Raw genomic sequence first — 56,277 nt, forward strand, 5'->3', positions numbered from 1 at the left:
AGATCGACCAGATCAAACAATGCGTGGGCGCCAACTACTGCATCGACCGCCAGTACCAGGGTCTGGATGTGTTGTGCATCCAGAACGCCGCGACCTCCCGTGAATACATGGGCGTGCCGCACATCATTGAAAAAACCACCGGCGTGAAACGCAAAGTGGTGGTCGTTGGTGCCGGTCCTGCAGGTTTGGAAGCTGCACGGGTATGCGCTGAACGAGGCCATGACGTGACCTTGTTCGAGAAGAAAGACACCCTCGGCGGGCAGATCACTACGGCATCGAAAGCGCCACAACGCGATCAAATCGCGGGCATCACGCGCTGGTTCCAGCTGGAATTGGCGCGTCTGAAAGTGGACGTTCGTTTGGGCACCGCGGCTGATCCAGCGGCCATTCTCGACCTGCGTCCTGACGTGGTGGTGCTGGCCAACGGTGGCCATCCGTTCCTTGAGCAGAACGAACATTGGGGCGCGGCAGAAGGCTTGGTTGTCAGCAGTTGGGACGTGCTGGACGGCACCGTGGCGCCGGGTAAAAACGTGCTGGTCTACGACACCATTTGTGAGTTCACCGGGATGTCGGTTGCCGACTTCATTGCTGACAAAGGCAGTCAGGTCGAAATCGTCACCGACGACATCAAACCAGGCGTAGCTATCGGTGGTACATCGTTCCCGACGTACTACCGCAGCATGTACCCCAAAGAAGTGATCATGACCGGCGACCTGATGCTGGAAAAGGTCTACCGCGAAGGCGACAAACTGGTCGCGGTTCTGGAAAACGAATACACCGGTGCCAAGGAAGAGCGGGTGGTTGACCAAGTGGTGATCGAGAACGGCGTGCGTGCCGATGAATGGATGTATTACGAGTTGAAAGAGGCCTCGCGCAATAAAGGCCAAATCGACATCGAAGCGTTGTTCGCGATCCAGCCGCAACCGTGCCTGAGCCAACCGGGTGACGGCTATCTGCTGTTCCGCATCGGCGACTGCGTCGCCCAACGCAACATCCATGCGGCCATCTATGACGCATTGCGGTTGTGTAAGGATTTTTAAGGGAGCCCTGTAGGAGCACGCTTGCCCGCGATAAGGTCGGAACGGCCTTCAAAATGTCAGCGGTTAGACGACTTTGTGACCGCTCCGCGCCCATCGCTGGTAAGCGCGCTCCTACAGATGACCGAGTCCGGTTTTGTAAACGCGATAAGAATTCAGACCCACCCGGTTTTGATGGGAGCTCCACATGTTGAACACCCTTCTTCCCATCCTGCTCTTCGTCGCCCTGGCTCTGGCCGTATTGGGCGCGGTGCGGCGGATGATGCTGTGGCGCCAGGGCCGGGCGTCCAAGGTCGACCTGCTTGGTGGCTTGCTGGCAATGCCCAAGCGCTACATGGTGGATTTGCACCACGTCGTCGCACGGGATAAATACATCGCCAACACCCACGTCGCGACGGCGGGTGGTTTTGTGCTGGCCGCGCTGTTAGCGATCTTGGTCCACGGTTTTGGCTGGCATAACCGCATCCTCGGCTACGCCTTGCTACTGGCTTCGGCGATCATGTTCGTCGGCGCGATTTTCATGGCCCTGCGACGGCGCAACCCGCCTGCACGCTTGTCCAAAGGCCCCTGGATGCGCTTGCCGAAAAGCTTGATGGCATTCTCAGTCAGCTTCTTTTTAGTCACCCTGCCGGTTGCCGGCATCTTGCCTGAAGACTTCGGCGGCTGGGTTCTCGTTGCACTTCTGAGCTTGGGCGTGGCCTGGGGCGTGTCGGAAATGTTCTTCGGCATGACCTGGGGCGGGCCGATGAAGCACGCTTTCGCCGGCGCCTTTCACTTGGCCTGGCACCGCCGCGCCGAACGCTTTGGTGGTGGTCGATCTACTGGTTTAAAGCCGCTGGACCTGAGTGATACCAGTGCGCCGTTGGGTGTGGAAAAGCCCGAAGACTTCACTTGGAATCAACTGCTGGGTTTTGACGCCTGCGTGCAGTGCGGTAAATGCGAAGCCGCGTGCCCGGCATTTGCCGCTGGCCAACCGCTGAACCCGAAAAAACTGATTCAAGACATGGTCGTCGGCCTGGCGGGCGGTACGGATGCCAACTTTGCCGGCAGCCCGTATCCAGGAAGGGCCATCGGCGAACATGGCGGCAACGCTCATCAACCCATCGTCAACGGCTTGGTCGATGCCGACACGCTGTGGTCTTGCACCACCTGCCGCGCCTGCGTTGAAGAGTGCCCGATGATGATTGAGCACGTGGACGCTATCGTCGATATGCGCCGCTTTCTGACCCTGGAAAAGGGCGCGACGCCAAATAAAGGCGCCGAAGTGCTGGATAACTTGATCGCCACCGACAACCCCGGCGGATTTGCGCCGGGCGGGCGGATGAACTGGGCGGCGGATTTGAACCTCAATCTGCTCAGCGAACGGAAGTCCGCCGAGGTGCTGTTCTGGGTGGGTGATGGCGCGTTCGACATGCGTAATCAACGCACCTTGCGCGCATTCGTCAAGGTGCTCAAAGCGGCCAACGTCGACTTCGCCGTGCTCGGCCTGGAAGAGCGCGACAGTGGTGACGTGGCCCGGCGTCTGGGCGACGAAGCGACCTTCCAGATGCTCGCCAGACGCAATATCCAAACCTTGGGCAAATACGACTTCAAACGCATCGTCACATGCGATCCGCACAGCTTCCATGTGCTAAAAAATGAATACGGTGCATTTGACGGTCACTATCAAGTGCAGCACCACAGCACGTACATGGCTGAGCTGATCGAAGCCGGCACCTTGAATTTGGGCCAACACAAAGGCACCAGCGTGACCTATCACGATCCGTGTTACCTCGGTCGCTATAACGGCGAATACGAGGCGCCACGTGCGGTACTGCGTGCGCTGGGGATCGAGATCAAGGAAATGCAACGCTCTGGTTTCCGTTCGCGCTGCTGCGGCGGCGGAGGTGGCGCGCCGATCACCGACATACCGGGCAAGCAGCGTATTCCGGATATGCGCATGGACGACATCCGCGAAACCGGCGCTGAGCTGGTAGCGGTTGGATGCCCGCAATGCACAGCGATGCTCGAAGGCGTGGTCGAACCTCGGCCATTAATCAAAGACATCGCGGAACTGGTGGCTGACGCGTTGCTGGAAGGCCCCGTCCTCGAAAAACCGCTGCCGATTAAGCAGGGCTCAGTCAAACCTGAACTCGCGGAGGCGCACTGATGAGCGACATTATTCGCCGTGACCCTCGCGCAGAGTGGATTGCTCGTAACCGCCTGCACCCGCTGCACCCGCTGCATGCGGCCATGCAACCGGCGCAAACCAGCTGGATGGGGCCAAACGGCATCGTCCGCAAAGACGTGCACCACGTCGGGTTCATCGGTCCCAATGGCGTCAAACGTATTGACCGCAGCGGCGCGCAACAGGGCGGGGCGGTTAAACGTTCTTTCGCTTCTGAAGTACAACTGCCGCTGCATCAGGTCGCGCTACCGGCGTTCTACATTTGTGTAGCCCCGGACATGGTCGGTGGCCGCTTGAGCGCTCACGACCGCGACTTGCTTGGCTTGGCCCACAGCTTGGCCGGTACCGACGGCGCGGTAGTGGCGGTTGTTTTCGGTGAACATAAGGAAACCAACTTTGCCACAGCGGGCGTCGATAGATTACTGACGCTGGAAGGCAGCGAATTCAACGGTTATGCACCCGAGCAGCGGGTCCAAGGGCTGCGGGCTGTGGATAACCAATTAAACCCGCGCCATTGGTTGCTGCCCGACAGCCGTACCGGTGGCGGTGAATTGGGTCGGCGTTTTGCCGCCAGCTTGGGCGAGCGCCCGGCGACAAGGGTATGGCAGGTCACGGACAAACACTGCATCGGCCGCGCCGGTGCCGGTCGCCAAGACATAGCTGGTCCGCTGGCTCGCTTGATACTGGCCGCCGTTGAATGTGCTGAACCCGTTAGTGAAACCCGGCATGAAGCCCTGCCGTTAGAGTTATCCACAGCCGTAGCGCGAAGCTTGTCGCGTATCGAAGACCTCGGCGCAGTGGCGGTCGATCCGGCGGCGATTCCCATGGCCGAAGCGGAATTTATCTTCTCTGGCGGCAACGGGGTAAAAGATTGGGAATTGTTTCACCGCACCGCTGCGGCATTGGGCGCCACCGAAGGCGCTTCCCGTGTGGCGGTCGACGACGGCTACATGGCGCGTGATCGCCAAGTCGGCGCCAGTGGTACGTGGGTCACGGCGCGGGTGTATGTCGCCGTGGGTATTTCCGGCGCGATTCAGCATTTGCAAGGCATTGGCGCTTGCGACAAGGTCGTGGCAATCAACCTTGATCCCGGTTGCGACATGATCAAACGTGCCGATTTGTCGGTCATCGGTGACAGCGCAGCGATCCTTAAGGCGCTGATTGCGGCCATTGAGGCTTATCGCAATGAGGGGAAACGTGATGCCGCTTAATTCGTTGCTCAATTCGAGCGCCCCCATGGATAACGGTTCGATTCATGTAATCACGTTGGTGTCTATCGGCGCTCACCCTACTTCTGGCCGTTCGCGCCGCGCTGAGCAAGATGCACGTGCTGTTGAACTGGGTTTGCAACTGGCTGGGGATAACTTGCATGTGTTGCACGCAGGCAACGTTGAAGAGCCAGCGTTGCGGGCTTATCTCGGCATGGGCCTGGATGAATTGCATGTGTTGGAGCAACCCGAAGGCGCCGATGCATTGCCCGCCCTAACTGAGTATTTGCGTGAATCCAACGTGCAAGTGGTGCTCACCGGCAGCCAAAGTGAAACCGGTGAAGGCTCAGGCCTGCTTCCGTATCTGCTAGCAGAAAAGCTGGGTTGGCCATTGGTGGTCGGGCTGGCGCAAGTTGAATCGTTGGCAAACGGTCTAGCTCATGTACTGCAAGCGTTACCACGCGGTCAGCGGCGTCGGTTGAAAGTGCGTCTTCCGTTCCTGGCGACTGTGGATAACGCCGCACCCACGTCCCGGCAAAGCGCCTACGGCCCGGCACAGCGTGGCTTGCTGGCGGCTGATCAAGTTGAAGTGGTGACGGACGAGTTACTCGCAGCCTCCACCTTGCAACCCGCCAAGCCACGGCCCAAACGCTTGAAAGTGATCAAAGGCAAGAGCGGCGCCGACCGGATGAAAGCTGCAACAGCCAAAGCCAGCGGTGGCGGTGGGCAACTGCTTAAAGGCGTTAGCGCCGAGGCCGGTGCTGAGGCTATTTTGAAGCTGCTGATTGAGGAGGGCGTGGTTCGTTAAAGGGCAGCTATTTGAGACAGGTTTTTGCGTTCTTTGAAAACGTATCTGTCCCAAATGCCTAGGCCGGAGCTACTTAGGCTGAAACTGCGGATCTGCTGTCAGCTTGAATAGCAATTCAACCCCTTGGGGCCAGGGTCCGTATCCTGCTTGACCGTTGATATGACCCGCGTTTTCCACCCAAACCAGCTCACTGCCCCATAACCTGCCAAAGGCCTTGGCCCGATCATGGGTCACGTACGGATCGTTAGTACTCGCCACCATGATCGTTGAAAAAGGTAGGCGTTGCGTCGACATGGGTACAAAACCCGATGTGCCCGGCGGGTAGCTTTCCGCTTCGGTGTCACTCGGAGCTACCAGTAATGCGCCGCGAACCTTGCGCACTTCAGGGTACTGCTGCGCCCAGCGCGTGACCAACGTACAAGCCAAGCTATGGGCTACTAATACGACTTCCCCGTCAGCAGCAGAGATTTCCTGGTTCAAACGTTCCACCCAATCCGTCGCGCTTGGCGTTTCCCAATCCTCCTGCTCTACTCTGTGCAGACCTGAAAACTGGCGCTCCCATATTGACTGCCAATGGGTTTCACCTGAGTTAAATAAGCCCGGTAAAATCAAAACCCTGACTGTCATCTTCCTTCTCCTTTAAGACCATTCATACGCCCCCAAAGAACCATTGGGCTGAAAAAAAATACCAGGACACCGATGACACTCGGCAACATACGCCGAGGCAGGAAAGGCAGCAGAAATACCAACCCGCCAATCCACGGCCCAAGCGTTTGAAAGTGATCAAAAGCTAAAGCGGCGTGGGCGAGTCCATCCAATTACAATTGTTCGATGTTAGCTGCGCGGCTGCGTTGGGTCTGCGTATTGGACTTCTTTTACATGCGGTCGAAAAACATAAGGCTAGCAATCCAGACAACAAAAACCCGCGAGGCGGGTTTTTTGTTCACGTTCAGACGGCTAGCGCCGCCAACGTAATTACGGACTACTTACCCATCAATGCACTGCCCGCCGCGCCGCCGAGACCTGCGCCAATAGTGCCGCCGCCGCTGCCGCCCAATTTGTTACCAAGCAGTGAACCACCGGCTGAGCCGAGGCCGCCGCCGAGTGCGGCTTTGGTTTTGTGGCCCTTCTTGGCGGTCAATGCGCCGCCTGCCGCGCCGCCGACACCCGCGCCCAATGCTGCACCCGTGCTGCCGCCGCCCATTTTCTGGCCAACGACGTTACCCAGCGCGCCACCGAGACCGCCACCGAGTGCGGCATTAAGTTCGTTGCCAGCCATTGCGTTTTGGGTGGCGAGCAATGCGAGGGCAAGGGTCAGGGCAGAAAGAGTTATACGCATGTTACGAACCTCAGGAAAATAAAGCAGGAGGGATACGGTGACTCACAGCATGAGCCGGTAAAAAATCTTTAGCGAGATGGCTGGTTGTTTTTGCCTACAAGAATGCGAGAGGCCTCGTTGTAATCCGCCTGGAAAGCGTCGCTTTCAATCCATGCAACGGCAGTGTCTTCGTCTTCATCGTAGAAATTCGTTCGATACGCGATGAGCAAGCCTGTGAGGAAGTTGGTAGCGTGTTCTTCTTCTTCCTCGGAAATTACCAGTTCTAACACTGGGTACTGCAAAAACACCACGCACATCGCCAGTTGGCTAATGGACTCGGCAGCTTTCATCGCCTGAAACAGGTCATCGAAGTCGGCAGGGTCGAAACCATTGGCGAGAAGGTCCGCGAAATCGAACGTCGACAGGTCAACATCAACGTCATCGAACGGCTCGTTGACCAGAGGCGAGGCGAGCACCGGATGGAACAGACTCTGCGCCGGTTTACCCGAACGGTTCTGCTTGGCTTTGGTTTTTGCTCGCTTGGCGCGTTTCTGCTGTTTGTCTGGCGAAGCCATGGCTTAGAGTCCTGTGCAGGCTGGATGCCGCGAATGGGCGCTATTGAAACGCATACGTTTTGAATAGCCAAGCGGGTTGGGCCAAACGACGCCCAATAAAATATCGCTGAGACTTAGGATGGAGGCGGTTTGGTTTTCACACGGTTAGAGACGGAGGCTGATTCTCATGCCATAAGGAATGCTGGCCAGGGTGGTTTTGCGCGGTTAACGGGGCTACCCCAGTCGCAGTACTATTGCTGAAATGATCAGGTAATCACCATGTCCACTGATACTACGCCTACATTCTGGAGAGACGCAGAGCTGCCTTTCATAGAGGCGCGCCGAATAGAAGATGGGCGTCAGGTCCATTATGGCCGGCATTCTCATGAGTTTTTTTCTATGGGGGCGGTCACCTCTGGGCAAAGCACTTACCTGCATGAAAGGAGCCGTCAAACCATCAGTGCCGGAACGGTGGTGTTGATGAATCCGGGCGAAGTCCACGCCTGCAATCCCATTGAAGACCAGCCGTGGTCATACGTGATGTTGTACGTCGACGCGGATTGGCTAGCGGGTATCCAGCACAGTCACGACGATGGCGTCGGCATGGGTTTTCAACCGATCGCGGCCACCCACACTCAATCACCTGAGTTGTTTGCAGGCCTGATTGATTTTTACGCGCAGTTGATCGATCCGACTGTGGACGCCTTGCCCAAACACGAAGCGGCTGTTGCCTTTTTCATGTTGATGCAGCGGGCGCTAGGCAATTCGACGTTGGAACTAAAAAAAATAAATCCGAGGGTGGTACGTGCTGCCGAATATATCAATGAGCACTTTAAGGGCGCGGTTCGCCTTGAGGCGATGTGCAAGGCGGCCAATCTCTCGGAGGCTTATTTGATCCGCGCTTTTGAGCAGCAATATCACATGACACCCCACGCTTACTTGATCAACCGGCGGATTCAGCACGCGCAGACGCAGCTACGTTACGGCGCATCAATCATCGATATCGCGCATGAAGCTGGGTTTGCTGATCAGGCGCATTTTCAGCGGGTGTTCAAGAAGCATCTCGCAGCGACGCCAAGGCAGTACAAGCCTTAAAACAACAGCAGGGACATCGCACACCCCGCCAGCATGGCTGCCATGCATCGGTTGAATAAGCGGATCCGGGGCGCACTGTGCAGGTACCTACCGAGAAACGCACCGGCGTAGACCCAGCAGGCCACCGACAGGTAGCAGATTACGAAGTAAATCAGCGCAAATGACCAGATCAGTTTGGCATCTCCGCTGGCAACAAAGGCCCCCATTCCCGCGACGGCTGCAAGCCACGCTTTGGGGTTGAGCCATTGCATCGCAGCGCCGCGCATAAAGGACGGTTGACGCGTCGTACTGCCGATATCCAGTTGCCCGTCATCCGCTGCCAGCTTCCATCCCAGCCATAGCAAAAATGCGACGCCCGCCCAGCGAATCAGGTCGGTCAGAATCGGCCACTGCTTCAGAATCTCAAGCAGCCCGAAACCGGTAAACAACAGCAACACGACAAACCCCACCGTAGCTCCAAGCACATGCCTCAGGCTGGAACACAGACCGAACTGCGCCCCGGAACTCAGGGCCACAACATTTACCGGACCTGGTGAAATCGACGCTGCCAAGGCAAACGCCGCCATTGAAATCAACACGCTCATTTTGCTCTACTCGGTTTAATGAATGAGTGTTGAACGTAGTTGGGTGGGGGTGTGGAGTATTGAAAAAAACTGCCCTGTGCGGTGGGGTTGGAATTTATCGCGGAGGTGAATGACCGTCAGCTTTGCAAGGTTCAAGCAGGGCTCTGGTAATTTGCGGGGTGGGAGGTTGTTATCAATCAAAAAAATTCAAGCAGCAATCCTATGCTCATAGGCCACCGCCGCATCTTTGCCAGCCTATTTCCGATGCTGGAACTCCAAACAACAAAAAGCCCGCACTAGGCGGGCTTCTTGGTTGCTTTCAGGTGTTATCGGAACCACCTGAAAACGAAAGGTGGTGCCCAGAGACGGAATCGAACCGCCGACACGGGGATTTTCAATCCCCTGCTCTACCGACTGAGCTATCTGGGCAACGGGGCGCATTAGACTTGGTTTTCAGGGGGTCGTCAAGCGTGTTTTTGAAAATAGTCAGTTATTACCGTTGCTTACGACCCGCAGGGTTGCGAGGATTATTCCTTTGGGGCGACGTAGCCTTCTGCTTGGGCGTAGTCGGCGCCGGATAAGAACTTGTCCATTTCGACCTGGAGAAATTTTCGGTCATCTGCGTTCATCATGTTCAAGCGACGCTCGTTTATTAGCAGGGTCTGGTGTTTCTGCCAGTCGGCCCAGGCTTTTTGGGAAACGTGGTTGAAGATGTCTTCACCTTTGGCGCCAGGGTAAGGGGCGCGGTCCAGGCCGGGTAATTCTTCTTTGTACTTGCGGCACATCACGGTGCGGGTCATGACAACTCTCCTGCATTCAATACGTCGGCTGCGCGTTTCAGCAGCTTCTTCACCGGGGCAGCAAGGCCCAGGCGCGGCGGGGTGGCGAGGTTATACCAGAGCCAGTCGGCCTCGGCCACGTGGTTAGCGGACTCTTCGACCTGCACTAGCCAAGGTTCGATGGACAGCTGGAAGTGACTGAACGTATGCACCAGGCCCGGCAGTTCATGGTGATTGCCCAATGTCAGTGCGTGCTGGTTGGCCAAATGTTCCAGGTCGCTGAACTGATCCAGCTCCGGCAAACTCCACAACCCGCCCCAGAGCCCCGTTGAGGGGCGTCGGTACAGCAAAATGGCGCCATCACGGTTGGCGAGCATGGGCATCAACGTGCGCTTTTGTGGCACTGTTTTACGCGGTTTGGGAATTGGGTAACGGAGTTCTAAACCTAACAGGTGTGCTTCGCAGCCTTTTTTCAGTGGGCAGAGCAGGCAACTCGGTTTGCTGCGGGTACAGAGCGTCGCGCCCAAGTCCATCATTGCCTGGGTGTAGTTGTTGACTCGGGTGTGCGGCGTGAAGCGCTCAGCGTTCGTCCAGAGCAGTTTGGCCACCTTGGGTTCGCCGGGGTAGCCCTCTTGGGCGGTAAAACGTGCCAGCACGCGTTTGACGTTGCCGTCGAGGATTGGCGCCCGCAGGCCCATGCTCAAGCTGGCGATGGCGCCCGCTGTGGACAGGCCGATACCCGGCAGTTCAATGAGTTTGTCCACATCGCGGGGAAACTCCCCGGCATAGTCGGCGATCACAATTTTGGCGCTCTTCTGCAGATTGCGCGCCCGAGTGTAGTAACCCAGCCCAGTCCACAGGTGCAGCACTTCGTCTTCCGGCGCTTCAGCCAGGGCCTGCACGGTTGGCAGGGCGTCCATGAATCTGTCGAAGTAGTTCAAAACGGTGCTGACCTGAGTCTGCTGCAGCATGATCTCTGATACCCATACCCGGTAGGGCGTGATTCCTTGTTGCCAGGGCAGATCGTGTCGGCCGTGGCGGTCGTACCATTCCAGTACAGCCGTTGAAAACTGCTCGGCTTTCATCGTTTGAAAAGACCTTTTAACGCGTCCTTGAGCTGTGGGTTGATTTTGTCGCCAAGCTTTTCATCGATCTTCTGTTCGATTTTGTCACCGGCTAACTTCGCCGCGACTCCGGCTAATGCCTCATTGTCGACACGGCACGCCTTAGCGCCCAACTCTAGCGGGCCACGGCAGCGCAAGGGGAATTCGATATTGGCATATCGCTCGTTGACCTGGCAGGCCGGGTCTGGCATGTCGCTCTTGTCGCCTTCCACGATGATGCCAATGCGGTAATCCATGCCCAGCACGCGTAGGTCAATATCGCCGTTACCGTTCACAGTCAAACCGGGAATTTGCACCTTCAGATCGGGATTGCTGGCAACACCGTTGCGTATCACCAAGTTGCCGCCCAGTTGCTGGAAGGGCGTGTCCTTGCCGTGAGGTTCGCCGCTCAATGTTTTGCGGTTCAGCTTGGAAATCCCCAAGCAAACTTGTTGCTCGAGGTTGGCATTGACCAACACCCCATTGTTGAGCATGAAGCTGGCGGTACCGTTGAGGCCGTCAACCAAGACCTTCTCGCTATTACCTTTGCTGGTCATATCGCTGTGCGAGGTCAGCAATCCTCTGATGGGCGCGTTATCTTGGCTTCGGTAAAAACGTTCGAGCGGGATTTTATTGACCCGGGTTTGCAGCGCTACTAATGGTATGTCGGAGCGTACATCCAGGGTGCCTTTGACCTCAAAATCACCGTTGCCGACGTTACCACGCAGGCTTTCCAGCGTGATCTGACCACCGAGAGCGTGAGTTTTCAGCACGGCGTTCTGAATCGGCAATTTATCGATGGTCAGTTTGCCAAAGCTAAGGTCGGCCTGAGCGTCGAGTTTGCGCAAGCGCTCCAGCGGCAATAAGCGCTCATTGTTCCACGCAATCTGGGTTGGCTGATTAGGCAGCGGCGTCGTGCCGCCGGCGGTAGCGAATACCTGGTTTTCCGTACCCGTTACTTCGGACTTACGGGCCGCCCCCGCACTTTTGGCGGCATTGCTCCTTGCTGGACGATAACGGTCGGCGTCAAAGGTGTCGGCCTTGAGCTGAACGCGAATAGCTTGCTTGGCAAAGTCGTCAACCGCCAGACGTCCACTGAACGAGCTGTCGTCGACCTTCATGTTGAGGTCATCAACGGCAAGGCTGGTAGGGCTGCCAGTGAGGCGGCCAACCAACTCAACCTTACTCAAGCTGCCATCTGCCATGTCAGGTACGACTTGACCGACGCTTTCGAGAAAGTCTCGAAGATTGAATTGGGCGATAGAGAGCCCGCCGCTGAACTGCGGTGTCTTGTCCAGATCGCGAACATGCAGTTCGCCCAATGCGCGCAATTGGTTGGCCGAAAACTTTAGACCGTTCCAATCTGCAATGTTGGCCGCCAAGTCGACTAGCAATTGGCCCTGCGCGGCGAACGTGAGGGTTTTGCCGTCCGTTGGATCGCCAGAGGCTTCTCCGGACAAGCGCATGTCTTCGAACTGGTAGCGTCTAAGTGCGCGGTCAAATCGCAACTGCCCAACCAGTTCGGTCTTGGCGCGTATCACCGGTTGGTTTGTGCTGAAAAATGAGGTGAATTTGATCGGGATGTTAGTTCCCTCGTGCACGGCTCCAGTGCTCAACTGAATGCTCTCAGCGGTAAATTGCCGGCCATTTTTGGCGTCATTGTAATCAATGCGGGCGTTGTTGATGGTGAGGCTGTCGATATCAAGCTTGATCGGCTGTGAGGTTTTTCCAGGCGTTACAGACTCATCTTTCGCCAAGGTGGCGCTGGCGTTTTCAGGTGCGGCTGGAGGCGGGGCATTAGAGGGTGCTGGGCGGCCGATGTCTTCCCAGTTGCCATGGCCGTTTTCATCACGGTTCAGCGTCAGGTTGAGACCCTCGACGCGGACATCGCTCATCTGCACTTCGCGGCGTAAAAGCGGCAGCACGCGAACGGACAGACCAAGCATCTGCAAATCGGCAAACGGTTTGGTCGGGGTTACCAAGGTGGCAACGCTGGCGTCATGCAACTCCAGGCCTAGCCAAGGGAACAGGCTCCAGCCAATGTCGCCTTTGAGGGTCAGCTCCACATGGGCTTTGTCGCGGGCCAATTGGCGAATCTCGTCTTTGTAATCGTTGGGATCAAAAAAGTGGGTCAGGGCAAAGCCAAGAGCCACAATGATCAGCAACAACCCGAGAATAACCAGACCCAGGATTTTGCCGAACGCTTTCATAGGCGAGTCCTTGTGATGGATTCATTTAAAATTTAGCCCGCGAGTATAGCGTTCTCGATTGGAACCGTACTGCGGGTGGCTTTTATTGTGTGTTTTCCTCAGCTATAAACCGGCTGCGGATCGAGAATAAGATGAAACCTGGCCGCTAATGCCTGGGCCTCAAGATGTCCGACAGGCGCCAGCATGCGCAGTTCACAGCCTGCAAGCAGGGCCATCTTTTGTGCTTCGATCAATAAGCGTTCAGCAACCCCTCGACGTCTGGTCAATTTCCGTACGCACAGCTGAGATATCTGCCAAACAGCGCTTTTGCGTTGAACGCGAGCCGCTCCCAGCAGTCGGTCATTAAAGCGAGCCGCGAGAAAGGTTCCCTCGCTTAGCCCTGACTCTATTAGCGCCGGACCATCGCTAAAGGGCGCTAGTAGCCATTGGGGGGCATCGCGATAGATTTTTTGCAAATCCTCTTGGTCCTGATAAGTGGCTGCATGTATTGACTCGACAACGATGGGCATTACGCTTCCTCAATTTCTTGGCCTGACGTCAGGGCAGTAACGAATGACAGTTGTAACAAAAAACTGCCGTCGAAATTGCTTTCTGTGTTGTTGCTGGATGTTAACCTTCCGGCTTCTACCGATTTTCTGCGTCGTTATGTCACGTCTTCAGCGTTGCTGCCGATTAATAGCCGAGCCCTTTCTTATGGAGGGCTGCCAGGCGAAATAAGGCGTTGAGCCTTGCGTAAGTAAATCTACTTGGGGGTAATAATGAATAAAACAGCCACTCTAAGCAGCCCTGTTGCGCAGCGTGCGTTTTTGTCTAAAGAACGCATCATCGCCAAGACCGGTTTCAACCGTTGGCTAGTTCCACCTGCCGCTCTAGCGATCCACCTGTGCATCGGTATGGCGTATGGCTTTTCAGTGTTTTGGATACCATTGTCTAAGGCTGTTGGTATTACCGCTTCCGTTGCGTGTGCGCCGGACACGAGCTTTTTGACTCAGGTTTTTTCATCAAGCTGTGACTGGCCTATTTCAATGTTGGGCTGGATCTTCACGCTGTTCTTTATCTTTTTGGGCTGTTCTGCAGCTATTTGGGGCGGCTGGCTGGAAAGAGCAGGTCCACGCAAAGCTGGTGTGGTGTCGGCGGTGTGTTGGTGCGGTGGGTTGGTGATTTCTGCACTAGGCATTTACACCCACCAGATAGGGCTGATGTGGCTGGGTTCTGGAGTGATCGGCGGTATTGGTCTGGGCTTGGGTTACATCTCCCCTGTGTCGACTTTGATCAAGTGGTTTCCGGACAAGCGCGGCATGGCAACCGGTATGGCGATCATGGGTTTTGGCGGCGGCGCAATGGTTGGCGCGCCCCTGGCTGCGGCGTTGATGGGCCATTTTGCTTCGCCCACCGGCATGGGCGTTTGGCAAAGCTTTCTGGCCATGGCCGGGATCTACTTTGTTTTCATGATTGGTGGCGCCTTGTCATACAGGGTTCCACCCACTGGCTGGAAGCCCGAAGGCTGGACCGCGCCGGCCCATAAGGCCAGCAACGCGATGATCACGCACCGCCATGTCCACGTAAACGTGGCGTGGAAGACTCCGCAGTTCATGCTGGTGTGGCTGGTACTGTGCCTGAACGTGTCCGCAGGTATTGGCATTCTTGGCATGGCATCACCTCTGCTACAGGAGGTATTTGCGGGTAAATTACTCGGCAATGGGTTGACGTTCGGTCAATTGGACGCTGATCAGTTGAAACTAATCGCCGCCATTGCTGCGGGTTTCACCGGTCTGTTGAGTTTGTTCAATATCGGCGGTCGTTTCTTTTGGGCGTCCTTTTCCGACTACATTGGCCGTAAAGCGACTTACTTCGTGTTTTTCGTGCTGGGCTTGGTGCTCTACGCCTCTGTACCGACCTTGGGGCATTCCGGCAGCATCGGACTATTCGTCGCGGCGTTCTGCGTCATTCTGTCAATGTATGGCGGCGGGTTCGCGACCGTTCCAGCTTATCTGGCAGACTTGTTCGGCACACAGATGGTCGGAGCGATCCACGGTCGGCTGCTGACGGCTTGGGCTGCAGCGGGAGTATTAGGTCCGGTATTGGTCAACTACTTGCGCGAGTATCAATTGAGCATCGGCGTTGCCCGCTCCGACGCTTACGACATCACTCTATATATCCTTGCTGGACTGCTGGTTTTGGGGTTTATCTGCAACTTGCTGGTTCGCCCGGTTGCCGATAAATACTTCATGGCTGACGACGAGTTGGCTGTAGAGCAATCCTACGGTCACGATGCCGGTGCGGATCACAACACAGTATTGGAGTGGAAAGCCTCCGCTGGCAGCAAGCCATTGGTAGTCGCAGCCTGGTTAGCCGTGGGCATTCCATTGGCGTGGGGCGTTTGGATCACCTTGCTGAAAACGGCGGTGTTGTTTCACTGACACATGGTTTCTTGTGGGAGCGGATTCATCGCGCATGAGGTGTGTCAGGTACCCCTGATTTGGACATGCCGACCTCTTCACGAATGAATTCGCTCTCACAGGATGTGCGGTGTATCTGATTGCTTCATGCCAGCCTGTTCTAGGCCTATAATGCTCGCCCTTTTCGCCCAATGATTTTGCGGAGTTAGTGATGACCGAACGTAAGGCATCCGTCGAGCGCGACACTCTGGAAACCCAGATCAAAGCCTCGATTAACCTGGATGGCACCGGAAAGGCCCGATTTGATATCGGCGTTCCTTTTCTTGAACACATGCTCGATCAGATCGCCCGACACGGATTGATCGACATGGATATCGAATGCAAAGGCGACTTGGCTATCGACGACCACCACACGGTGGAAGATGTCGGTATCACGTTGGGCCAAGCGTTTAGTAAAGCGATTGGCGACAAAAAAGGCATTCGTCGTTATGGCCACGCCTATGTGCCGCTTGATGAGGCACTATCGCGTGTCGTCATCGACTTTTCTGGTCGCCCAGGCTTGCAGATGCATGTGCCCTATACCCGCGCCACCGTTGGCGGCTTCGACGTGGACTTGTTTCAAGAGTTTTTTCAGGGCTTCGTCAACCACGCCAATGTAACGTTGCACATCGACAACCTGCGTGGAGCCAATACTCACCACCAGATTGAAACCGTATTCAAGGCTTTCGGTCGTGCCCTGCGCATGGCTGTTGAGCTTGATGAGCGCATGGCCGGACAAATGCCGTCGACCAAAGGCGTGCTTTGATGCAGACCGTTGCAGTTATCGATTACGGCATGGGCAACCTGCACTCCGTCGCCAAGGCGCTGGAGCATGTTGGCGCAGGCAAGGTGTTGATCACCAGCGACGCCGCAGTGATTCGCGAAGCTGACCGTGTGGTGTTTCCCGGCGTTGGCGCCATCCGCGATTGTATGGCTGAAATCCGTCGCTTGGGCTTTGACGAACTGGTGCGCGAAGTCAGCCAGGACCGTCCGTTTCTCGGAATTTGTGTGGGTATGCAAGCGCTGCTTGAGCGCAGCGAAGAGAGCGGCGGTGTCGATTGCATCGGTGTGTTTCCCGGCCAAGTGCGCTTTTTCGGCAAGGACCTGCACGACGACGGTGAGCATCTAAAGGTGCCGCACATGGGCTGGAACGAAGTAAAACAAATCGTCGAGCATCCGTTGTGGCACAACATTCCGGACATGGCACGGTTCTATTTTGTTCACAGCTACTACATAGATGCTGCCAATCAGCGGCAGGTGGTGGGTGGCGGCCATTACGGTCTCGATTTCGCTGCGGCGTTGGCAGAAGGCTCGCGCTTTGCCGTGCAGTTCCACCCGGAGAAGAGCCATACCCATGGCCTGCAATTGTTGCAGAACTTCGCCGCATGGGACGGTCGCTGGTAATGGCCAAAAAGGCCAAACCGCCGATCCTGACCCTGACGTCTGAGCAGGAAAGTGAGGCGAACCATAAGATTAAACGGTTCATGGAGGAGCGTTTCGAACTGGACCTCGGTTCGTTCGAGGCGGCTGAGATCCTAGAGCTGTTCACCCGTGAAATTGCTCCGCATTATTACAATCGTGCGATTTTCGATGTGCAGGCGCTCCTCAAAGAGAGGTTCGACAGCATTGAAAGCGACGTGTGGGCGTTGGAGAAGAGCAGCTGAAAGCTTCAAGCTTCGAGCTGCAAGAATAGTGATATCTGTAAGCTTGTAGCTAGCCGCTTGAAGCTTGCAGCTCTTTTGACGAAGGAAAAATGCATGCTCATTATCCCTGCTATTGATCTTAAAGACGGTGCCTGTGTGCGACTGCGCCAAGGCCGTATGGAAGATTCCACGGTGTTCTCCGATGACCCCGTAAGCATGGCCGCCAAGTGGGTAGACGGCGGTTGCCGTCGTTTGCATCTGGTCGATCTGAACGGTGCGTTTGAAGGCCAGCCAGTCAACGGCGACGTGGTGACGGCGATTGCCAGACGCTACCCGCAATTGCCGATCCAGATTGGCGGTGGCATTCGCTCGCTGGAAACCATAGAGCACTACGTCAAAGCAGGTGTTAGCTACGTGATCATTGGCACCAAAGCGGTGAAAGATCCGGCATTTGTTGCCGAAGCCTGCCGTGCGTTTCCCGGCAAAATCATTGTGGGTCTAGATGCAAAAGACGGCTTCGTCGCCACCGACGGCTGGGCTGAAATCAGTACCATTCAGGTGATTGATTTGGCCAAGCGTTTCGAGGCGGACGGCGTCTCGGCCATTGTTTATACGGACATCGCCAAAGACGGCATGATGCAGGGCTGCAACGTTCCGTTCACGGCGGCACTGGCGGCGGCAACGCGGATCCCGGTGATCGCTTCAGGTGGCATTCACAACCTGGGCGACATCAAGTCGTTGCTGGACGCTCGGTCGCCAGGAATCATCGGCGCAATCACTGGCCGGGCGATTTACGAAGGGACGCTGGATGTGGCTGAGGCTCAGGCCTTTTGTGATGGTTACAAGCCGCAGTAGGACGTTGACTGCCCTGTAGGTTCAAACTGTTTTCGGAGGATAGGTCCCATGGCCCTGGCCAAACGCATCATCCCTTGCCTTGATGTCGACAACGGTCGAGTGGTCAAAGGCGTCAAATTCGAGAATATTCGCGATGCCGGTGATCCGGTGGAAATTGCCCGCCTCTATGATGAGCAAGGCGCGGACGAAATTACGTTTCTCGATATCACCGCCAGCGTTGATGGCCGCGATACCACATTGCATACCGTTGAGCGCATGGCCAGCCAGGTTTTTATCCCGCTGACCGTGGGCGGTGGTGTACGCACCGTGCAAGATATCCGCAATCTGCTTAATGCGGGCGCCGACAAGGTGTCGATCAATACCGCCGCAGTATTCAATCCCGACTTTGTTGGCGAGGCAGCTGCGCGCTTCGGTTCGCAGTGCATCGTGGTCGCCATTGACGCCAAGCGTGTTTCCTTGCCGGGCGAAACGCCGCGCTGGGAGATTTTCACCCACGGTGGGCGCAAACCGACAGGGCTGGATGCTGTGCTGTGGGCCAAGAAGATGGAAGAGTTGGGCGCTGGTGAAATTTTGCTCACCAGCATGGATCAAGACGGCATGAAAAACGGCTTCGATCTGGGGGTAACCCGAGCCATTAGCGATGCGCTGGGGATTCCAGTGATCGCTTCTGGCGGTGTGGGCAATCTTGAACATTTGGCCGCCGGTGTGTTGGAAGGCCATGCTAGTGCAGTGCTGGCGGCGAGTATTTTTCACTTCGGTGAATACACCGTTCCTGAAGCAAAGGCCTACATGGCCAGTCGCGGCATCGTAATGCGCTAAAAATTGATGGCTACTACACATCAATGCCGTCGCGCTTCACTCTAAAGCTGTCATGGACGAAGGCTTACACATGTTCAAACCTGTTCTTCTTACCGTAATAGGACTCGGCCTTTTACTGGCGAGTGCCGTTAATGCGGCAGAGATGAGTAGCAAGACATCGGTAGTGGATGCGGTATCAACAGGCACAGTCCCTACCTATTCGATAGTGTTACTGACGGAAAATTTTCCGCCTTATAACATGGCTGTGGACGGCAAAAACTTCGCCCCGGAGGGCAGGATTGTCGGCATTGCCGCCGGGGTCGGTTACAGCTCGGTATTTGTAGCGGCGAGCTGTACGCAATCAAAACTTCTGCATATCAGCGATAAACCCCGTTGTTACCGTGCTGGGCCATCGCTTGATTACCGCGCAGGCTGATCATTTGGCGCAGGTTGATCCAGACAATACCTTGTGCTTTGAGCCGCGGTAGTTCGCGTTCAAGTACGTCGAGGGTGACCGGGTAGGGGTGGCCGATAATGACCACGGAGCCTTGCTTATGTGCCAATACCATGGCGGCATTAAGCTGCGCGGTCACGGCTTCAGTGGTGCGCTCATTATCCAGAAAAATATCGCGCGACAAACTGGCCAGCCCAATGCGTTGAGCTTCGGCGGCCGCTACGGTCTTGGCACTGGTGCGGCTGTCGAGCAAGAACAGGTGGCGGCGCTGCAATTCGGCCGCTAGCCAACTCATCGCTACGGGTTCGATCGTCATCCGGCTGCCCATGTGGTTGTTAAGACCCGCCGCGTACGGCACGGCAAGTAACGCAGCATTCAGGCGTTTTTCCAGTTCGGCGAGAGGCAATTCGGGATGCCAGGCAAACGGTCCAGTCGCCGGGTCCATGGGCATGTGCAATATCACGGTCTTGCCCGCATGATGAGCTTGGCGGGCGAACTCGGTGGCGTGTGGCGTGTCTGGCATAATCGCTAGTGTGACTGGCCCGGGGAGGGCCAAGGCACGACTGTCACCGGAAGGGCTCTGACCAAGGTCGTCGATGATCAGGCTGAGGTAAACAACCGGCGGCACGTGGTCAGTCTTCATGAGCTCAACCGGAGCTGCGAAAGCAACGCCGGTCCAGCTTAGCGATAGCGATAACAGCCATTTGGGCAGCCGCACTTGCATATCAGTTACCGCGCGTTACGCTCAAGCCCTTGAGCAAGCTCAATGCCTGGCTCAGTTGGAAGTCATCGTCTTGTGGGCGTGCCTTCGCGGTTACAGCTTTGCTCATCTGAGTAGGCTTATCCGCACCGCCGTTGCCGTTACCCAAGTGACCGGTCAAATCGGCTTCCTTGTAGTTCTCGCTGTCCGCGTCGGAGGTGAACTTGCCGCGGCGTACTTCGATGTCTGGCGAGATACCCTGGGCCTGAATCGACCGGCCGTTAGGTGTGTAATACAGCGCCGTGGTGATTTTAATCGCGCGGTCATTGGCCAGAGGCAGCACGGTTTGCACCGAACCCTTGCCGAAGCTTTCGGTGCCCATCAATACGCCACGCTTCTGGTCCTGCAGTGCACCAGCAACGATTTCTGATGCTGACGCACTGCCGCCGTTGATCAATACCACTAATGGTACGCCTTCGCTGGCGTCAGCCGGGTCGGCGTAAAAGCGCAGCTCGGAGTTGGCAATGCGGCCTTTGGTGTAAACGATCAGGCCTTTGGTCAAAAAATGGTCCGCCACTTCAACCGCGGCCTGCAGCACGCCACCGGGGTTGTTCCGGAGGTCCAGTATCAAACCGCTCATTTTTTTGCCGTTGTCTTTGCGCAGCTTGGCCAATGCTTTTCCGACTTCCTCGCCTGTCTTGACCTGGAACTGGGTGATACGGATATAGCCATAGCCATTTTCCAGCATCTGAGCTTTGACGCTTTTAACCTGAATGGTCGCCCGTACCAGTGATACGTCAAACGGAGTGCCGCCGTCGCGTACCAGGGTTAGCATGATTTTTTCGCCGATTTTACCGCGCATTTTGTCGACCGCTTCCTGCATGGTCTGACCGCGAGTCGGAGCGCCGTTGATTTTGACAATCAAGTCGCCAGCTTCAACACCGGCTTTCGACGCAGGGGTGTCGTCGATGGGTGAGACCACTTTGATAAAGCCGTCTTCGATACCCACTTCGATGCCCAGGCCGCCGAATTCGCCGCTGGTGCTTTGTTGCAGCTCTTCGAAGTCTGCAGGGCCCAGATAAGCAGAGTGCGGGTCAAGATTGCTGAGCATGCCTTTGATGGCGTTTTCCAGCAGCGTCTTGTCATCGACAGGTTCGACGTAGGCGGCTTTGATCCGGTCCATTACCTCGGCGAACGTGCGCAGTTCTTCAAGTGGCAAAGGTGCTTTAGCGGTGGTAACGGTCGTGGCGGCTGGTGCAGGTGCCGCAGGTTTTACGGCTTCTGCGGCGGATGCCAGAGGAGCGCCGATAACGATCGCAATAGCCAGAGCCAGCGAAGTGAGGCGGGACAAATGCAGCATCGAACGAACTCCTAAACCTGAGGTTGGCGCCAGCTTATCCTTGAACATGGCACCATTGCGCTGGGTCACTAGGGCGACCCTGCTGACGTATAGCGAAATACAACGCCGGTGTTTCTTGACCCCCACTGTTACCTACCGTGGAAATCGCTTCACCCGCTTTAACAATATCGCCAGCGTCCTTGAGCAGACTCTGGTTATGGCCGTACAAACTTAAAAAGCCGTTGCCGTGGTCGAGAATGACCAGAAGCCCCGCTCCGCGCAACCAGTCGGCAAACACCACCCGACCGCCGTGAACGGCATGTACCTGGCTGCCGGCAGGGGCGCTGATCATCACGCCATCCCACTTGGTTCGGGCGTCATCGCCGCGCGTGTCACCGAAGCGCGCCAACAATCGACCATCAACAGGCCAAGGAAGTTTTCCCTTTGCTTGCTCAAAAGATCCACCGTAAGACGCGCCTGCGCTGGAAACCAATGCGCCAGGCGCTTTGGCCGGGTGTTTTACCGGTGCTTCTTCATCACGCTGATGCTGATTTTCCGCTTCTTGCTTCGCGATCAAGGCTTTTTGGCGAGCTTCTTCGGCCTCGCGCGCTTGTCGAGCCAAAGTTTCTTCAATGGTTTTCAGCACATTCGCCAGATCGCTTTGTTCTTGCTGGCGGATTTGTAGTTTGTCGTCGCGCGCTTTCACATCCTGATTAAGCTTTGCAAGGACCTGACGGCGTTCTTGGCGAACTTTGTCCAAGGCTTGGCGCTGATCTTCAAGGTTGCTTTTCTGTACTAGCAGCTGCGCTTGCTGCAGATCAATGTCTTTCTCAACGCCCGCCAACTGGCTAAGTGTTTCGTTGAAATTGCGCAGCTGCGCCAAGCGTGCCTGACTTAAATAGTCGTAATACGTCAGCGTCCGAGCGAATTTTTCCGGGTTCTGCTGATTCAACAGCAGTTTCAAGTATTCCTCGCGGCCGCCCTGATAAGCAGCACGGGCCTGAATTGCAATGAGCCGCTGTTGTTCAGCGCGGGAGCTTTGTAGTTTTTTTTTCTCTTGGTCGAGCCGTTGCAGCTCGACTTCAGTCTTTTTTTGTTCTTTTTGCAGGGCCTCCACCTGCTTCTCCAGCTTGCCCATCTCAGTTTCTGTGCCGCGCAGGTCTTTCTGCACGCCGGATTTCTCCTGCTGCAACTCGCCCAGGCGTTTTTTCAGCTCGGTAATATCTTTGCGGGCAGCGTCCAACTGTTGTTGGGTCTGCGCGCGCTCATCGGCGAACGCTGGATTGAGCAAGCACATGAGAACGAGGGCTATCAGGGCGCGAAGCATGGGGCGGGCGACACCAAGGAGGAGTTTGGACAGAGCCTAGTATGCCCGCCACGCGCTGCAAAAAAAACGCCCCAAGGCTACTGCTTTGGGGCGAGTTGGGTAATTAACCGATGCAGGGGGGGTAAATGGCCCGTGTTAGCGCAGTTTATTTAGCCAACAAGATCGAATGACCGGTCATCTCTTCGGGTTTTTCCATACCCATCAACTGCAACATGGTGGGCGCTACATCCGCCAGAACGCCGCCTTCGCGGACGGTTAAATCGCGTTTGCCCACATAGATGAAGGGCACTGGCTGCGAAGTGTGAGCAGTATGTGCCTGACCGGTTTTTTTGTCGGACATCTGTTCAACGTTGCCATGATCTGCGGTGATTAGCGCTTCTCCGCCGACCTTATCGAGCGCGGTGACAATTCGGCCGATACACACATCGAGGTATTCGACAGCCTTGATTGCCGCCGACAGGATGCCGCTGTGACCGACCATGTCGCCGTTGGCATAGTTGACAATGATGACGTCAAACCGCTGTTGTTCGATGGCGTCGACAATTCTGTCGGTAACTTCCGGGGCGCTCATTTCGGGCTGCAGATCGTACGTGGCGACTTTTGGCGATGGGATCAAAATGCGTTCTTCACCGGGGAACGGTTCTTCACGACCGCCAGAGAAGAAAAAGGTCACATGGGCATATTTTTCCGTCTCTGCGATCCGCAGCTGCGTTTTGCCGTTGTTCGACAAGTATTCGCCGAGTACGTTTTTCAGGCTGCCAGCGGCAAACGCTGACGGCGCGGGAATGGTGGCGGCGTATTGCGTGAGCATGACAAAACCGGCCAGTTTCGGCTGGCGGGCGCGCTCGAAACCCTTGAAGTCGTCTTCAACGAAAACGCGCGTGAGCTCGCGCGCGCGGTCCGCACGGAAGTTCATGAAAATTACGGCGTCGCCATCTTCAATCTTGACCTTTTCGCCGATGCTGGTGGCCTTAACGAATTCGTCGTTCTCGCCGCGTTCGTAAGCCGATGCGAGCCCGGCCTCGCTGGTGGCCGCCTGGTACTCGGAAGCGCCGTCGACGATCAGGTTATAGGCGCATGCCACACGGTCCCAGCGATTGTCGCGGTCCATGGCGAAATAGCGGCCAATGATGGTGGCGGTCCGGCCTTTGCCCAGCTTGGTGAAAGTCGCGTCCATCAACTCCAATGACGCCTTGGCGCTGCGAGGTGGCGTGTCGCGGCCATCAAGGAAGGCGTGCAGATAGATTTTTTCTGCGCCTTGTTGAGCGGCCAATTCGGCCATGGCGACCAGATGGTCCTGATGGCTGTGTACGCCGCCAGGGGATAAGAGGCCCAGAATATGCACGGCTTTACCGGCGCTGACGGCTTTATCAACGGCGTCGCAAATAGTTGGATTCTTGAAAAAGTCACCGTCGCGGATTGATTTGGTAACCCGGGTGAAGTCTTGGTACACGACGCGGCCTGCACCGAGGTTCATGTGGCCCACTTCAGAGTTGCCCATCTGCCCGTCCGGCAGACCGACATCCATTCCCGAGCCCGAAATCAGGCCGTTGGGTTGGGTTGCATAAAGGCGATCCATCACCGGCATTTTGGCGTCGAAGATAGCGTTACCGTCGTGGCTATCGCTGTGTCCGAAGCCGTCCAAAATGATCAGAACCAAAGGTTTTGGCGTGGCAGTCATAGAATCCACTCGCGGCTAATGAACGAAGTAAAAAAACAGATCGGCATTTTAAAGCCAAGTTCAAACGGCGTCACTGCCGTACGGGCTTTGGCCGACCTTGGGTGCTGTGTATACTGGCCGCCATTTTAACGCCCTGGAACCTACTGATGGTTGCTCATCTGATTGAATTTGCCACTAACCACTATTTGCTGGCTGGCGCCTTCGCCATTCTGCTGGCGCTGTTGATCGCGACAGAGATCAGCAAAGGTGGTCGCAGCCTCAGCACTCGCGAGCTGACGTCGCTGGTCAACAATGATCAGGGCGTGGTTATCGACGTCCGTCCAGCCAAAGACTTCTTGGCTGGGCATATTGTTGGCGCCCTCAGCTTCCCGCAAGACAAGGTGATTTCTCGGATTGCCGAGTTAGAAAAACACAAGGCCAAGACCCTTATTATCGTTGACGCTCAGGGTCAGCACGCTGGCACTACCGCCCGCGAATTGCTCAAGACAGGTTTTACCGCAGCCAAGTTGTCTGGCGGTATTGCCACTTGGCGTTCCGACAACCTCCCTCTGGTGAAGTGATATGGCTGATGTCATCGTCTATTCGAGCGATTGGTGCCCCTACTGCATGCGCGCCAAGCAACTGCTGGAAAGCAAAGGTGTTGCCTTCGAAGAAGTCAGAGTCGATGGCAAGCCACAGCTTCGCGCTGAAATGACACAGAAAGCCGGACGTACTTCCGTCCCGCAAATCTGGATCGGCGCAAACCACGTGGGTGGTTGCGATGATTTGTTTGCCCTAGAGCGTGCCGGTAAGCTCGACGCGCTGCTTCAGGCTTGAATCCGAAACCCTACAGAACCTTATTAAGAAGGACCTGACATGACCGATCAATCGACTAACAGCGCTGTAGCAGAAGACGCTGAAGCTCCGCAATTTTCCTTGCAGCGAATCTACGTGCGTGACTTATCTTTCGAAGCACCAAAAAGCCCGGCGATCTTTCGCCAGGAGTGGTCGCCAAGTGTTGCCCTGGATTTGAACACTCGTCAGAAGCCGCTGGAGGGCGATTTCTACGAAGTTGTTCTGACGCTGTCAGTTACCGTCAATAACGGCGACGAAGTAGCCTTTATCGTGGAAGTTCAGCAAGCAGGTATCTTCTTGATCAAGGGTCTGGACCCGGCGGGCATGAGCCACACGCTTGGCGCGTTTTGTCCGAACATCCTGTTCCCGTATGCGCGTGAAACCATCGACAGTCTCGTCGTGCGCGGTTCATTCCCTGCACTGATGCTGGCTCCGGTCAACTTTGATGCGCTGTACGCGCAAGAGTTGTCCCGCATGCAGGAGTCTGGCGAAACCCCAACCGTGCAATAAGCGGTAGGTTGAACTGAAAAAGCGCCTTTCGAGGCGCTTTTTTATTGTTTTTTTAAGCGGTGTTTTGCAGGTCCGAGTTCGTGCAGTTGCCCAAGACCGAGATTTTCAAGCGAAATCCATCTGGCGCCATGCTTCATATACTGCAACCGCCACTGTATTCGACAGATTCAAACTGCGGCAGCCTTCGCGCATCGGCAAGCGTAAGCGGTGGTCGCTTGAGAGGGAGTCAAGAATATCAGTGGGCAAGCCGCGGCTTTCCGGGCCGAAAAGAAATGCGTCGCCTTTTTCAAACCGTGCATGGTGAAAGAGCCGCGAGCCTTTTGTGGTAAAAGCAAACAGGCGAGGATGGCCGATACTTTCAAGACAGCTCGGCAAATCAGCATGGGTCTGTAGGTTAGCGTACTCATGGTAATCGAGCCCCGCGCGGCGCAGACGCTTGTCGTCCAACTCAAAACCCAATGGCTCAATCAAATGCAGGGTGCAGCCACTGTTGGCGCACAGCCTGATTATATTGCCGGTATTCGGCGGAATTTCTGGTTGAAAAAGGATGACGTGAAACATGCACGGCTCCGAATTGAAAGGCGGGCAGCATTCTAACCCCGAAGAGGATCCGAGACCGAAACTCTGGCCGAAGGTGCTCGGCTCGATGGCCATTGTGGGTGTGATGGTCGGCTTGATGATCGGTCGGCTGACAGCGCCCGATCCGCTGGAGCTAAAGCAGATTGAACCGGTTGATAACGGTCTGGTGTTGTGGTTTAGCGATGAACCGAAAGTGCAGTTTGAGCAGGTGTCGGGTTCGCTGGCAATGCTATTCAATGCGCAAGGGAAATCGCAAAAAGGCGAGTTCAAATTGAGTGGCAAAGATGTTCGCTGGAAAGTGCAACGTGCGGATGGGGGGTTGTTGCTCAACCTGTTAGCAGCCCGCCCTTTGCACGGTGACTGGCACGGTACGAAAGTGGGCGGGCGCTGGAGACTAGAGATCAGTCTCCGACAAGAATAAAAGAGGGGAATCCCCGGCCTGCCTGTACCAAGGTCCCCAAAACTGGGCTGCTTCTAATGTTAAATAAATTATTGCAGGGTGCGTGCCAGTTTTTAATTACGCGCTTGATAAAAGCTGGTTTCTATTTGGAGGGGCATGATGGCGTGAGTTTCTAGCCGTTTTTGGTCGTTTCTGCTGGACGAGCATCAGGTCGGCCAGATGCTTTCAAAATTGTTTTCGCACGTAATGTGAGCATCGAAAGCACGCTAGACACTAAATTGATGCATTTTTAGGGCTCTCGCTATTTTAGCAGTGCTCGCAGGCTTTGATAGACCGATGCCAGCGGCGTCACTCACGCAAAAAAATTTGTAGGAAATACACAAACTGTAACTTTAATTTGAGAAATTTCTGTTGATGTCTTTTAAGTGCTCAGAGCCCGATACGCTACTCATGAGCCATTAATAAGGTCCACGTCACGGTTTTCTTGATGAGAATCGTGATTTAGTTATAAGTGATGATGCTTTTATTCTTTATCTGAATAAAAGTGGATTCTAATGGCGACAAAGCGCTATTGGTTTGGTAGATGCGGTTTAATATTCCATTTTGGTCTGAAAAAGAGCGAAACAATTCTTTTTCGAATAATGAAATATTATTTAATCTCCATCCAAGATTTGGAGAGGCATTAGACCAAGGTCGGTAGATGACAGTATTGTGTTGACTTGATGGTCACACTTTAGTGCTATTCGCACATCCGTGGTGGAAGGGGCGTCAGATCCCCAAGCCTTGGAACACAAGAATTAGAACGTTGAGGAGCAAAACATGAACAAGTCAAGCTTAGCGCTGGCTATCGCTGTTGGCGTATTGGCCCAACAAGCAGGCGCTGCGGGATTCCTGGAAGACAGCAAACTTAATCTCAGTTCCCGTACGTTTTACTACGAGAACGACAACCACGCGCCGTCCGTTACTCAGAACAACCAGCGTGAAACCGGTGAAGTTCTGAAGCTTGACTACATCTCAGGTTTCACTCCAGGCACCATTGGTGTTGGTGTTGACGCCCAGATGCTCTACGGTCTGCACCTTGATGGCGGCTCAGGTCACCACCCTGCTACAGGTAACTCTTTCTGGCCAAGCGAGCACGACGGCTCGGCTGTAGATGACTTGGCTCGGGGCGACGCAAACGTTAAGTTCCGTTACTCGAAAACCGAATTGCACGTTGGTGGCGCTTTGGCCCCACAACTGCCAATTTTGCTGTCGAACGACAGCCGTGCAATGCCGCAAAACTTTGACGGTGGCATCATCACGTCCAAAGACATCGATAACGTGACATTGGTTGCTGGTCAGCTGGAACACTCCACTGGTCGTGCATCGACCAACAGCACCGGCCTGTCGGTTGCTGGTGCCTACAACAACAGCAACCAGTTCCGTTTCGCGGGTGGCGATTGGAAGGTCACTAAAGACCTGACTTTGCAGTACTACCACGCAAACCTGGAAGACTTCTACAAACAAGACTTCTTGGGCTTGGTTCACGTCCTACCGTTGGGTAATGATCAGTCGTTCAAGACTGACCTGCGTTACTTCAATAGCCGGTCTGCCGGTAAAAACAGCAGCGGCACCGCTGGTTACGCGTTCAACAACAACGGTGGCTACGCGGACAACGCAGGCGAAGTTAACAACAAAACCTGGAGCTCAATCTTCACTTACCAGTTGGGCGGCAATTCGTTCCTGGCCGGTTACCAGAGTGTTAGTGACAGCGGCGGTTTCGTTCTGCTGAACCAAGGTAACGTGAGCACTGACGGCAAACCTGCCGGCGCGCTGAACAGCGAAGACAACGGCGGCACCAGTTTCTATCTGTTCACTGACTCTATGGTCAACGGCTTCATCCGTGCCGGTGAGAAAACCAAGTTCGCGCAGTATGCTTATGATTTCTCCCGCATCGGCGTTCCTGGCCTGAAAGCCTCGATCACCTACCTCAAGGGTGATGACATCAAGAGCTCTCTCGCTGGCAGCAGCCAGACTTTCTCCGAGTGGGAACGTGATGCGCGTATCGACTACGTGATTCAGACTGGTTACCTGAAAGGCTTCGGTACCACTCTGCGGACCGGTAGCTACCATGTTGGTGGTGATACAACTGTTGGTAACGGCGGCACCCGTAGCACCGATCAGACTCGTCTGATCTTCAACTACACCTACGCTTTCTTTTGACCGTAGCGAGTTGAAGAAGCCCCGCCCTCGTGCGGGGCTTTTTAATGCGTGAGATTTGATGTACGGCGAGTAATGATCCAATTGAATTCGATGCGATTGCAGCACTGACGTTTGGCACATTCGTAAAGATGACAGGACCAGACACAGTAAAGTCCCCACTAACACGACGAAGCCCAGATAGAGCCAAGCCCAAAACCGGGAATTATTTTTGAAGGATTGGCGAAGCCTGCCGGAACGCAGAAGCGGGAAAGCCTTACCCGGAACTGCATTGAGCTGACCCTGCAACACTGGAAGCTTGCTAGATTTGGTTTGTGGATCTTTGGATGAAACGTAATCAACGGTCAGATTGGTAAAACTTAGGTGAGGAATCCGGCTTTACCAACGTTGTGCGTAAAGTATGCCGAGGCATACGTAAATGGGAGGTGAAACAGGTGTGAAAAATAACCCCCCGTTTACTGACATATGTGAAAGTTTCATTGGGCTCTAGTAATGTTATTCGTAAAAAACGTGTTGAAAATTTAAGTTATTCCAAAATATTCTAACTACATCGATATTAATTCTTATTGAAACTCAGAGCCGAGGGGCAGAGTTAGCTAACTATTAATCAAGAGGATTTAATAATGAGCTTAAGACTTGGCGACATTGCCCCCGATTTCGAGCAGGAATCCAGCGAAGGAGACATTCGATTTCATGATTGGTTAGGCGACAGTTGGGGCGTTTTGTTTTCACACCCGGCAGATTTCACCCCGGTGTGCACCACGGAGTTGGGGTTCACCGCCAAGCTCAAAGATGAGTTCGCCAAGCGCAATGTGAAGGCCATCGCGCTCTCAGTTGATCCCGTCGATTCTCATGTGAAATGGATTGATGACATTAATCGCACCCAAAACACCTCGGTCAATTTTCCTATCTTGGCGGACGCTGATCGTAGAGTCTCAGACCTGTACGACCTGATCCATCCCAATGCCAATGACACCCTGACCGTGCGCTCTCTGTTCGTGATTGATCCGAATAAAAAAATTCGGCTGACCATCACTTACCCCGCCAGCACGGGACGTAATTTTCATGAAATTCTGCGAGTAATTGACTCGCTGCAATTGACCGATAACTACAAGGTCGCGACCCCCGCAAATTGGCAGGATGGAGATGATGTGGTAATTGTGCCGTCAATCAAGGATGAAGACGAAATCAAGCAGCGCTTTCCCAAGGGTTACACCGCAGTCACCCCTTACTTGCGCTTGACCCCACAACCTAATCGTTAGCAGTTTCGTGTTTTAAAAGGGCCGATAGCAAACAAGCTCGGCCTTTAGATATCTGCATTCCTGTTTTGCTCTTGGTACGGGTTATCGAGAGCCGACAACTCAGAGTTTCATCGTGCCAACGAGCTGAGACGCAAGCACCGGGAAGATCCGGCCAGTGAGTCAGCTGTCAAGCGACTCCCGCTTGGGCAGATAAGGTGGCAAATACAGCCCTAAGTAAGCGTCGAACACACGCATGCCTTCTTCAGCTAAACGCGGCGTGATCTCGTTGTGCAACTGTATCGAGCGCGCATAGACCCGGTCACCCAGTTCCATCGCCAAGGCAAAAACATCAACGTCGACAGGCATCGCCGGAAGCTGGAAATGCCGGTTGAAAAGCTCCTGCATTAGGTGGCCCAGCTCAATGTCGTGCTGACGGTCGGCTTGGGTCACCTCGGTCAGGCCGTGTTGCGCGAGGATCAATTGGCGGGCGGCGGCATCGGCGCTGTAGATGCTCAACATTCGAAGTTCAACCAAGCGCGACAAGTCATGCCAGCTGCTGAGCTGATCGTGCGCTATGGGCGCTTGTAGGCAGGCGCGGAAGGCCGCATGGATATCGGCGGTCAAGGCTTCGAGCAGGGCTGGAACGCTGGCGAAAAAGTGATACACCGACGATGGTGGAATCTGCGCGCGTTCGGCCACCAAGTAAATCGACAAACTGGCCACGCCTTCGGTGGCAAGCAGCGTGCGGGCGGCGTCGAGAATCGAATCGATACGAGCTTGGCTGCGAGCGCGGGGTTTGCGGGCGGTGACGGGGCGAGTCATGGATGATTTCCGGTGCAGGGGCAGCGGGGATTGTACGCGACACATTGGTCTCCCAGCTCGGAACGACAAAAAAACGCCGCAAGCCCATAAGGCCGACGGCGTTCTTTTTTACGGCACAGCGTTACACCGTGTGCAGGTACCAGTTGTACTCAAGGTCGGAGATGGAGTGTTCGAACTCTTCCAGCTCGCTTTCCTTGCAGGCGACGAAGATATCGATGTATTTCGGATCGATATAGCGCGCCATGATTTCACTGTCGTCCAGCTCGCGCAGGGCATCGCGCAAGTTGTTAGGCAGGCTTTGTTCGTTCTGCTCGTAGGAGTTGCCTTCCACGGGTGCGCCTGGCTCGATCTTGTTGGTCAAGCCGTGGTGCACGCCCGCCAGCACGGAGGCCAGCAGTAAGTAAGGGTTGGCATCGGCACCGGCTACCCGGTGTTCGATACGTACAGCGTCTGCCGATCCGGTTGGTACGCGCAAGGCGACAGTCCGGTTATCCAGGCCCCAGCACGGCGAGTTAGGCACATAAAACTGTGCACCAAAACGACGGTAGGAGTTGACGTTCGGGCACAAGAACGCCATCGACGCCGGTAGGGTCTCGAGCACACCGCCGATCGCGTGGCGTAACGCGGCGTTCTGCTCGGGATCCTCGCTGGTAAAGATGTTTTTGCCATCGCGATCAAGAATCGAGATATGGACGTGTAAACCGTTACCTGCCTGACCCGGATAGGGTTTGGCCATAAAGGTCGAGTCCATTTCGTGGTCGTAGGCGATGTTTTTGATCAAGCGCTTAAGTAGCACCGCGTAATCGCACGCTTTGATTGGGTCAGCGACATGGTGCAAGTTCACTTCGAACTGCGCCGGGGCACTTTCCTTGACGATGGCGTCAGCCGGAATGCCTTGTTCTTTGGCACCTTCCAGAACGTCCTGGAGGCAGTCAACGTATTCGTCGAGGTCGTCGATCAGGTAAACCTGAGTCGAATGAGGGCGTTTGCCAGAAATCGGCGAGCGCGGTGGCTGGGGACGACCGTTCACGTTCTCCTGATCGATCAGGTAGAACTCAAGTTCGAACGCGGCGCAAATAGTCAGGCCCATTTCATCGAACTTGCTGACGACCTGACGCAGAACTTCGCGGGGGTCGGCAAAGAAGGGTTCGCCTTCTATTTCGTGCATGGTCATCAGCAACTGCGCAGTAGGGCGCTTTTGCCAAGGTTCGTTGCAGAGAGTGCCGGGGATTGGATAACAGATTCGGTCAGCATCACCGATATCCAGACCCAGACCGGTGCTTTCTACCGTCGAGCCATTGATGTCCAGGGCAAACAGAGAGGCAGGCAAGTTAATGCCTTTCTCGTAAACCTTATGGAGGCTGGTGCGTTCTATGCGCTTACCGCGCACTACACCATTCATATCTGCAATCAGAAGGTCGACGTACAGAACCTCAGGATGTTCCTTAAGGAACGCGTTCGCTTCGTTAAGCTGAACGGCACGCGGGGGTACCGACATGATGAAACACCTTTGTTGTTAAAAATATCAATCATCGAGCGTTGCGGGTTTCAGTCAATCCGAAAGCCATGATGAAGTCAATAGAGCCTTTTTTTGCCCCAAAAAAGCACTGGAGGGGGCTTTTTGCGGCAATTTAGGGCAAAAAAAGCGTATCCGAGTTCTTGGGATATGCAGGCTTGAGCGGGCTGTGTTCTATTTTTTACGGGGGTGTTGTGTAAAAAAATGAACAAGGCTAAGCTCGATTGCAACCCAAAATAGCAATAATACCGGGGGTCCCATGTCTCGCCTGCCGTTAATCGGCGTGACCGCCTGCACTAAGCAGATTGGTCTGCACAGTTATCACATCAGTGGTGACAAATATGTACACGCAGTCGCTCTTGCTGCTAAGGGCCTGCCACTGATCCTGCCTTCACTGGCCGAATTACTCGACCCTGCCGACCTTCTTTCCAGTCTTGATGGGCTCCTGTTTACCGGGTCGCCCTCCAATGTCGAGCCCTATCACTACGGCGGCCCAGCCAGTTTGCCAGGCACTGATCATGATCCTGAACGCGATCGCACCACCTTACCGTTAATTCGTGCAGCTGTGGCAGCGGGCGTACCGATATTGGGTATCTGCCGAGGCTTTCAAGAAATGAATGTCGCGTTCGGCGGGAGCCTGCACCAGCAGGTTCATGAAGTCGGAACGTTCATGGACCATCGTGAGCAAAGTGACGATCCGCTCGACGTCCAATACGGTCCCAGTCATACGATGTATATCCAGCCAGGCGGCGTTCTTGCAGCTCTCGGCTTACCGAGTGAAATCGAAGTCAACTCGATTCACGGACAGGGCGTTGAGCGTCTGGGGCTTGGCTTGCGCGTCGAAGCGCTGGCGCCGGATGGGCTGATTGAAGCGATTTCGGTCGAGGCAGGCTTAAGTTTTGCGTTGGGCGTGCAATGGCACCCTGAATGGCAGGTCACCTCGAATCCGAACTACCTTGCGATCTTTCAGGCATTTGGCGATGCCTGTCGAGCGCGGGCGAAACTACGCGACGCAGACGCGTTAAAACGTGCCTGAGTCCTCATCGGGCCCAGGTTTTATGACCCATGAGGTATTTATGAGTAACAACCTCGATCAGCTCACGGATTGGTTGAAAGAGCACAAGATCACCGAAGTCGAATGCATGATCAGCGACCTCACCGGGATCACTCGTGGCAAGATTTCACCCACTAATAAATTCATCGCCGAAAAAGGCATGCGGCTGCCGGAGAGCGTGTTGCTGCAGACGGTCACCGGTGATTATGTCGAAGATGACATCTATTACGAACTGCTGGACCCGGCCGACATCGACATGATCTGCCGCCCCGATCAAAATGCCGTGTTTCTTGTCCCATGGGCCATCGAGCCTACCGCCCAAGTCATTCACGACACCTACGACAAGCAGGGCAACCCCATTGAGTTGTCTCCGCGCAACGTATTGAAGAAAGTTCTTAAACTCTATGCCGACAAAGGCTGGCAGCCCATTGTGGCGCCAGAGATGGAGTTTTATCTGACCAAGCGCTGCGAAGATCCTGATTTTCCGTTGCAGCCGCCGATAGGCCGCTCCGGTCGCCCGGAAACCGGGCGTCAATCCTTCTCTATAGAAGCCGCCAACGAATTCGATCCGCTGTTCGAAGATGTTTATGACTGGTGTGAGTTACAGAACCTGGATCTTGATACGTTGATCCACGAAGACGGCACGGCCCAAATGGAAATTAACTTCCGTCACGGCAATGCATTGTCATTGGCGGATCAGATTCTGGTGTTCAAGCGCACCATGCGCGAAGCCGCGCTCAAGCACGATGTAGCTGCCACCTTCATGGCCAAGCCCATGACCGGAGAGCCGGGCAGCGCGATGCATTTGCATCAGAACGTCATTGATGTCGCTACCGGCAAAAACATCTTTTCTAATGAAGACGGGACGATGAGTGAGTTGTTTTTGTGCCACATCGGTGGACTGCAAAAATTTATCCCTGAACTGCTGCCGTTGTTCGCGCCGAACGTAAATTCGTTCCGCCGTTTTCTGCCCGATACTTCTGCGCCAGTGAACGTGGAGTGGGGCGAAGAGAACCGCACAGTCGGGTTGCGCGTACCGGACGCTGGCCCGCAAAACCGTCGTGTGGAAAACCGCCTCCCAGGGGCCGATGCCAACCCTTATCTGGCGATTGCCGCCAGCCTGTTGTGTGGCTTTATCGGCATGGTCGAGGCAATTAACCCCAGTGCGCCGGTCGTCGGGCGAGGTTATGAGCGGCGCAACCTGCGCCTGCCACTGACCATTGAGGACGCGCTGGAACGGATGGAAAACAGCAAGACTATCGAAAAATACCTCGGCAAGAAGTTCATCGTTGGTTACGTCGCAGTCAAGCGTGCCGAGCATGAGAATTTCAAGCGCGTGATCAGCTCCTGGGAACGTGAGTTCCTGCTGTTCGCGGTCTGATAAATACGGAGAATTGCGGTATGAGTACCAGCACAACACAAACGCGCCAATGGCAGGCCCTGAGCCGAGATCATCACTTAGCGCCGTTCAGTGACTACAAACAACTGCAGGAAAAAGGCCCACGCATTATTACTCGCGCCAAGGGTGTTTACCTGTGGGACAGCGAAGGCCACAAAATTCTCGACGGCATGGCCGGTCTCTGGTGCGTCGCCATCGGTTATGGTCGCGAAGAACTGGCAGATGCCGCTAGCAAACAAATGCGTGAGCTGCCTTATTACAACTTGTTCTTCCAAACCGCCCACCCGCCGGTGCTGGAATTGGCTAAAGCCATTTCCGATATCGCGCCCGAAGGCATGAATCATGTGTTTTTCACCGGTTCTGGTTCGGAAGGTAACGACACCATGCTGCGTATGGTCCGTCATTACTGGGCTATCAAGGGGCAGCCGAGCAAGAAGATCATTATCAGTCGGGTCAACGGTTATCACGGCTCGACAGTGGCGGGCGCCAGCTTGGGCGGCATGACTTATATGCATGAGCAGGGCGACTTACCGATTCCGGGCATCGTCCACATTCCTCAGCCGTATTGGTTCGGTGAAGGCGGCGACATGAGTCCGGACGAGTTCGGGGTGTGGGCCGCCGAACAACTGGAAGCGAAGATTATCGAGTTGGGCGTCAATAACGTGGGTGCTTTTATTGCCGAGCCGATTCAGGGCGCGGGCGGCGTGATCGTTCCGCCTAAAACCTATTGGCCGAAAATCAAAGAGATTCTCGCCAAGTACGACATTTTATTCGTCGCCGATGAAGTGATCTGCGGATTTGGTCGCACCGGTGAGTGGTTCGGGTCCGATTTCTACGATCTCAAGCCGGACATGATGACCATCGCCAAAGGCCTGACCTCGGGATATATCCCCATGGGCGGACTGATCGTGCGCGACGAAGTGGTCAAGGTGCTTAATGAAGGCGGCGATTTCAATCATGGCTTTACCTATTCCGGGCATCCGGTGGCGGCGGCTGTCGCCCTGGAAAACATTCGAATCTTGCGCGATGAAAAAATCGTCGAGCGCGTAAAGGCTGAAACGGCACCTTATTTGCAAAAGCGTTTACGTGAGCTGAATGATCACCCGCTGGTCGGTGAGGTTCGGGGTGTTGGACTGTTGGGCGCGATTGAGTTGGTGAAAGATAAGGCCACTCGCGAGCGTTATGTCGGCCAAGGTGCTGGCATGATCTGCCGGACATTCTGCTTTGATAACGGCCTGATCATGCGTGCGGTAGGTGACACCATGATCATTTCGCCCCCCTTGGTCATTAGTTTTGCCGAAATCGACGAATTGATCACCAAGGCGCGCACCTGCCTTGATCTGACGTTGCATGTATTACAAGGCTAAGTGCTAGGCTCAGCCGGAAAAAAGAAAAGGCGGATTCGGCGGTCTTGAAGGCCGCCCAAAATCTTGCCAGACAACCGACTGTTTCAGTAATCAGTCACCGCGACCTAACGGTAGTGTTCTAACAATGGAGCTCCACGCATGAAAATATTTGGCAAGACCCTTCTCGCCTTATCCCTTATGGGTGTGGTGGCCGCCGCTGCTCAGGCCGACGATAAAGTACTACACGTCTATAACTGGTCGGACTACATTGCACCGGACACCATCGCCCAGTTTGAAAAAGAGTCGGGTATCAAAGTCGTCTATGACGTTTTTGACAGCAACGAAACTCTGGAAGCCAAGTTGCTGGCTGGTAAATCCGGGTACGACATCGTGGTGCCGTCCAACAACTTCCTGGCAAAGCAGATCAAGGCTGGCGTCTATTTGGAACTGGACAAGTCCAAGCTGCCAAACTGGAAAAATCTTAACCAGAGTCTGCTAAGCACGGTCGGAAAAGCTAGCGACCCGGGTAATAAGCATGCGTTCCCGTACATGTGGGGTTCGATCGGGATTGGTTACAACGCCGAGAAAGTCAAAGCCGCATTGGGCGCAGACGCACCGGTGAATTCATGGGACCTAGTGTTCAAGCCCGAGAACGCAGCCAAGCTCAAGGACTGTGGTATCAGCTTCCTCGACTCACCGACCGAGATGATGCCGATTGCCCTGCATTACTTGGGTTTCGCGACCAACACCCAAGACAAGGACCAGATCAAGAAGGCTGAACAGCTGTTCCTTAAAATTCGTCCGTCAGTGGCGTACTTTCACTCCTCCAAATACATCTCCGACCTGGCCAACGGCAACATCTGCGTAGCGGTCGGTTATTCGGGTGACGTGTATCAGGCCAAAGCCCGTGCTGCTGAAGCCGGCGACAAGGTCAAGGTCAGCTACTCGATTCCGAAAGAAGGCGCTGGCAGCTTTTACGATATGGTTGCCATCCCTAAAGACGCCGAGAACGTTGAAGGGGCTTACAAATTCATGAACTTCATCATGAAGCCGGAAATCATGGCGGCCATCACCAACAGCGTGCACTTCCCGAACGGCAACGCGGCGGCTACAGCCTTGGTTGATAAAGACATTACTAGCGACCCAGGCGTTTATCCACCGGCTGAGATCCAGGCAAAACTGTATGCCATCAGCGATTTGCCAGCACCCACGCTGCGCTTGCTGACACGCAGCTGGACCACCATCAAATCCGGTAAATAACGGCTTTCTGCAGGTGCTAACTTGTTGGCGGGGCGGTATGCGCGACAATCCGCTTCGCCAACAAGTTGGCTACTACAGATCTCGGGCAAAGGCCTAACAATAAGGACCACCCCATGCGCATTTCTTTATTTCGTAAAACCATGCTGGCGGGAGCAAGCCTGGCCTTGGCGGTCAGCGCTTATGCGGCACCTACTGTGCATATTTATAATTGGTCGGATTACATTGGCGAAACTACGCTGGTGGATTTTGAAGCGGCTACTCATATCAAACCGGTGTACGACGTTTTCGATTCCAACGAGACCCTCGAAGGCAAATTGCTCGCGGGGCATACCGGGTACGACGTGGTCGTGCCGTCTAATCATTTTTTAGGCAAGCAGATTAAAGCGGGTGCCTTTCAGAAGCTCGACAAATCCAAGTTGTCCAACTATGCAAATCTCGACCCGGCGCTGCTCAAACGTTTGCAAAAGAACGATCCGGGTAATCAATACGCTGTGCCTTATCTGTGGGGCACCAACGGCATCGGCTACAACGTCGATAAAGTGAAAGCGGTGCTTGGTGTCGATAAAATCGATTCTTGGGCCATGCTGTTCGAGCCGGAAAACATCAAGAAACTGTCAAAGTGCGGCGTCGCTTTTCTCGACTCGGCTGATGAAATGATTCCCGCAGTGCTCAACTACATGGGCCTGAAACCGAACAGTGAAGACCCTAAGGATTACGCCAAAGCTGAGGCGAAATTGCTGGCGGTGCGGCCGTATATAACCTATTTCAACTCGTCGAAATACATCACTGATCTTGCTAACGGGAACATCTGCGTCGCAGCCGGTTTTTCCGGTGATGTTTTCCAGGCGCGGGCCCGTGCAGCCGAAGCCGGTAGGGGTGTGAAAATTGCGTATGCGATTCCCAAAGAGGGCGGCAATCTGTGGTTTGACATGCTCGCGATACCCAGCGACGCGCCTAATGTCAAAGAGGCCCATGCGTTTATCAACTATTTGCTGAAACCTGAGGTGATCGCCCAGGTCAGCGACACCGTCGGTTATGCCAACCCGAACCCAAAGGCTGACAAGCTGATGGATCAAAAGGTACGGACCGATGCTGCGGTTTACCCACCGCAAGAGGTGCTGGACAAGCTCTACGTCAGTGCTGAATTGCCACCTAAGGTGCAACGATTGATGACCCGCAGCTGGACCAAGGTCAAGTCGGGCAAATAAAAAATCCGGGCCCGGCTGTATTGGTCGGGCTGAAAATTTTGTTGGGAGTTCCACCACATGGCAGTTGCCTCCGGCGCCTATAAGAAAGCCCTCGAGGGTGATCAGCAACCTAAACAGGTGCTGGTCAAAATCGACCGGGTCACGAAGAAGTTCGACGAGACGATTGCCGTGGACGATGTGTCCCTGCAGATCAACAAGGGCGAAATTTTTGCGTTGCTCGGGGGATCTGGTTCAGGAAAATCTACTTTACTTCGTATGCTTGCGGGCTTCGAGCGACCCACCGAGGGGCGAATTTACCTCGACGGCGTCGACATTACCGATATGCCGCCTTACGAGCGGCCGATCAACATGATGTTTCAGTCCTACGCACTGTTCCCGCATATGACTGTGGCGCAGAACATCGCCTTCGGTTTGAAGCAAGACAAAATTTCCAGTCAGGAAATAGACGCCCGTGTCGCGGAAATGCTCAAGCTGGTGCAGATGAGCGAATACGCCAAGCGTAAACCGCATCAACTGTCAGGCGGCCAGCGGCAGCGGGTGGCCTTGGCGCGCTCGTTGGCGAAAAAACCGAAGTTGCTGCTCCTCGATGAACCGATGGGCGCACTGGATAAAAAGCTGCGTTCGCACATGCAGCTCGAATTGGTGGAAATCATCGAGCGCGTCGGCGTGACCTGCATCATGGTGACCCACGATCAGGAAGAGGCCATGACCATGGCCCAGCGCATTGCGATCATGCATTTGGGCTGGATTGCGCAGATTGGCAGCCCGATCGACATCTACGAAACCCCCACCAGCCGTTTGGTCTGTGAATTCATCGGCAACGTGAATTTGTTCGAAGGCGAGGTGATCGAAGACGCCGAAGGCCATGCGCTGATCTCAAGCCCGGAACTGGAACGCAATATCTACGTCGGCCATGGCATCAGTACGTCCGTGGAGGACAAGCGCATCACCTACGCGATTCGTCCCGAAAAACTGTTGGTTACGACCGAGATGCCGACCTGCGAGCACAACTGGTCTCGGGGCAAAGTCCATGACATCGCTTACTTAGGTGGGCATTCGGTGTTCTACGTGCAACTGCCTTGCGGCAAGCTGGTTCAGTCGTTCGTGGCCAATGCCGAGCGCCGTGGTGCACGACCGACTTGGGATGACGAAGTGTATGTCTGGTGGGAAGACGACAGTGGCGTGGTGCTGCGCTCATGAAAAATCAGAAATTTCAGCGCGCACTGACTCGAATAATTCCCGGTGGCCGGCAGATGGTCATTGGGGTGCCCTTTATTTGGATGTTTTTGTTTTTCATGCTGCCTTTCATCATCGTGCTGAAAATCAGCTTCGCTGAAGCAGACGTAGCCATCCCGCCATACACCGAGATTTTCAGCTTCGTTGAACAGAAGTTCTCGATGATCCTGAACTTCGGTAACTACGCGTTGCTCGGCAACGACGAGTTGTACATCGCCGCGTACCTGGGCTCGCTGAAGATGGCCTTTTTCAGCACGCTGCTGTGCTTGTTGATTGGCTATCCCATGGCCTACGGTATCGCCACGGCGAAAAAAGAAAGCCAGACCGTTTTGCTGCTGTTGATCATGATGCCGACGTGGACCGCGATCCTTATTAGGGTCTATGCGTGGATGGGCATCCTCAGCAATAACGGGCTTTTGAACTCATTCCTGATGTGGTTGGGCGTGATCAATGAACCCCTACACATCCTCAACACCAATGTGGCGGTGTATATCGGCGTGGTCTATTCGTACCTGCCGTTCATGATTTTGCCGTTGTTCGCGAACTTGGTGAAGCACGATCAGAGCTTGCTGGAGGCCGCGTCCGATTTGGGTTCCAGTACGTTTAACAGCTTCTGGAAGATCACTGTGCCGCTTTCTAAAAACGGCATCATCGCCGGCTGCATGCTGGTGTTTATTCCCGTGGTCGGCGAGTTTGTGATCCCGGAACTGCTCGGTGGCCCCGAGACGTTGATGATTGGTCGAATACTCTGGCAAGAATTCTTTAACAACCGTGACTGGCCGGTGGCGTCAGCGTTGGCGGTGGTTATGTTGGCGGTATTGATTGTGCCGATAATCTTGTTCAACCGCAGTCAGGCTAAAGAACTGGAGGCGAAAGCATGAAGGCTTTCAGGTTCTCAAACGTGATGCTGGTACTTGGGCTGGTATTTATTTATGCGCCCATGGTCATCTTGGTTATTTACTCCTTCAACGCCTCCAAGCTGGTGACGGTGTGGGGCGGATGGTCGATCAATTGGTACGTCGGACTGCTGGACAACACGCAACTGATGGGAGCGGTGGCGCGTTCGCTGGAAATCGCCTGCTATACGTCGGTCGCCGCTGTGGCGTTGGGGACAATGGCGGCGTTCGTGCTGACCCGCATCGCGCACTTCAAAGGCCGCACCCTGTTTGGTGGGCTGGCAACCGCGCCGTTGGTAATGCCGGAAGTGATCACCGGTCTGTCACTGTTGCTGTTGTTTGTGTTCATGGCGCAATTGATCGGTTGGCCGCAAGAGCGCGGCATCGTCACGATCTGGATTGCCCACACCACGTTCTGTTCTGCTTATGTATCAGTGGTAGTTTCGGCACGCTTACGTGAGCTGGACATGTCCATCGAAGAAGCAGCCATGGACCTTGGCGCGCGACCGTGGAAGGTGTTCTTCCAGATCACGATTCCAATGATCGCACCGTCGCTGGCAGCGGGCGCCATGATGTCGTTTGCCCTTTCGCTGGATGACTTGGTACTTGCAAGTTTTGTCTCTGGCCCGGGTTCAACCACCCTGCCGATGGAAGTATTCTCGGCCGTGCGCTTAGGGGTTAAACCGGAAATCAACGCAATTGCCAGTTTGATCCTGTTGGCAGTGTCGATTGCAACGTTCATGGTCTGGTTCTTTAGCCGTAGAGCTGAAGACTCGCGTAAGCGAGCCATCCAATTGGCCGTCGACGAAGCCGCAGCCGAGTCATGGAAACAACCCGACCCACGTCGCGCTCCTATGCCCAAGGCCGTGGAGCCAGCGTAGGCCAGAGGTTTGCGGCATATCATCTGTAGAACCAACTTGTTGGCGAAGCGTGGTACCAGACACACCGCATCAAGCCTCTCGCCAACAAGACCGTATCTACAGGGATTTTATCTAGCTGGCACCAACCTCAAAATTTCCTTGGTACTCGCCGCCACATCTGCCTCGTCAAAATGCTGCGGCACGTATCCGCCTTCGACATAGGTCTTGGCCTGATCCGAATAGTGCTTATCAAATAGCACGCCGCTTTGTCCAACCGGGTTGATCCCCAAGCTGTGGGCCGGATCGGCGAAATCAATCAAGCGCCGTGTCGATGGCCCGTAGATCACTCGCCATGGCGCTTGACTGATACGCGCAGACAGGTTGTTTGGCACCTCATGAGTACCTGGCGCCGGGAACGGGCCGACGTTGAATAGCTTATCCAACGGCTTTTGCATGCCCAGCGGGTGTTCGTGGGTCAAGGTGTGAGCTTTACCCCACTGCCAATCAAACGCGTTGTCGCCATACACGGCTCTGAGGTGCGAAACGCTCTCGTGCCATGCTTGCTTAACGATGTCGGCGCGGGATTCTTTGACCGGTGTATTGCGGTTGTCCCACCACGGCGAATCGGCGTCGGCGGCCAATCTTGGCAGGGCAGCATCAATCACTCGCGTTGCTAGCAGCGAATCGAAAAAGCCATCGCCCAACTCGTCGCGCATTGTGGCGTTGATCAGGTCATAGACGAACTCGTTGAACAGCGTGGCGCCTACCGAATCCAGCGAATAGTCGCCCTTCCAGCTTGCCAACCGCTCTACCAGAGCCCGTTCTTCAGGATCGGTCACCGCGCTGCGCAACACCGGGATCAGGGGTTTTAACACACGTCCGGCATACGCCGTCTGCGTACCGAGTTGCAGCTTTTTACTGTTCTGCAGATCCCATTTCACCGCTGGATCACTCAATTGCCTATTCAACTGTTGGCCCCGATCGGGGAGATTGTAATAACCGGGAATTTCCATTCCGGTCGGTGATAAGGGTTGAGCGTTGGCCGACACGATATAGCCCCGTGCCGGATTTTCTTCCTGTGGGTTGGCGCTGAACGGATAGAAACCGCCCTTGTCAGCCTCGGCGGTGCCCCCGTCGAGAATAAACGTGGGATTGACCCCCTCGGGGCGAATCGGCAATTGCGCGGCGGCCCACCAGCCGATGTCGCCGTTGGCGTTGGCCCAGACGATGTTCAGCCCTGGCGATTGAATCTTCTGTGCCGCCGTGCGCATTTTGCTCAAGGTGTCAGCGCGATTGGCCTCGTAGAAACCTTCTATGATCGGGTTTTCGGATTCCAGAAATGACCACCACATAGCAATCGGCGTCGGGCCCGTCAACGCACCCAGCGCATCGTTAACGATCGGGCCGTGGGGTGAGCGCCGCAGATCCAGGGTTATTGCCGGCAAACCCTTGATCAGAATCTGCTGCTGGCTGTGGGTCATGTCGACCCAGCCACCGTGATACCACACCTGATTAGGGTTACCGGGATTGACCCGCTCGGCGATCAGGTCAACGTCGTCGTTCTGAAACATGGTCAGACTCCAGCCGAAGTCACGGTTGTGCCCCAGCGCCGCAAACGGGTCCAGCGGCTGATGATGCCCATACAGTTCGAAGCCGGGTGCCGACAGGTGCGCCTCGTACCACACCGACGGCACCGAGAAACGAATGTGCGGATCACCCGCCAGCAGCGGCTTGCCACTTTTGGTCCGACTGCCGGAAATTACCCAGGCATTACTGCCTTCAAACTGCGGCAGCCCGGCGTCTTCCAGCGCGCGTTGGCTGAGTTGAGCCAGGGCGTCCAAACCTTTCCAGTCAGCGCTGACGAGTGCCGGTGATGGGCCTTGAGTCTGGCCAAACGCGCCCTTGGGCTGCCAAGCCAAATCAAAAATGCTCAAATACTCCGGCCCTAACTCATCGCGGATGTAGGTCAACAATGGTTCGGTGCGAAACGCGGCGGCAAAGCTGTAGGCCATATAGCCGACGACGCTCAAGGTGTCGGCGACAGTAAAGGGTCTTTTTTTGATGCCCAATACATCGAACTCGATGGGGCTGGAGTGTGTGTCTTGATACTGGTTGATGCCATCCAGGTAGGCTTCAAGGGCTTGCCATGACGGCGCCTGCTTGTCCTGCTGCGCGACAATGGCGTCGGCGCGCTCGCGAATCCTCAGGCTGCGGAACAGTTTATCTGTGCTCACCAGTTTAACGCCCAGCACTTCGGATAATTCGCCACGGGATAGGCGTCGCATCATTTCCATCTGAAACAGTCGATCTTGAGCCTGCGCATAACCTAGAGCGCGATACATATCCGTCTCGTTTTCAGCGTTGATATGCGGCACACCACGTTCGTCATAACGCACGGTGACTGGCGCTTGCAGGTGCTTGAGCGACATCTCGCCCTGACGCGTCGGTTGCTTGCTGTTGACGTACCAAAAACCTCCGCCAGCGAGGATGACAATGACGACGGCGAGAAGAAGGGCGAGAAAGGTTAGGCCGCGTTTCATCTAAAGTCCTGTCATTGATAGGTCTGAATTTGCAGGCTACAGATTTGCTTTGACGGTGTGTAGTCAACGGCAGAATGACGGCATATCCACGTCGTAAATAGAGGCCATAAATCAGGTAACACTTTGGCTGAGACTTGGCGGCCAGCCGTTGGCATTGGGTTGGGTCTGGTACGTGACGTATTTGGTAGCACAACGGGGTTCGACATAAACGGTACTGACATTTTCGGCAATCAGGATGCGTTTCTTCAATAAAAGGCATTGGGCAATGAAGTCCATACGTCGTATTTAGGGAGATGCTCCGATGATCAGCAAGTACCAAAGTGGTTTGAATTTTTGCGTATTGGCGTTGGCGGTGTCCGCCGATGCATTCGCCGGAAGTGTGACCACCGATGGCGCCGATATCGTCGTGAAAACAAAGGGCGGATTGGAAATCGCTACAGACGATGACCAGTTCAGTTTCCAATTGGGTGGACGGATACAAGCCGACGTCGATCAGTTTGGCGGCACCTACAGCCTAAACGGTAAGACAGCGGACAGTGCCTATTTGCGTCGAGCACGCTTGGACTTATCAGGAAAGGCCTACGGGGTCTGGGGCTATGACTTCGCTGTGGATTTCAGCAACTCCAATACACCGATCAAAGAAGCATTTGTCAGCTATCTCGGCTTCGACCCTGTAACGCTTCAAATAGGCCGATTCGACCCCGATTTTGGTCTGGAGAATGCCATCAGTTCCAAGTGGAACACCGCAATCGAGTCCAGCATGATTTCGGAACTGGCGCCGTGGGCCAGTGATCATGACGAAGGAATGGGCATTCAGGTGCATGGCACGCTGGACAGTTTTTATGGCTCGGCGAGTATCTTGCGGCCGTCGTCGAACGAGAATGAAAATGGCAAAACACAAAATAACTATAACTTGCGTGCGGTATTCGCGCCGTGGTCCAAGCCTGGAAATGTTCTTCACTTTGGTATTAATTACGCCTACAACGACGCCGACGAGTCGGACGGACGTATCCGTACTCGCCTAGGCGTTCGTGGCACCTCAGAAAATGGCAACGGTCACCGACCAGACCTCGCGCCTAAAGTCGCCGGCGCCTATGACGGCGATGCCGCCATGGGGCTTGAGTTTGCCTACGCTGCCGGTCCGTTTTCAGTCCAAAGCGAATACGTGCGCAGAACCCTTGAGGCTAAGTCGGAATCGGTGCGGCATGATCGGGATGCGACCGGTTATTACGGCCAGGTCGCCTACACACTGACGGGAGAATCCAGAGGTTACAAACTCGACGGTGCAAGCTTCAGTGGCGTCAAACCAGAGAACGCGCAATGGGGCGCGTGGGAAGTGTTCTACCGGTACGACCATGCCAACGTGGAAGAGAGCGGCTTCCTCGATAGCGGTGCAAAAGTGCAAACAGTAGGCGTCAATTGGTACGCCAATCAGGCGGTGAAAGTCTCGGCCAACTATTTGCGAACCAACACGTCCCATATTTCGAACGAGAACGGCGATAACGACGGCGATGCCCTGAGCTTGCGCTTGCAGTACGTTTTCTAAGGGATGATGGCATCTGATCCCCGCTTTGGCGGGGACTTCTAATCGTAAAGGGGCCCACTGTGCGTAAGAGCTCGTTCCTGCTGACTATGTTCTTGTGTGTATTCACTCTCCACGCGCAAGCGTTTTCCACCCCCACACCGGGGACATTGATTGAAGTTAGTCTCGATCAATTACATCCGACCCAGGCGGTCATCGGCTTTGATCAGATCTATTACAAGCTCGCACGTTTCGCAGATCAGCGCTCAACGTTGTTCGATGAGTACTGCGAGACCAACGGCCAAAGCGAATCCGTTCGAGTGACAAATGCGTCGGACCTGCTAGATCCTGCGACCTTCGACTGCCAAAGCCCGGTCGGGACGCGTTCCAAAGACATGAAAACCGTGGTGATCGGTCCGGGAGGAAAGTTATATCTCACTGATGGACATCACACATTCACGACGCTGTGGGATCAGCCCGGCGCCGGCCCGCATTTGAGGATGTGGGTCAAAGTGACCGATGATTTCAGCGACAGTGCGGACAGTGGCACGTTTTGGGCACGCATGCAGCATGCGCATAAAACATGGTTGAAGGACGGCAGCGGTCAGACAATCAACCCGGCCCAATTGCCTGAGCACCTCGGCTTGAAGAACATGCAGAACGACCTGTTTCGCGGTCTGGTCTATTTCACGCGCGGCGCGGCGTATGGCAAGCCGAGTTTGGCGGACATTGCCCCGGAGTTTCTTGAGTTTTATTGGGGCGACTGGCTGCGAGCTCGGTTGGACATCACGCCGTTTGATTTGGTTGACCGAATTGGTTACCGCAAGGCGTTAGAGGCTGCCAGTGATTTGATGGTGGCATTACCGGCCGCAGCGTTGGTCGGTGACAGCGGGTTCAATGCACGGCAACTGGGTGGCTATTCATCAGTCGATAGCAAAACACTACGCAAGACCGTCCATGACAAGCTGCGTTACGTCTTCGACTACAAGGCCGCCCATCACTTAATAAATAGCCAATAGTCAGGGTGTCGCCAGCTACGGGCAATAACAGCCGACCGCCATGGTGTGCGTGGCGTCGACCGGCCGCCCAGCACTGAGCGCCTTGAGGATGGGCTCGATAAAGCTGTTGCTGGAATTACACGTAGCGCCTTCGCTGTAAGGTCCGAAATACGCCAGCTTGCCTTCACGGTCCCAAATCGCGACGGCGGGGCTGGCGCTGATGCGTTCGGCACCTGGCAGGCTGCGCAGCGGCTTGATCGACTCCAGCGTACTCGGCAGCTGACCGTGAGTACCGGGTTTCTGCACTGAGTAGAAATCAACACCCTGGGCGCCGCCAAACCGTTCTACCAGTTCAGCCAGGTGTTGTTGATTCGCGACGTTGCACGGGCACGCCGGATCCCAAAAATGCACTAGACGAATTCGCCCCGGACCCGCCAATTCAGCGGGCAAACTGAGTCCGTCGCCAGTGAACAGTGCGGTCTGATCGCTGAACGGGCGAATGTAGCGCCCTTGGAACCAGTCGTAAGCCGCCCACAGTCCAATCGCGCAAACAAGCGCAAGCAGACAGGCAAGGACGGTAGGTCGATAACGCGCATTCATACGGGCAGCTTCTGTTTTGAGGCGCATAGCTTGCCATGCTTGGCGAGACAGATGAATATCTGCGCTGTCTGATCGTCTTGCTCGGATGCAAATGACGTCCGTTTTGCCTGGAAGACCCATGCCCGCCACCTTCGACCCTGATACTTTGCGATCCAGCCTCCTGCCTTTGCGCGCAGCACAACCACTGTCCGATGAGGGCCGGGCCTACCAGCACTTCTATGGTTTAGCGACGCGGGAGAGTCAGGCCCCCGTTCGTAGTTGGCTCGGACGCTTCGATGTTGCGGGCTATGAAGTGGTCAGTCAGGTCTGGATTCCCGAGCGGCCGATTGCAACGCTGTTTCTGGTGCATGGTTTTTACGACCATATCGGGCTGTATCGTCACGTTATCGACTGGGCGTTGGGCCGTGGGTTTGCCGTGATCGGCTGCGACCTGCCGGGGCATGGTTTGTCGAGTGGCGTCCGGGCGAGCATTGACGACTTTGATGAATACCAAGTGGTCTTGGACGCCTTGTTCGACGAAGCGTCGAGCCTGCGATTGCCGCAGCCTTGGCATCTGTGCGGGCAAAGCACCGGCGGGGCGATTGTGATCGACCACTTGCTGATCCATGGCACCAACAGCCCGGCACAAGGGCAGAGCATTTTGCTGGCGCCGTTGGTTCGACCGCGCGGCTGGAACCTGTCAAAACTGAGCTACAGCTTGTTTAGCCCGTTCGTCAAAGGCATCGAACGACGTTTTAGCGAAAACACCAATGACCCGGATTTTCTGCCGTTTTTACTGGCTGACCCGCTTCAACCCCGGCGTCTTCCCACAGCATGGGTAGGGGCGTTGGCGAAGTGGATCAAACGCATCGAAGCCGCCCCCCGCAGCCCCCGCAGCCCATTGATTGTCCAGGGCGACGCCGACATGACCGTCGACTGGGTACACAACCTTCAGGTTCTCCACGATAAATTCGCCGACCCAAAAATTTTCATGCTCGGCCAAGCGCGGCATCACTTGGCCAATGAGCTGCCGGTACTGCGAGAAAAATATTTCGCGTTTTTGAACGAGCAATTCGACGCGGATTTGTAGGCGCTCCCGAAGGCCGCGATGCAATTGGCCTGAAGTACCGCACGGCCCACTTCCAGAATTATTCTGGAAGCGGTTTATGCGTTATCAAACTATTTCCCCGGCGCCAAGCTCGATGCGCTTTTCCCAACGGCCAGTCCGGCACGGATCGCTGCCAGGGCGGCCTGATAATAGGCTTTGCCTTCCGGAGATTCGGCGAAGGTGTCGAACTCTTCCAGCTCGGGGTCGGAAAGGTCGCGATAGACATAGAGCAACGTGTTGTTCATGTCATTGCCGATCTGTTGCATCAATCGCTCACGCTGGCCCTCCAGCATGCCTTGCGCCTGACCACCGCCTAACAGGCCGGGAATCATCTGACTGAGGCTGTCGGCGGCGACACCGGCGATGGCGAGGCTGACTTCGGCCCCGGCTTCACGCGCAGGCAGCGCCTGGGCCAAATGCCCAATCAATAACTGACGGGTCGCACCGGCTTCAATGTGCGGCAAGCCCTGAGCGTTTTTTGCCAATTGATCGGGACGAGTCGCTGTCAGCTCGGCGGTGACGATCTTGAGACCCAAAGGTGACTGGAAAAATTGCAGAGCGGGCGTCGGGTCTTTCAACGTTTGCCGTAAATGCTGTTCGGCGCGCTGGTCCATGGCCTGCGGCGCAAAGCGTTGATTGCTGTTATTGACCAGTGCTTGATAGACCGCTGGCGGCAGGCTGTTGCGGTAACGCTGCTGGGCGGCGTTGAGGGCCGCGACGAAATGCGCGCGTTGTTCTGGCCAACCGGCGACCTTGTACAGCTGGTCGTGGCCGTCTGCCCAAGAGGGCAATGGGCAGAGCATCAACAACAAAACAAACAAACGGCGCATAGGGACTCCTGTCAGCAGGGCGCTATTCTCAATGCGCTTGCGTGGATTTGTCGAGTTATCACTGTATTCCACACTCGTTCGGTCGCAGGCCCTGTCGGATTTCAAGGCGGATGGATACTATGCCAGCCATGCGAATCCCCCCTGATCACCCGCTGTTGCTACGAATCGTTGATGACTTGGCCGCAAACGGCTGGTCGCAGCAAAACATTTTTTTGCCCGACGCTCTGACCCTGGAGTTGGCCCAAGAGTGTCGCAAGCGTTCGGAAGATGGCCAGCTTGCGCCTGCGGCCGTCGGGCGAGGGGGCACCCAGGAAATTCGGGAAGCTATTCGCGGTGACCATATTCAATGGCTAGAAGCCGGTGAGACTGAGGCTTGCGACCGTTATCTGGAACTGATGAACAGCCTGCGCCAAGCACTCAATCGAGGGCTTTTTCTTGGGCTGGAGGATTTTGAAAGCCATTTCGCGCTGTACCCGCCAGGGGCGTTTTACCTCAAGCACCTTGACCGTTTTCGCGATGATGATCGGCGCACGGTCTCGGCAGTGCTTTACCTGAACCCATCGTGGTTGCCCGAACATGGCGGTCAATTGCGCATGACCCTCAAGGGCGACACCGAATACGATGTGCAGCCCATCGGCGGCTGTCTGGTGGTATTTCTCTCGGGTGAAATACCCCATGAAGTGCTACCGTCGACCCGAGAGCGGCTTTCCCTGACCGGTTGGTTTCGACGCCGGGGCGATGACCCGTTCTAAGTGTCGAATGAACCGACGTCGTTGTTTAAAGTCCGATATGTGTCGTTAATCTCCCGGAGAAACCATGAAGACCTTATTGTCACGAGTAGCTATTGCGGGTCTGTTGCTGAGCGCTTCTGTGTTGGCGAGCGCAGCTGATGTACCGCGAACCGCTTCGCCCGCAGGTGCCGAGGAATACATTATTTCTCCCAAAGACGGCGCCACCGTGGGTAAGACCTTCAAGGTCCAGTTCGGCCTTAAAGGTATGGGCGTCGCGCCCGCCGGCGTCGATATGCCAGATACCGGCCACCACCATCTGCTGATCGACATGAAAGATAAGTTGCCGCTAGATGCGCCAATCCCGGCGACTGACACCGTCAAGCACTTCGGCAAAGGCCAGACCGAAACCGAACTGACCCTGACGCCAGGCAAGCACACCCTGCAATTGCTGATGGGCGACAAAGGACACATCCCGCTGAACCCGTCGGTTGAATCGAAGAAGATCACGATTACGGTTAAGTAATCTCGCCTCACATTGATCTCACCGATATTTGGCATCACAAAAAAAGGAGACCCGAAGGTCTCCTTTTTTATTCCTCGGAGAAACCTAGAACAACACGCGGCTACGAATAGTGCCGTTGATGGTCTGCAGTTTTTCCTGGGCCAGATCGGAGTACTCGGCATCGACGTCGATGACCACGTAGCCAACCTTCTCGTTTGTCTGTAGGAACTGACCGGAGATGTTGATCCCGTTTTCGGCGAAGACCTTGTTGATTTCGCTCATCACACCTGGAATGTTCTGGTGGATGTGCAGCAAACGGTGCTTGCCAGGGTGAGCGGGCAACGCCACTTCCGGGAAGTTGACCGAGGAGACCGACGTACCGTTGTCGCTGTACTTGACCAGCTTTTCCGCCACTTCCAGACCGATGTTAGCCTGTGCTTCGGCAGTCGAACCGCCGATATGCGGGGTCAAAATCACATTGTCCAGACCACGTAGCGGGCTTTCGAATTCTTCGTTGTTCGAGCGAGGCTCGACCGGGAAGACGTCGATGGCGGCGCCGATAAGGTGTTTATCCTTGATCGCGTCAGCCAACGCCTGCAACTCGACCACCGTGCCGCGAGCGGCGTTGATCAGGATGCTGCCCTTCTTCATGGCGCGAATTTCTTTTTCACCGATCATCCACTGGGTTTCAGCGGTCTCAGGGACGTGCAGCGTGACGATGTCAGCCAATCCCAGCAGTTCGGTCAGGCTCGAAACCTGAGATGCATTACCCAGCGGCAGTTTGGTTAGCGTGTCGTAAAAGAACACTTGCATGCCCAGGCCTTCGGCCAGTACGGAAAGTTGGGTGCCGATCGAGCCGTAGCCGACGATACCCAGTTTCTTACCGCGAATCTCGAAGGAGTTGGCTGCGCTTTTTATCCAGCCGCCACGGTGGCAGGAGGCGTTTTTCTCAGGAATGCCGCGCAGTAACAGGATCGCTTCAGCCAGCACCAACTCAGCCACCGACCGGGTGTTTGAGTAGGGGGCGTTGAAGACTGCGATACCGCGTTCGCGTGCAGCGTTGAGATCGACTTGGTTGGTGCCAATGCAGAAGCAGCCGACAGCGACCAGTTTCTTCGCGCAATCGAAGACCTGTTCGGTCAGCTGGGTACGGGAACGAATACCGATGAAATGTGCATCGGCGATCTTTTCCTTCAACTCGGCTTCCGGTAGCGAGCCGGTAAGGTATTCAATGTTCGAATACCCGGCGGACATGAGGACGTCCACAGCTGATTGGTGGACGCCTTCGAGAAGAAGGAACTTGATCTTGCTCTTATCGAGAGAAGTCTTGCTCATCTGCGTAAACCTGTGTCCCGGAGAAAATGGCAGGGGGCGCACATCGGCCGTAGGCACGATTAGCGGGGGGCTATGCTAGCATATGCACCCCGCGAAGCACCCATTCCTGGACGTGAAGCGTTCTCAGGATGACCATGAATTGTTCGAGAGTTCCGTGATGACCAATCCTGCCTTAATAGAAGAGTTAAAGACCCTGGTCGAGCCTGGCAAGGTCTTGACCGACGCCGACTCCCTCAATACTTACGGCAAGGATTGGACCAAACACTTTGCGCCGGCTCCCGTGGCCATCGTGTTCCCGAAGACTACCGAACAGGTGCAAGCCATCGTTCGCTGGGCCAATGAGCACAGGGTGGCGTTGGTGCCGTCGGGCGGCCGAACGGGGCTTTCCGCCGCTGCGGTTGCGGCCAATGGTGAAGTGGTTGTCTCGTTCGATTACATGAATAAGGTGTTGGACATCAACCTGACGGACCGCACCGTGATCTGCCAACCGGGCGTCGTCACCGAACACCTGCAAACCCTCGCTGAGGACAACGGCCTGTATTACCCGGTGGACTTTGCTTCGGCGGGTTCCAGCCAGATAGGTGGCAACATCGGCACCAATGCCGGTGGGATCAAGGTGATTCGCTATGGCATGACCCGCAACTGGGTCGCGGGGATGAAAGTCGTCACCGGTAAGGGCGACCTGCTTGAGCTGAACAAAGACCTGATCAAAAACGCTACGGGCTACGATTTGCGTCAGTTGTTCATCGGCGCTGAGGGCACGCTGGGTTTTGTGGTCGAAGCCACCATGCGTCTGGATCGAGCACCGAAAAACCTCACGGCGATGGTCCTCGGAACTCGCGATTTCGACTCAATCATGCCGGTGCTGCATGCGTTCCATAACAAAATCGACCTGACGGCGTTCGAATTTTTTTCTGATAAAGCGTTGGCGAAGGTGTTGGCGCGCGGCGATGTACCGGCGCCGTTTGAGACCGATTGCCCGTTCTATGCGCTGCTGGAGTTCGAAGCGACGACTGAAGAAGTGTCCAACGAAGCCTTGGCAACCTTCGAGCATTGCGTGGAAGAAGGCTGGGTGCTGGATGGCGTGATGAGCCAAAGCGACCAGCAGTTGCAGAACCTGTGGAAGCTGCGCGAATACATCTCCGAGACCATTTCGCACTGGACGCCGTACAAGAACGACATCTCGGTGACCGTTTCAAAAGTACCGGCGTTCCTGAAGGAAGTGGACGCCATCGTTGGTGAATACTATCCAGACTTCGAAATTGTCTGGTTCGGCCACATCGGCGACGGCAACCTGCACCTGAACATCCTCAAGCCAGACAACCTGAGCAAAGATGATTTTTTTGCCACGTGCGCCACGGTCAATAAGTGGGTGTTCGAGATCGTGCAGAAGTACAACGGCTCGATCTCCGCTGAGCACGGCGTGGGCATGACCAAGCGTGATTACTTGACGTACAGCCGTTCGCCCATCGAAATCGAATACATGAAAGCGGTTAAAGCAGTGTTCGATCCCAACGGGATCATGAACCCAGGCAAGATATTCGCCGTTTAATCCATTTGGCCTACAGACTCAGGAGTCGCCCCATGAGCTATCAGCACCAGTACATCGACGGTACGCGAATCCACTTTCCAGTGGGAAAAGTCGTCTGTATCGGTCGTAACTACGCCGAACATGCAAAAGAATTGAACAACCCGGTGCCGTCCGAACCGCTGCTGTTCATCAAGCCTGGTAGTTGCGTTGTAACGCTGGAAGGTGGCTTTACCATCCCTGTCGATCGCGGATCGGTGCATTACGAAGCTGAAATCGTCGTGTTGATTGGCAAGCCGCTGACTAAAAGTCCTTCGCGAGAAGAGGTGCTGGATGCAATTAGTGGCTTCGCACCCGGCCTCGATCTGACCTTGCGCGATATTCAGACCAGGCTCAAAGAGAAAGGCCTGCCGTGGGAAATCTGCAAATCCTTCGACGGCGCGGCAGTCATCGCCCCGTTTGTGTCGGCTGATGCCTACCCGGACCTGACCGACATTAGCATTCGTCTTTCCATAAACGGCGAAGTGCGTCAGGACGGCAACAGCAGCTCAATGCTCAACCCGATCGTACCGATGATTCAATACATGGCGTCGCAGTTCTCACTGCAAGCCGGCGACATCATCATGACTGGCACCCCCGCAGGCGTCGGTCCGTTCGTTACGGGCGATGAGATTGTGTTGGAATTGACCGGCGTGAGTAAGTTCGAAAGCAGCGTTCGCTGATCAACAGCTTCCCGAATGAATTCTGTCCCACGGTAAAACTGCAATCACTGTGGGAGTGAATTCATTCACGAAGAGGCCCAAATGCGTATTAGCGCTTAAGGGTTTTCACACCTTCCGCCGTACCCAAAAACAGCAAGTCAGCCGGACGCGCCGCGAACAAGCCATTGGTCACAACGCCAACGATGGCGTTGATCTGGGTTTCCAGCGTCACCGGATCGGTGATGTTCATGTTGAACACGTCGAGAATGATATTGCCGTTATCGGTCAGCACGCCTTCGCGGTACACCGGATCGCCGCCCAGCTTCACCAACTGACGGGCTACGTGGCTGCGCGCCATCGGAATTACTTCAACGGGCAGTGGAAACTCGCCCAACACCGACACCAACTTGCTGCCGTCGGCAATGCAAATGAATGTCTGAGCCACGGCTGCGACGATTTTTTCACGGGTCAATGCAGCACCGCCGCCTTTGATCAGGTGCAAGCCTGCGTCGGCTTCATCAGCGCCATCGACATAAAATTCCAGATCGCTGACGGTATTCAATTCGTAGACCGGAATGCCGTGGCCCTTGAGCCGTGCCGCAGTGGCCTCGGAACTGGCGACCGCGCCGTCGAATGCGCCTTTGTGCTTGGCCAACGCATCGATAAAACAATTGGCGGTGGAGCCAGTGCCTACGCCGACGACACTCTTGTCATCGAGTTTCGCAAGGATAAAATCGACGGCAGCTTGGGCCACGGCCTGTTTGAGTTGATCCTGGGTCATGCTGGCTCCTAATAAAAATAGTATCTACAGGAGCCAACTTGTTGGCGAAGCGCCCGTGCGGTGTGTTTGAGACACAGCTTCACCAACGAGTTGGCTCTTATAGGAATGTGTTTGCAGCGAGCAAAGGTATGCAAAAGGGCGCGCATTATAGCGATAACCCGCCTAAAAACCGCGTCATTCTGGGTTAGACTTCGGGCCTTGCCCCTATTTGCCAGCGATACTTTCCCGATGCTTGAACAGTACGTCAAAAAAATCCTCACCTCGCGCGTTTACGACGTAGCCGTTGAAACCCCGTTGCAGGCCGCTCGCCAGCTTTCCGAGCGCCTGGGCAATGCGGTACTGCTTAAGCGCGAAGACTTGCAGCCGGTGTTCTCGTTCAAAATTCGCGGCGCTTACAACAAACTCACGTTGCTCAGCGAAGCCGAGTTGGCCCGGGGCGTCGTCACGGCGTCGGCGGGTAACCATGCGCAAGGCTTGGCATTGGCGGCCAAGGTACTGGGCGTCAAAGCCACCATCGTCATGCCCAAAACCACTCCCGAGATCAAGGTCGAAGGCGTGCGCTCGCGAGGCGGCATCGTGGTGTTGCACGGCGACTCGTTCCCCGAAGCACTGGCATTTTCGCTGAAACTGGTCGATGAAAAAGGCTACGTCTACGTTCATCCGTATGACGATCCTGACACCATCGCCGGCCAAGGCACCGTGGCAATGGAGATTCTGCGTCAACAGCCGGGGCGTTTAGACGCGATTTTTGTGCCGGTGGGCGGCGGCGGTTTGATTGCGGGCATCGCGGCCTACGTTAAATACTTGCGGCCAGACATCAAGGTCATCGGCGTCGAACCGGACGATTCCAACTGCCTGCAAGCGGCCATGGCGGCTGGTGAACGCGTGGTCTTGAGTCAGGTCGGGTTGTTTGCCGACGGCGTGGCCGTGGCGCAGATCGGTCAGCACACCTTCGACATCTGCAAAGATTATGTCGACGAAGTGATCACCGTCAGCACCGATGAAATCTGTGCGGCGATCAAAGATATCTACGACGATACTCGCTCCATCACCGAGCCTGCGGGCGCACTGGGTGTGGCCGGGATCAAGAAGTACGTCGAACTGTATGGCGTCAGCGGGCAAACCCTGGTGGCCATTGATTCAGGCGCCAACGTCAACTTCGACCGCCTGCGCCACGTGGCCGAGCGCGCTGAGCTAGGTGAGGGCCGCGAAGCGATCATTGCCGTGACCATTCCCGAAAAGCCGGGCAGCTTCAAAGCGTTCTGCGAAGCCATCGGCAAACGCCAGATCACCGAATTCAACTACCGCTACCATACCGACCGGGAGGCCCACATCTTCGTTGGTGTGCAAACCCATCCCGATACCGATCCCCGCGCCGCGCTGCTGGCCAGCCTGACCGCGCAGGGCTTTCCGGTGCTGGACCTGACCGATAATGAACTGGCGAAACTGCACATCCGCCATATGGTCGGCGGCCACGCGGCGCGGGTCAGTGACGAAGTGGTGTTCCGTTTCGAGTTCCCGGAGCGACCGGGTGCGCTGTTCAATTTCCTCGACAAACTCGGCGGGCAGTGGAATATCTCGATGTTCCACTACCGCAACCACGGCGCGGCGGACGGCCGGGTGGTGGCTGGGTTGGTGGTTCCGGAAAACGAGCGGCACCTGATTCCGGCGGCGTTGGCGGAAAT

At 55.3% G+C, this 56,277-nt stretch carries 53 protein-coding genes, 1 tRNA gene and 1 pseudogene (2 of these 55 cut by a window edge); 34 read left to right on the forward strand and 21 right to left on the reverse strand.

What is annotated here, in order from left to right:
* The 4 genes from dgcA to RGW60_RS20480 form a co-directional block, all read left to right on the forward strand.
* Positions 1–1,040: the 3' portion of a dimethylglycine demethylation protein DgcA gene (dgcA, locus tag RGW60_RS20465; protein WP_322206300.1), read on the forward strand. 1,021 nt of this gene lie to the left of the window's left edge; the window shows 1,040 of its 2,061 coding nt (coding positions 1,022–2,061); its start codon lies beyond the left edge, outside the window; it ends in the stop codon at positions 1,038–1,040.
* A gap of 184 nt (positions 1,041–1,224) precedes the next feature.
* On the forward strand, positions 1,225–3,186 hold the full coding sequence (gene dgcB / locus RGW60_RS20470; protein ID WP_322206302.1) for a dimethylglycine demethylation protein DgcB: 1,962 nt from the start codon (positions 1,225–1,227) through the stop codon (positions 3,184–3,186).
* Complete coding sequence (locus RGW60_RS20475; RefSeq protein ID WP_322206303.1) at positions 3,186–4,415, forward strand: electron transfer flavoprotein subunit alpha/FixB family protein; 1,230 nt, start codon at positions 3,186–3,188, stop codon at positions 4,413–4,415. The genes dgcB and RGW60_RS20475 overlap by 1 nt, the downstream gene beginning before the upstream one ends.
* 25 nt (positions 4,416–4,440) lie before the next feature.
* Complete coding sequence (locus tag RGW60_RS20480) at positions 4,441–5,220, forward strand: electron transfer flavoprotein subunit beta (RefSeq protein ID WP_322206982.1); 780 nt, start codon at positions 4,441–4,443, stop codon at positions 5,218–5,220.
* Positions 5,221–5,289: 69 nt separating this feature from the next.
* On the opposite strand, the gene RGW60_RS20485 is transcribed toward RGW60_RS20480, so the two are convergent.
* From RGW60_RS20485 to RGW60_RS20495, 3 genes are all read right to left on the reverse strand, one after another.
* Complete coding sequence (locus tag RGW60_RS20485) at positions 5,290–5,847, reverse strand: RBBP9/YdeN family alpha/beta hydrolase (RefSeq protein ID WP_322206304.1); 558 nt, start codon at positions 5,845–5,847, stop codon at positions 5,290–5,292.
* A gap of 355 nt (positions 5,848–6,202) precedes the next feature.
* The gene (locus RGW60_RS20490) at positions 6,203–6,559 is read right to left on the reverse strand and encodes a bacteriocin (protein WP_322206305.1); all 357 of its coding nucleotides are present in this window, start codon (positions 6,557–6,559) and stop codon (positions 6,203–6,205) included.
* 68 nt (positions 6,560–6,627) lie between these two features.
* The gene (locus RGW60_RS20495) at positions 6,628–7,113 is read right to left on the reverse strand and encodes a hypothetical protein (RefSeq protein WP_322206306.1); all 486 of its coding nucleotides are present in this window, start codon (positions 7,111–7,113) and stop codon (positions 6,628–6,630) included.
* A gap of 258 nt (positions 7,114–7,371) precedes the next feature.
* Here RGW60_RS20495 and RGW60_RS20500 point away from each other — a divergent pair, with 258 nt between their 5' ends.
* Positions 7,372–8,187 carry an AraC family transcriptional regulator gene (locus tag RGW60_RS20500; RefSeq protein ID WP_322206307.1) on the forward strand — a complete coding sequence of 272 codons (816 nt, stop codon included), beginning with the start codon at positions 7,372–7,374 and terminating at the stop codon, positions 8,185–8,187.
* Here the strand turns inward: RGW60_RS20500 and RGW60_RS20505 are convergent.
* The 6 genes from RGW60_RS20505 to RGW60_RS20530 all read right to left on the reverse strand — a co-directional run bounded on the left by RGW60_RS20505 (position 8,184) and on the right by RGW60_RS20530 (position 13,351).
* Positions 8,184–8,771 (reverse strand): LysE family translocator, encoded by a 588-nt coding sequence (locus RGW60_RS20505; protein ID WP_322206308.1) that lies wholly within the window; start codon positions 8,769–8,771, stop codon positions 8,184–8,186. The two genes, RGW60_RS20500 and RGW60_RS20505, sit on opposite strands and share 4 nt — an antisense overlap.
* A gap of 332 nt (positions 8,772–9,103) precedes the next feature.
* Positions 9,104–9,179, reverse strand: a tRNA-Phe gene (locus tag RGW60_RS20510).
* Between the two features lie 98 nt (positions 9,180–9,277).
* Positions 9,278–9,550: an oxidative damage protection protein gene (locus tag RGW60_RS20515; protein ID WP_322206309.1), complete on the reverse strand. Its 273-nt coding sequence runs from the start codon at positions 9,548–9,550 to the stop codon at positions 9,278–9,280.
* Positions 9,547–10,614 carry an A/G-specific adenine glycosylase gene (gene mutY, locus RGW60_RS20520; protein WP_322206310.1) on the reverse strand — a complete coding sequence of 356 codons (1,068 nt, stop codon included), beginning with the start codon at positions 10,612–10,614 and terminating at the stop codon, positions 9,547–9,549. Before mutY ends, RGW60_RS20515 begins: the two co-directional genes overlap by 4 nt.
* The gene (locus tag RGW60_RS20525; protein WP_322206311.1) at positions 10,611–12,842 is read right to left on the reverse strand and encodes an AsmA family protein; all 2,232 of its coding nucleotides are present in this window, start codon (positions 12,840–12,842) and stop codon (positions 10,611–10,613) included. Before RGW60_RS20525 ends, mutY begins: the two co-directional genes overlap by 4 nt.
* A 98-nt stretch (positions 12,843–12,940) precedes the next feature.
* On the reverse strand, positions 12,941–13,351 hold the full coding sequence (locus RGW60_RS20530; protein WP_322206312.1) for an acetyl-CoA sensor PanZ family protein: 411 nt from the start codon (positions 13,349–13,351) through the stop codon (positions 12,941–12,943).
* Positions 13,352–13,600: 249 nt separating this feature from the next.
* Here RGW60_RS20530 and RGW60_RS20535 point away from each other — a divergent pair, with 249 nt between their 5' ends.
* The 7 genes and pseudogenes from RGW60_RS20535 to RGW60_RS20565 form a co-directional block, all read left to right on the forward strand.
* On the forward strand, positions 13,601–15,262 hold the full coding sequence (locus RGW60_RS20535; protein ID WP_322206313.1) for an OFA family MFS transporter: 1,662 nt from the start codon (positions 13,601–13,603) through the stop codon (positions 15,260–15,262).
* A 190-nt stretch (positions 15,263–15,452) separates the two neighbouring features.
* The gene (gene hisB, locus RGW60_RS20540; RefSeq protein ID WP_322206314.1) at positions 15,453–16,046 is read left to right on the forward strand and encodes an imidazoleglycerol-phosphate dehydratase HisB; all 594 of its coding nucleotides are present in this window, start codon (positions 15,453–15,455) and stop codon (positions 16,044–16,046) included.
* Entirely contained in the window at positions 16,046–16,684 is a 639-nt protein-coding gene (gene hisH, locus RGW60_RS20545) for an imidazole glycerol phosphate synthase subunit HisH (RefSeq protein ID WP_322206315.1), read from the forward strand. Before hisB ends, hisH begins: the two co-directional genes overlap by 1 nt.
* Positions 16,684–16,944 carry a DUF2164 domain-containing protein gene (locus RGW60_RS20550; protein ID WP_322206316.1) on the forward strand — a complete coding sequence of 87 codons (261 nt, stop codon included), beginning with the start codon at positions 16,684–16,686 and terminating at the stop codon, positions 16,942–16,944. The genes hisH and RGW60_RS20550 overlap by 1 nt, the downstream gene beginning before the upstream one ends.
* Before the next feature lie 93 nt (positions 16,945–17,037).
* Positions 17,038–17,778 carry a 1-(5-phosphoribosyl)-5-[(5-phosphoribosylamino)methylideneamino]imidazole-4-carboxamide isomerase gene (gene hisA, locus RGW60_RS20555; RefSeq protein ID WP_322206317.1) on the forward strand — a complete coding sequence of 247 codons (741 nt, stop codon included), beginning with the start codon at positions 17,038–17,040 and terminating at the stop codon, positions 17,776–17,778.
* Between the two features lie 48 nt (positions 17,779–17,826).
* Complete coding sequence (hisF, locus tag RGW60_RS20560) at positions 17,827–18,597, forward strand: imidazole glycerol phosphate synthase subunit HisF (RefSeq protein ID WP_322167142.1); 771 nt, start codon at positions 17,827–17,829, stop codon at positions 18,595–18,597.
* Between the two features lie 70 nt (positions 18,598–18,667).
* A pseudogene (locus tag RGW60_RS20565) lies at positions 18,668–18,898 on the forward strand (hypothetical protein); the annotation flags it as partial.
* A 55-nt stretch (positions 18,899–18,953) separates the two neighbouring features.
* On the opposite strand, the gene RGW60_RS20570 reads toward RGW60_RS20565, so the two are convergent.
* The 4 genes from RGW60_RS20570 to gpmI form a co-directional block, all read right to left on the reverse strand.
* Positions 18,954–19,754, reverse strand: a complete 801-nt coding sequence (locus RGW60_RS20570) for a divergent polysaccharide deacetylase family protein (RefSeq protein WP_407074100.1) — start codon at positions 19,752–19,754, stop codon at positions 18,954–18,956.
* A 1-nt stretch (position 19,755) separates the two neighbouring features.
* Complete coding sequence (locus RGW60_RS20575; RefSeq protein WP_322206318.1) at positions 19,756–21,090, reverse strand: S41 family peptidase; 1,335 nt, start codon at positions 21,088–21,090, stop codon at positions 19,756–19,758.
* A gap of 34 nt (positions 21,091–21,124) precedes the next feature.
* Positions 21,125–22,396 (reverse strand): murein hydrolase activator EnvC, encoded by a 1,272-nt coding sequence (locus RGW60_RS20580; protein ID WP_322206319.1) that lies wholly within the window; start codon positions 22,394–22,396, stop codon positions 21,125–21,127.
* Positions 22,397–22,541: 145 nt separating this feature from the next.
* Complete coding sequence (gene gpmI, locus RGW60_RS20585) at positions 22,542–24,077, reverse strand: 2,3-bisphosphoglycerate-independent phosphoglycerate mutase (RefSeq protein ID WP_322206320.1); 1,536 nt, start codon at positions 24,075–24,077, stop codon at positions 22,542–22,544.
* A gap of 146 nt (positions 24,078–24,223) precedes the next feature.
* Here gpmI and RGW60_RS20590 point away from each other — a divergent pair, with 146 nt between their 5' ends.
* From RGW60_RS20590 to secB, 3 genes are read left to right on the forward strand one after another with little or no spacing between them, the layout of a single operon-like run.
* Positions 24,224–24,637, forward strand: a complete 414-nt coding sequence (locus tag RGW60_RS20590; protein WP_322206321.1) for a rhodanese-like domain-containing protein — start codon at positions 24,224–24,226, stop codon at positions 24,635–24,637.
* Position 24,638: 1 nt separating this feature from the next.
* The gene (gene grxC / locus RGW60_RS20595; RefSeq protein WP_322206322.1) at positions 24,639–24,893 is read left to right on the forward strand and encodes a glutaredoxin 3; all 255 of its coding nucleotides are present in this window, start codon (positions 24,639–24,641) and stop codon (positions 24,891–24,893) included.
* 39 nt (positions 24,894–24,932) lie between these two features.
* A complete protein-coding gene (secB, locus tag RGW60_RS20600; protein WP_322206323.1) occupies positions 24,933–25,421 on the forward strand; it encodes a protein-export chaperone SecB in 489 nt (162 codons plus the stop codon).
* A gap of 105 nt (positions 25,422–25,526) precedes the next feature.
* Here the strand turns inward: secB and trmL are convergent, their stop codons facing one another.
* Positions 25,527–25,982 (reverse strand): tRNA (uridine(34)/cytosine(34)/5-carboxymethylaminomethyluridine(34)-2'-O)-methyltransferase TrmL, encoded by a 456-nt coding sequence (gene trmL, locus RGW60_RS20605; protein ID WP_322206324.1) that lies wholly within the window; start codon positions 25,980–25,982, stop codon positions 25,527–25,529.
* Here trmL and RGW60_RS20610 point away from each other — a divergent pair.
* The 3 genes from RGW60_RS20610 (at position 25,981) to RGW60_RS20620 (ending at position 29,861) form a co-directional block, all read left to right on the forward strand.
* A complete protein-coding gene (locus tag RGW60_RS20610) occupies positions 25,981–26,421 on the forward strand; it encodes a hypothetical protein (RefSeq protein ID WP_322206325.1) in 441 nt (146 codons plus the stop codon). The two genes, trmL and RGW60_RS20610, sit on opposite strands and share 2 nt — an antisense overlap.
* 798 nt (positions 26,422–27,219) lie before the next feature.
* Entirely contained in the window at positions 27,220–28,602 is a 1,383-nt protein-coding gene (locus tag RGW60_RS20615; RefSeq protein ID WP_322206326.1) for an OprD family outer membrane porin, read from the forward strand.
* Between the two features lie 620 nt (positions 28,603–29,222).
* Positions 29,223–29,861 (forward strand): peroxiredoxin, encoded by a 639-nt coding sequence (locus RGW60_RS20620; protein WP_322206327.1) that lies wholly within the window; start codon positions 29,223–29,225, stop codon positions 29,859–29,861.
* Positions 29,862–30,020: 159 nt separating this feature from the next.
* On the opposite strand, the gene RGW60_RS20625 is transcribed toward RGW60_RS20620, so the two are convergent.
* Positions 30,021–30,662 (reverse strand): TetR/AcrR family transcriptional regulator, encoded by a 642-nt coding sequence (locus RGW60_RS20625; protein ID WP_322206328.1) that lies wholly within the window; start codon positions 30,660–30,662, stop codon positions 30,021–30,023.
* Between the two features lie 121 nt (positions 30,663–30,783).
* Positions 30,784–32,160 (reverse strand): glutamine synthetase family protein, encoded by a 1,377-nt coding sequence (locus RGW60_RS20630; RefSeq protein WP_322206329.1) that lies wholly within the window; start codon positions 32,158–32,160, stop codon positions 30,784–30,786.
* A 277-nt stretch (positions 32,161–32,437) separates the two neighbouring features.
* Here RGW60_RS20630 and RGW60_RS20635 point away from each other — a divergent pair, with 277 nt between their 5' ends.
* The 8 genes from RGW60_RS20635 to RGW60_RS20670 all read left to right on the forward strand — a co-directional run bounded on the left by RGW60_RS20635 (position 32,438) and on the right by RGW60_RS20670 (position 41,458).
* Complete coding sequence (locus RGW60_RS20635) at positions 32,438–33,214, forward strand: gamma-glutamyl-gamma-aminobutyrate hydrolase family protein (protein WP_322206330.1); 777 nt, start codon at positions 32,438–32,440, stop codon at positions 33,212–33,214.
* Positions 33,215–33,254: 40 nt separating this feature from the next.
* Positions 33,255–34,613 carry a glutamine synthetase family protein gene (locus RGW60_RS20640; protein ID WP_322206331.1) on the forward strand — a complete coding sequence of 453 codons (1,359 nt, stop codon included), beginning with the start codon at positions 33,255–33,257 and terminating at the stop codon, positions 34,611–34,613.
* A 20-nt stretch (positions 34,614–34,633) separates the two neighbouring features.
* On the forward strand, positions 34,634–35,998 hold the full coding sequence (locus RGW60_RS20645) for an aspartate aminotransferase family protein (RefSeq protein ID WP_322206332.1): 1,365 nt from the start codon (positions 34,634–34,636) through the stop codon (positions 35,996–35,998).
* A 138-nt stretch (positions 35,999–36,136) separates the two neighbouring features.
* Entirely contained in the window at positions 36,137–37,237 is a 1,101-nt protein-coding gene (locus RGW60_RS20650; RefSeq protein WP_322206333.1) for a polyamine ABC transporter substrate-binding protein, read from the forward strand.
* Between the two features lie 113 nt (positions 37,238–37,350).
* Entirely contained in the window at positions 37,351–38,445 is a 1,095-nt protein-coding gene (locus RGW60_RS20655) for a polyamine ABC transporter substrate-binding protein (protein WP_322206334.1), read from the forward strand.
* Between the two features lie 57 nt (positions 38,446–38,502).
* The gene (gene potA, locus RGW60_RS20660; RefSeq protein ID WP_322206335.1) at positions 38,503–39,645 is read left to right on the forward strand and encodes a polyamine ABC transporter ATP-binding protein; all 1,143 of its coding nucleotides are present in this window, start codon (positions 38,503–38,505) and stop codon (positions 39,643–39,645) included.
* A gap of 35 nt (positions 39,646–39,680) precedes the next feature.
* Positions 39,681–40,562 carry an ABC transporter permease subunit gene (locus tag RGW60_RS20665; RefSeq protein ID WP_322206984.1) on the forward strand — a complete coding sequence of 294 codons (882 nt, stop codon included), beginning with the start codon at positions 39,681–39,683 and terminating at the stop codon, positions 40,560–40,562.
* Positions 40,559–41,458, forward strand: a complete 900-nt coding sequence (locus RGW60_RS20670) for an ABC transporter permease subunit (RefSeq protein WP_322206336.1) — start codon at positions 40,559–40,561, stop codon at positions 41,456–41,458. Before RGW60_RS20665 ends, RGW60_RS20670 begins: the two co-directional genes overlap by 4 nt.
* Positions 41,459–41,565: 107 nt before the next feature.
* On the opposite strand, the gene RGW60_RS20675 is transcribed toward RGW60_RS20670, so the two are convergent.
* A complete protein-coding gene (locus RGW60_RS20675; RefSeq protein ID WP_322206337.1) occupies positions 41,566–43,977 on the reverse strand; it encodes a penicillin acylase family protein in 2,412 nt (803 codons plus the stop codon).
* A 301-nt stretch (positions 43,978–44,278) separates the two neighbouring features.
* On the opposite strand from RGW60_RS20675, the gene RGW60_RS20680 reads away from it, so the two are divergent.
* Positions 44,279–45,523: an OprO/OprP family phosphate-selective porin gene (locus RGW60_RS20680; RefSeq protein ID WP_322206338.1), complete on the forward strand. Its 1,245-nt coding sequence runs from the start codon at positions 44,279–44,281 to the stop codon at positions 45,521–45,523.
* 59 nt (positions 45,524–45,582) lie between these two features.
* Positions 45,583–46,518: a ParB/Srx family N-terminal domain-containing protein gene (locus RGW60_RS20685; RefSeq protein ID WP_322206339.1), complete on the forward strand. Its 936-nt coding sequence runs from the start codon at positions 45,583–45,585 to the stop codon at positions 46,516–46,518.
* A gap of 15 nt (positions 46,519–46,533) precedes the next feature.
* Here RGW60_RS20685 and RGW60_RS20690 read toward each other — a convergent pair whose 3' ends face one another.
* Positions 46,534–47,097: a DUF6436 domain-containing protein gene (locus RGW60_RS20690; protein WP_322206985.1), complete on the reverse strand. Its 564-nt coding sequence runs from the start codon at positions 47,095–47,097 to the stop codon at positions 46,534–46,536.
* A 118-nt stretch (positions 47,098–47,215) separates the two neighbouring features.
* On the opposite strand from RGW60_RS20690, the gene RGW60_RS20695 reads away from it, so the two are divergent.
* Entirely contained in the window at positions 47,216–48,166 is a 951-nt protein-coding gene (locus RGW60_RS20695; protein WP_322206340.1) for an alpha/beta hydrolase, read from the forward strand.
* Between the two features lie 89 nt (positions 48,167–48,255).
* On the opposite strand, the gene RGW60_RS20700 is transcribed toward RGW60_RS20695, so the two are convergent.
* Entirely contained in the window at positions 48,256–49,014 is a 759-nt protein-coding gene (locus tag RGW60_RS20700) for a hypothetical protein (RefSeq protein WP_322206341.1), read from the reverse strand.
* A 119-nt stretch (positions 49,015–49,133) separates the two neighbouring features.
* Between RGW60_RS20700 and RGW60_RS20705 the strand changes: the two genes are divergently transcribed.
* Positions 49,134–49,766, forward strand: a complete 633-nt coding sequence (locus RGW60_RS20705; protein WP_322206342.1) for a 2OG-Fe(II) oxygenase — start codon at positions 49,134–49,136, stop codon at positions 49,764–49,766.
* A gap of 64 nt (positions 49,767–49,830) precedes the next feature.
* Positions 49,831–50,268 (forward strand): DUF4399 domain-containing protein, encoded by a 438-nt coding sequence (locus RGW60_RS20710; RefSeq protein WP_322206343.1) that lies wholly within the window; start codon positions 49,831–49,833, stop codon positions 50,266–50,268.
* 84 nt (positions 50,269–50,352) lie between these two features.
* Here RGW60_RS20710 and serA read toward each other — a convergent pair whose 3' ends face one another.
* Positions 50,353–51,582 carry a phosphoglycerate dehydrogenase gene (gene serA / locus RGW60_RS20715; RefSeq protein WP_322206344.1) on the reverse strand — a complete coding sequence of 410 codons (1,230 nt, stop codon included), beginning with the start codon at positions 51,580–51,582 and terminating at the stop codon, positions 50,353–50,355.
* A 157-nt stretch (positions 51,583–51,739) separates the two neighbouring features.
* Here serA and RGW60_RS20720 point away from each other — a divergent pair, with 157 nt between their 5' ends.
* Together RGW60_RS20720 and RGW60_RS20725 are read left to right on the forward strand one after the other, a co-directional pair.
* The gene (locus RGW60_RS20720; protein ID WP_322206345.1) at positions 51,740–53,134 is read left to right on the forward strand and encodes an FAD-binding oxidoreductase; all 1,395 of its coding nucleotides are present in this window, start codon (positions 51,740–51,742) and stop codon (positions 53,132–53,134) included.
* Positions 53,135–53,166: 32 nt separating this feature from the next.
* Complete coding sequence (locus RGW60_RS20725; protein WP_322206346.1) at positions 53,167–53,832, forward strand: fumarylacetoacetate hydrolase family protein; 666 nt, start codon at positions 53,167–53,169, stop codon at positions 53,830–53,832.
* A gap of 88 nt (positions 53,833–53,920) precedes the next feature.
* On the opposite strand, the gene rpiA is transcribed toward RGW60_RS20725, so the two are convergent.
* On the reverse strand, positions 53,921–54,592 hold the full coding sequence (gene rpiA / locus RGW60_RS20730; protein ID WP_322206347.1) for a ribose-5-phosphate isomerase RpiA: 672 nt from the start codon (positions 54,590–54,592) through the stop codon (positions 53,921–53,923).
* Between the two features lie 228 nt (positions 54,593–54,820).
* On the opposite strand from rpiA, the gene ilvA reads away from it, so the two are divergent.
* On the forward strand, positions 54,821–56,277 hold the 5' portion of the coding sequence (gene ilvA / locus RGW60_RS20735) for a threonine ammonia-lyase, biosynthetic (protein ID WP_322206986.1). The gene runs 58 nt beyond the window's last position; the window shows 1,457 of its 1,515 coding nt (coding positions 1–1,457); the start codon lies at positions 54,821–54,823; the stop codon falls past the right edge of the window.

The sequence above is a fragment of the Pseudomonas sp. AB6 genome (genome assembly GCF_034314105.1).
In the GTDB taxonomy this organism is placed as follows: Bacteria; Pseudomonadota; Gammaproteobacteria; order Pseudomonadales; family Pseudomonadaceae; genus Aquipseudomonas.

What these genes read in the sequence shown, in the direction of transcription:
- RGW60_RS20535 (WP_322206313.1), top strand. Translation starts at nt 13,601, where the DNA reads ATGAATAAAACAGCCACTCTAAGCAGCCCTGTTGCGCAGCGTGCGTTT.
- RGW60_RS20505 (WP_322206308.1), bottom strand. Translation starts at nt 8,771, where the DNA reads ATGAGCGTGTTGATTTCAATGGCGGCGTTTGCCTTGGCAGCGTCGATT.
- RGW60_RS20490 (WP_322206305.1), bottom strand. Translation starts at nt 6,559, where the DNA reads ATGCGTATAACTCTTTCTGCCCTGACCCTTGCCCTCGCATTGCTCGCC.
- RGW60_RS20675 (WP_322206337.1), bottom strand. Translation starts at nt 43,977, where the DNA reads ATGAAACGCGGCCTAACCTTTCTCGCCCTTCTTCTCGCCGTCGTCATT.
- hisA (WP_322206317.1), top strand. Translation starts at nt 17,038, where the DNA reads ATGCTCATTATCCCTGCTATTGATCTTAAAGACGGTGCCTGTGTGCGA.
- serA (WP_322206344.1), bottom strand. Translation starts at nt 51,582, where the DNA reads ATGAGCAAGACTTCTCTCGATAAGAGCAAGATCAAGTTCCTTCTTCTC.
- RGW60_RS20515 (WP_322206309.1), bottom strand. Translation starts at nt 9,550, where the DNA reads ATGACCCGCACCGTGATGTGCCGCAAGTACAAAGAAGAATTACCCGGC.
- RGW60_RS20525 (WP_322206311.1), bottom strand. Translation starts at nt 12,842, where the DNA reads ATGAAAGCGTTCGGCAAAATCCTGGGTCTGGTTATTCTCGGGTTGTTG.
- RGW60_RS20720 (WP_322206345.1), top strand. Translation starts at nt 51,740, where the DNA reads ATGACCAATCCTGCCTTAATAGAAGAGTTAAAGACCCTGGTCGAGCCT.
- grxC (WP_322206322.1), top strand. Translation starts at nt 24,639, where the DNA reads ATGGCTGATGTCATCGTCTATTCGAGCGATTGGTGCCCCTACTGCATG.
- RGW60_RS20625 (WP_322206328.1), bottom strand. Translation starts at nt 30,662, where the DNA reads ATGACTCGCCCCGTCACCGCCCGCAAACCCCGCGCTCGCAGCCAAGCT.
- gpmI (WP_322206320.1), bottom strand. Translation starts at nt 24,077, where the DNA reads ATGACTGCCACGCCAAAACCTTTGGTTCTGATCATTTTGGACGGCTTC.
- RGW60_RS20495 (WP_322206306.1), bottom strand. Translation starts at nt 7,113, where the DNA reads ATGGCTTCGCCAGACAAACAGCAGAAACGCGCCAAGCGAGCAAAAACC.
- RGW60_RS20570 (WP_407074100.1), bottom strand. Translation starts at nt 19,754, where the DNA reads ATGCAAGTGCGGCTGCCCAAATGGCTGTTATCGCTATCGCTAAGCTGG.
- RGW60_RS20480 (WP_322206982.1), top strand. Translation starts at nt 4,441, where the DNA reads ATGGATAACGGTTCGATTCATGTAATCACGTTGGTGTCTATCGGCGCT.
- potA (WP_322206335.1), top strand. Translation starts at nt 38,503, where the DNA reads ATGGCAGTTGCCTCCGGCGCCTATAAGAAAGCCCTCGAGGGTGATCAG.
- RGW60_RS20700 (WP_322206341.1), bottom strand. Translation starts at nt 49,014, where the DNA reads ATGCGCCGTTTGTTTGTTTTGTTGTTGATGCTCTGCCCATTGCCCTCT.
- RGW60_RS20705 (WP_322206342.1), top strand. Translation starts at nt 49,134, where the DNA reads ATGCCAGCCATGCGAATCCCCCCTGATCACCCGCTGTTGCTACGAATC.
- RGW60_RS20550 (WP_322206316.1), top strand. Translation starts at nt 16,684, where the DNA reads ATGGCCAAAAAGGCCAAACCGCCGATCCTGACCCTGACGTCTGAGCAG.
- RGW60_RS20620 (WP_322206327.1), top strand. Translation starts at nt 29,223, where the DNA reads ATGAGCTTAAGACTTGGCGACATTGCCCCCGATTTCGAGCAGGAATCC.
- RGW60_RS20615 (WP_322206326.1), top strand. Translation starts at nt 27,220, where the DNA reads ATGAACAAGTCAAGCTTAGCGCTGGCTATCGCTGTTGGCGTATTGGCC.
- RGW60_RS20690 (WP_322206985.1), bottom strand. Translation starts at nt 47,097, where the DNA reads ATGAATGCGCGTTATCGACCTACCGTCCTTGCCTGTCTGCTTGCGCTT.
- RGW60_RS20640 (WP_322206331.1), top strand. Translation starts at nt 33,255, where the DNA reads ATGAGTAACAACCTCGATCAGCTCACGGATTGGTTGAAAGAGCACAAG.
- RGW60_RS20530 (WP_322206312.1), bottom strand. Translation starts at nt 13,351, where the DNA reads ATGCCCATCGTTGTCGAGTCAATACATGCAGCCACTTATCAGGACCAA.
- RGW60_RS20680 (WP_322206338.1), top strand. Translation starts at nt 44,279, where the DNA reads ATGATCAGCAAGTACCAAAGTGGTTTGAATTTTTGCGTATTGGCGTTG.
- RGW60_RS20725 (WP_322206346.1), top strand. Translation starts at nt 53,167, where the DNA reads ATGAGCTATCAGCACCAGTACATCGACGGTACGCGAATCCACTTTCCA.
- RGW60_RS20650 (WP_322206333.1), top strand. Translation starts at nt 36,137, where the DNA reads ATGAAAATATTTGGCAAGACCCTTCTCGCCTTATCCCTTATGGGTGTG.
- RGW60_RS20710 (WP_322206343.1), top strand. Translation starts at nt 49,831, where the DNA reads ATGAAGACCTTATTGTCACGAGTAGCTATTGCGGGTCTGTTGCTGAGC.
- RGW60_RS20695 (WP_322206340.1), top strand. Translation starts at nt 47,216, where the DNA reads ATGCCCGCCACCTTCGACCCTGATACTTTGCGATCCAGCCTCCTGCCT.
- rpiA (WP_322206347.1), bottom strand. Translation starts at nt 54,592, where the DNA reads ATGACCCAGGATCAACTCAAACAGGCCGTGGCCCAAGCTGCCGTCGAT.
- RGW60_RS20475 (WP_322206303.1), top strand. Translation starts at nt 3,186, where the DNA reads ATGAGCGACATTATTCGCCGTGACCCTCGCGCAGAGTGGATTGCTCGT.
- trmL (WP_322206324.1), bottom strand. Translation starts at nt 25,982, where the DNA reads ATGTTTCACGTCATCCTTTTTCAACCAGAAATTCCGCCGAATACCGGC.
- RGW60_RS20485 (WP_322206304.1), bottom strand. Translation starts at nt 5,847, where the DNA reads ATGACAGTCAGGGTTTTGATTTTACCGGGCTTATTTAACTCAGGTGAA.
- hisF (WP_322167142.1), top strand. Translation starts at nt 17,827, where the DNA reads ATGGCCCTGGCCAAACGCATCATCCCTTGCCTTGATGTCGACAACGGT.
- RGW60_RS20500 (WP_322206307.1), top strand. Translation starts at nt 7,372, where the DNA reads ATGTCCACTGATACTACGCCTACATTCTGGAGAGACGCAGAGCTGCCT.
- secB (WP_322206323.1), top strand. Translation starts at nt 24,933, where the DNA reads ATGACCGATCAATCGACTAACAGCGCTGTAGCAGAAGACGCTGAAGCT.
- RGW60_RS20575 (WP_322206318.1), bottom strand. Translation starts at nt 21,090, where the DNA reads ATGCTGCATTTGTCCCGCCTCACTTCGCTGGCTCTGGCTATTGCGATC.
- RGW60_RS20635 (WP_322206330.1), top strand. Translation starts at nt 32,438, where the DNA reads ATGTCTCGCCTGCCGTTAATCGGCGTGACCGCCTGCACTAAGCAGATT.
- hisB (WP_322206314.1), top strand. Translation starts at nt 15,453, where the DNA reads ATGACCGAACGTAAGGCATCCGTCGAGCGCGACACTCTGGAAACCCAG.
- dgcB (WP_322206302.1), top strand. Translation starts at nt 1,225, where the DNA reads ATGTTGAACACCCTTCTTCCCATCCTGCTCTTCGTCGCCCTGGCTCTG.
- RGW60_RS20610 (WP_322206325.1), top strand. Translation starts at nt 25,981, where the DNA reads ATGCACGGCTCCGAATTGAAAGGCGGGCAGCATTCTAACCCCGAAGAG.
- RGW60_RS20580 (WP_322206319.1), bottom strand. Translation starts at nt 22,396, where the DNA reads ATGCTTCGCGCCCTGATAGCCCTCGTTCTCATGTGCTTGCTCAATCCA.
- RGW60_RS20655 (WP_322206334.1), top strand. Translation starts at nt 37,351, where the DNA reads ATGCGCATTTCTTTATTTCGTAAAACCATGCTGGCGGGAGCAAGCCTG.
- hisH (WP_322206315.1), top strand. Translation starts at nt 16,046, where the DNA reads ATGCAGACCGTTGCAGTTATCGATTACGGCATGGGCAACCTGCACTCC.
- mutY (WP_322206310.1), bottom strand. Translation starts at nt 10,614, where the DNA reads ATGAAAGCCGAGCAGTTTTCAACGGCTGTACTGGAATGGTACGACCGC.
- RGW60_RS20630 (WP_322206329.1), bottom strand. Translation starts at nt 32,160, where the DNA reads ATGTCGGTACCCCCGCGTGCCGTTCAGCTTAACGAAGCGAACGCGTTC.
- RGW60_RS20645 (WP_322206332.1), top strand. Translation starts at nt 34,634, where the DNA reads ATGAGTACCAGCACAACACAAACGCGCCAATGGCAGGCCCTGAGCCGA.
- RGW60_RS20590 (WP_322206321.1), top strand. Translation starts at nt 24,224, where the DNA reads ATGGTTGCTCATCTGATTGAATTTGCCACTAACCACTATTTGCTGGCT.
- RGW60_RS20670 (WP_322206336.1), top strand. Translation starts at nt 40,559, where the DNA reads ATGAAGGCTTTCAGGTTCTCAAACGTGATGCTGGTACTTGGGCTGGTA.